The 57,671-nt window shown below is 58.0% G+C and carries 35 protein-coding genes (2 of these 35 cut by a window edge); 12 read left to right on the top strand and 23 right to left on the bottom strand.

Annotated elements, in window-relative coordinates:
- From RISK_RS00310 to RISK_RS00330, 5 genes are all read right to left on the bottom strand, one after another.
- A protein-coding gene (locus tag RISK_RS00310) for an MSCRAMM family protein (protein WP_047812255.1) crosses the window boundary here: on the bottom strand, positions 1–4,965 show its 5' portion. It extends 219 nt beyond the left edge of the window; only the first 4,965 of its 5,184 coding nucleotides appear in the window; the start codon lies at positions 4,963–4,965; its stop codon lies beyond the left edge, outside the window.
- A 158-nt stretch (positions 4,966–5,123) separates the two neighbouring features.
- Positions 5,124–6,284 carry a WD40 repeat domain-containing protein gene (locus tag RISK_RS00315; protein ID WP_236695904.1) on the bottom strand — a complete coding sequence of 387 codons (1,161 nt, stop codon included), beginning with the start codon at positions 6,282–6,284 and terminating at the stop codon, positions 5,124–5,126.
- A 165-nt stretch (positions 6,285–6,449) separates the two neighbouring features.
- Complete coding sequence (locus tag RISK_RS00320; protein ID WP_047812257.1) at positions 6,450–7,481, bottom strand: hypothetical protein; 1,032 nt, start codon at positions 7,479–7,481, stop codon at positions 6,450–6,452.
- A 16-nt stretch (positions 7,482–7,497) separates the two neighbouring features.
- A complete protein-coding gene (locus tag RISK_RS00325) occupies positions 7,498–8,403 on the bottom strand; it encodes a 3'-5' exonuclease (RefSeq protein ID WP_047812258.1) in 906 nt (301 codons plus the stop codon).
- Between the two features lie 147 nt (positions 8,404–8,550).
- The gene (locus RISK_RS00330; RefSeq protein ID WP_047812259.1) at positions 8,551–9,372 is read right to left on the bottom strand and encodes a hypothetical protein; all 822 of its coding nucleotides are present in this window, start codon (positions 9,370–9,372) and stop codon (positions 8,551–8,553) included.
- Between the two features lie 419 nt (positions 9,373–9,791).
- Here RISK_RS00330 and RISK_RS00335 point away from each other — a divergent pair, with 419 nt between their 5' ends.
- The gene (locus RISK_RS00335; protein WP_236695905.1) at positions 9,792–12,293 is read left to right on the top strand and encodes a hypothetical protein; all 2,502 of its coding nucleotides are present in this window, start codon (positions 9,792–9,794) and stop codon (positions 12,291–12,293) included.
- A gap of 31 nt (positions 12,294–12,324) precedes the next feature.
- Positions 12,325–18,036: a WD40 repeat domain-containing serine/threonine protein kinase gene (locus tag RISK_RS00340; protein WP_173442596.1), complete on the top strand. Its 5,712-nt coding sequence runs from the start codon at positions 12,325–12,327 to the stop codon at positions 18,034–18,036.
- Between the two features lie 20 nt (positions 18,037–18,056).
- On the opposite strand, the gene RISK_RS00345 is transcribed toward RISK_RS00340, so the two are convergent.
- From RISK_RS00345 to RISK_RS00355, 3 genes are read right to left on the bottom strand one after another with little or no spacing between them, the layout of a single operon-like run.
- Positions 18,057–20,246, bottom strand: a complete 2,190-nt coding sequence (locus tag RISK_RS00345; protein WP_047812260.1) for an HlyD family efflux transporter periplasmic adaptor subunit — start codon at positions 20,244–20,246, stop codon at positions 18,057–18,059.
- Positions 20,243–21,364 (bottom strand): efflux RND transporter periplasmic adaptor subunit, encoded by a 1,122-nt coding sequence (locus RISK_RS00350; protein ID WP_047812261.1) that lies wholly within the window; start codon positions 21,362–21,364, stop codon positions 20,243–20,245. The genes RISK_RS00345 and RISK_RS00350 overlap by 4 nt, the downstream gene beginning before the upstream one ends.
- Positions 21,364–22,737, bottom strand: a complete 1,374-nt coding sequence (locus RISK_RS00355; RefSeq protein ID WP_047812262.1) for a biotin/lipoyl-binding protein — start codon at positions 22,735–22,737, stop codon at positions 21,364–21,366. The genes RISK_RS00350 and RISK_RS00355 overlap by 1 nt, the downstream gene beginning before the upstream one ends.
- A gap of 260 nt (positions 22,738–22,997) precedes the next feature.
- Between RISK_RS00355 and RISK_RS00360 the strand changes: the two genes are divergently transcribed.
- A complete protein-coding gene (locus RISK_RS00360; protein ID WP_047812308.1) occupies positions 22,998–24,854 on the top strand; it encodes a TolC family protein in 1,857 nt (618 codons plus the stop codon).
- 297 nt (positions 24,855–25,151) lie between these two features.
- On the opposite strand, the gene prmC is transcribed toward RISK_RS00360, so the two are convergent.
- Genes prmC through rpmE form a run of 3 tightly spaced genes read right to left on the bottom strand, consistent with a single transcriptional unit; the run spans position 25,152 to position 27,369 of the window.
- Positions 25,152–26,042, bottom strand: a complete 891-nt coding sequence (gene prmC / locus RISK_RS00365) for a peptide chain release factor N(5)-glutamine methyltransferase (RefSeq protein WP_047812263.1) — start codon at positions 26,040–26,042, stop codon at positions 25,152–25,154.
- 5 nt (positions 26,043–26,047) lie between these two features.
- A complete protein-coding gene (gene prfA, locus RISK_RS00370) occupies positions 26,048–27,130 on the bottom strand; it encodes a peptide chain release factor 1 (protein WP_047812264.1) in 1,083 nt (360 codons plus the stop codon).
- Positions 27,127–27,369: a 50S ribosomal protein L31 gene (gene rpmE / locus RISK_RS00375; protein WP_047812309.1), complete on the bottom strand. Its 243-nt coding sequence runs from the start codon at positions 27,367–27,369 to the stop codon at positions 27,127–27,129. The genes prfA and rpmE overlap by 4 nt, the downstream gene beginning before the upstream one ends.
- 453 nt (positions 27,370–27,822) lie before the next feature.
- Between rpmE and RISK_RS00380 the strand changes: the two genes are divergently transcribed.
- The 3 genes from RISK_RS00380 to RISK_RS00390 all read left to right on the top strand — a co-directional run bounded on the left by RISK_RS00380 (position 27,823) and on the right by RISK_RS00390 (position 35,000).
- Positions 27,823–28,875 (top strand): DUF1559 domain-containing protein, encoded by a 1,053-nt coding sequence (locus RISK_RS00380; protein ID WP_047812265.1) that lies wholly within the window; start codon positions 27,823–27,825, stop codon positions 28,873–28,875.
- Between the two features lie 523 nt (positions 28,876–29,398).
- Positions 29,399–31,489 carry a glycogen debranching protein GlgX gene (glgX, locus tag RISK_RS00385; protein ID WP_047812310.1) on the top strand — a complete coding sequence of 697 codons (2,091 nt, stop codon included), beginning with the start codon at positions 29,399–29,401 and terminating at the stop codon, positions 31,487–31,489.
- A gap of 400 nt (positions 31,490–31,889) precedes the next feature.
- Complete coding sequence (locus tag RISK_RS00390; RefSeq protein WP_236695906.1) at positions 31,890–35,000, top strand: CRTAC1 family protein; 3,111 nt, start codon at positions 31,890–31,892, stop codon at positions 34,998–35,000.
- Positions 35,001–35,120: 120 nt separating this feature from the next.
- Here RISK_RS00390 and ispH read toward each other — a convergent pair whose 3' ends face one another.
- Complete coding sequence (gene ispH, locus RISK_RS00395) at positions 35,121–36,071, bottom strand: 4-hydroxy-3-methylbut-2-enyl diphosphate reductase (RefSeq protein WP_047812266.1); 951 nt, start codon at positions 36,069–36,071, stop codon at positions 35,121–35,123.
- Positions 36,072–36,200: 129 nt separating this feature from the next.
- On the opposite strand from ispH, the gene hpnC reads away from it, so the two are divergent.
- From hpnC to RISK_RS00415, 4 genes are all read left to right on the top strand, one after another.
- Complete coding sequence (hpnC, locus tag RISK_RS00400) at positions 36,201–37,262, top strand: squalene synthase HpnC (RefSeq protein WP_236695907.1); 1,062 nt, start codon at positions 36,201–36,203, stop codon at positions 37,260–37,262.
- Positions 37,259–38,272, top strand: coding sequence for a phytoene/squalene synthase family protein (locus tag RISK_RS00405; RefSeq protein WP_047812267.1), 1,014 nt, complete (start codon positions 37,259–37,261; stop codon positions 38,270–38,272). The genes hpnC and RISK_RS00405 overlap by 4 nt, the downstream gene beginning before the upstream one ends.
- Positions 38,269–39,723: a hydroxysqualene dehydroxylase HpnE gene (gene hpnE, locus RISK_RS00410; protein ID WP_047812268.1), complete on the top strand. Its 1,455-nt coding sequence runs from the start codon at positions 38,269–38,271 to the stop codon at positions 39,721–39,723. The genes RISK_RS00405 and hpnE overlap by 4 nt, the downstream gene beginning before the upstream one ends.
- Positions 39,724–39,830: 107 nt before the next feature.
- Positions 39,831–42,344, top strand: coding sequence for an FAD-dependent oxidoreductase (locus RISK_RS00415; RefSeq protein WP_047812269.1), 2,514 nt, complete (start codon positions 39,831–39,833; stop codon positions 42,342–42,344).
- Here the strand turns inward: RISK_RS00415 and fliO are convergent.
- The 11 genes from fliO to mnmG all read right to left on the bottom strand — a co-directional run bounded on the left by fliO (position 42,313) and on the right by mnmG (position 54,240).
- Entirely contained in the window at positions 42,313–43,047 is a 735-nt protein-coding gene (gene fliO, locus RISK_RS00420; protein ID WP_063838421.1) for a flagellar biosynthetic protein FliO, read from the bottom strand. The genes RISK_RS00415 and fliO overlap by 32 nt on opposite strands.
- Positions 43,044–43,469: a flagellar motor switch protein FliN gene (gene fliN, locus RISK_RS00425; protein ID WP_047812270.1), complete on the bottom strand. Its 426-nt coding sequence runs from the start codon at positions 43,467–43,469 to the stop codon at positions 43,044–43,046. The genes fliO and fliN overlap by 4 nt, the downstream gene beginning before the upstream one ends.
- Positions 43,470–43,485: 16 nt before the next feature.
- On the bottom strand, positions 43,486–44,043 hold the full coding sequence (locus RISK_RS00430; protein WP_047812271.1) for a dihydrolipoamide acetyltransferase: 558 nt from the start codon (positions 44,041–44,043) through the stop codon (positions 43,486–43,488).
- Between the two features lie 9 nt (positions 44,044–44,052).
- Positions 44,053–44,808, bottom strand: coding sequence for an OmpA/MotB family protein (locus RISK_RS00435; protein ID WP_047812272.1), 756 nt, complete (start codon positions 44,806–44,808; stop codon positions 44,053–44,055).
- Positions 44,808–45,569, bottom strand: coding sequence for a motility protein A (locus tag RISK_RS00440; protein WP_047812273.1), 762 nt, complete (start codon positions 45,567–45,569; stop codon positions 44,808–44,810). The genes RISK_RS00435 and RISK_RS00440 overlap by 1 nt, the downstream gene beginning before the upstream one ends.
- Before the next feature lie 18 nt (positions 45,570–45,587).
- A complete protein-coding gene (locus RISK_RS00445; RefSeq protein WP_047812274.1) occupies positions 45,588–45,833 on the bottom strand; it encodes a flagellar FlbD family protein in 246 nt (81 codons plus the stop codon).
- 645 nt (positions 45,834–46,478) lie between these two features.
- Positions 46,479–47,918 (bottom strand): aldehyde dehydrogenase family protein, encoded by a 1,440-nt coding sequence (locus RISK_RS00455; RefSeq protein ID WP_047812276.1) that lies wholly within the window; start codon positions 47,916–47,918, stop codon positions 46,479–46,481.
- A gap of 64 nt (positions 47,919–47,982) precedes the next feature.
- The gene (locus tag RISK_RS00460; RefSeq protein WP_047812277.1) at positions 47,983–49,125 is read right to left on the bottom strand and encodes an acyl-CoA synthetase family protein; all 1,143 of its coding nucleotides are present in this window, start codon (positions 49,123–49,125) and stop codon (positions 47,983–47,985) included.
- A 162-nt stretch (positions 49,126–49,287) separates the two neighbouring features.
- Positions 49,288–50,520 (bottom strand): carboxypeptidase-like regulatory domain-containing protein, encoded by a 1,233-nt coding sequence (locus RISK_RS00465; RefSeq protein WP_047812278.1) that lies wholly within the window; start codon positions 50,518–50,520, stop codon positions 49,288–49,290.
- Positions 50,521–51,166: 646 nt separating this feature from the next.
- Positions 51,167–52,240 carry an SAM-dependent methyltransferase gene (locus tag RISK_RS00470; protein ID WP_047812279.1) on the bottom strand — a complete coding sequence of 358 codons (1,074 nt, stop codon included), beginning with the start codon at positions 52,238–52,240 and terminating at the stop codon, positions 51,167–51,169.
- Positions 52,237–54,240 carry a tRNA uridine-5-carboxymethylaminomethyl(34) synthesis enzyme MnmG gene (mnmG, locus tag RISK_RS00475; protein WP_047812280.1) on the bottom strand — a complete coding sequence of 668 codons (2,004 nt, stop codon included), beginning with the start codon at positions 54,238–54,240 and terminating at the stop codon, positions 52,237–52,239. Before mnmG ends, RISK_RS00470 begins: the two co-directional genes overlap by 4 nt.
- Positions 54,241–54,298: 58 nt before the next feature.
- Here mnmG and RISK_RS00480 point away from each other — a divergent pair, with 58 nt between their 5' ends.
- Positions 54,299–56,650 (top strand): hypothetical protein, encoded by a 2,352-nt coding sequence (locus tag RISK_RS00480; protein WP_236695908.1) that lies wholly within the window; start codon positions 54,299–54,301, stop codon positions 56,648–56,650.
- A gap of 57 nt (positions 56,651–56,707) precedes the next feature.
- On the top strand, positions 56,708–57,671 hold the 5' portion of the coding sequence (locus RISK_RS00485; protein WP_236695909.1) for a glycosyltransferase family 9 protein. It continues 71 nt past the right edge of the window; 964 of the gene's 1,035 nt are visible here — the first part of the coding sequence; the start codon lies at positions 56,708–56,710; the stop codon falls past the right edge of the window.

Below are 57,671 nucleotides of genomic sequence, written 5' to 3' on the forward strand. Positions count from 1 at the left end.
ACCGGGGCGGCCAAAGTCGTGGGGCTTGGTTTTGCCTGTCCAACGACCGTCGGCATCATCATCGAGCAACCACTGGCCGCCGCGGAAAACACCGATTTGGTCAATGCCGTCGCCGTTCCAGTCACCGGCGATGGGTGTGTCGACTTGTTCGCCGTACTGGAAGACGTGGTCCACCGCATCGGCCAACAGTCCCCCATCTTCGCCCCGCATCAACATCCGTTGCTGATCTTCGTTGGCGGTGGTTTCACGGGGGACCAATTCCTCACGCGTCAGGCCACGTCGACGTGTGTTGGCGGGGTCGGGCAAACCGGGGTCGCGGCGGATGCGAGCCCAGTCGTTTTCCCAGCGGCGTCCGAAGATCCCGACGTCGTCTTTGCCGTCGCCATCCCAGTCACCCACGACGGGGCGATCGAGTTCCGTTCCGAGCCGAACCCAAAGGTCGCCAGCGTCCCATGTGCCGTTGCCGTTGAGGTCCACGAACCATTGTCCACCGATGAACAACACCGCTTCGTCAACGCCATCGCCATTGAAGTCACCGGTGAGCGCGGTGGCATCGGGGTGTCCCATTTGAATGTGAGAGCCCGAATCGGATTGTGATGCCAGCGTTCGAACCGTGGGGGTTTGGATGTGCCAAAGACCCGCCATCAAATCGTTTCGCATCAACGAGCTCGGCAGCTTGCCTTTTCGTTCGCTTCCTTCTTCGCCATCGCCATCGAGTTCGGTGCGGTAGTTGGCCGGACGAATCAGGTCGCCGTCATCGGAGAACTCGTCTGCCTGAACGATTCCTGAATCAGCACCGCCGCCTCGTGGGAAGCCACCGTTGATCACGCTCAGGTGCCAGCTGACTTGCCATTCATCTGCGAAGAAGAATTGCTGGTGGGGATCCAGGTGGATTCCAAATGCCATCGGTCGGATCGGGGTCTCGAACGTTTCGATGGGCACCAAAGGGCGACTGATCGGATCGGGAGTCGGGTATTCTTCGGGTGGAAAGTCTGGCGGATCTTCGATGGCGATTTCGCTGAAGTTGTTGTCGGCACTGGTCTGGCCAGCACCCACGAACAATTGCAGGATCGCATCGAACTTCGGGTCGGTGGATGAGTCCGCCATCAGGTTTTGAACGGACGTCGGGAACGTCAGCGTTCCTTCGCCGCTGTCGGAAACAAAGTCAGCGACGTTGATTGCCAAACCGCCAAGCGTGCCGGGCGTGTCCAGCGAATCAATGAAGCCCTCGGGTTGGACTTGGTAAACCGAGTAAACCGTTTCAGGTCGCAAACCGCTGAAGACGTAGAAACCATTTTCGTCGGTGGTGACGCGAATGGTTTCGGTGCCATAGGTTCCCGCCAGGGCTCCGGTGGCGCTGTCGATGGGACTGCCCAGCACATTGCGAAGTTCGAGTGTGACACCAGACAATCGTGTGTCGTCGTCTGTCAATTCGCCATCGCGGTACTCTCGCAAGTCTTCCGGGCTGGGAGCTTCCCGGAGCACCAGGTTCTCGCCGTCTTGGAAGACGTAGCCAGTGATCGTTGCGGGTGGCAACTCAGGGAAGTCGTAGCCGATCGCGTTGATGCCGCCAGGAATCGTGATTTCACCGATCACGTCGCTGCGAAGGACACGGCCGCCGAAGTCGCCGACGATCTGGCCACCTTGGAAATAGTCATCGGGTTGTGACTCGTGGACCGAGTAGGTTCCCGGCGGCAACGAATCAAACGTGTAGCGACCTTGGTTGTCGGTCTGCGTGGTCGCGATGACTTGATCGGTCTCATCACGCAACTCGATGATCACGTTGGCCAGCGGAGTCTCGCCGTCATCGAAGACGCTGTTGCGAACCGTGTCCGCCCAGACCATGCCCGAGATGGTGCTGGGCAGAACTTCGCAGAAGTCGTAGTTGATCAGCGACTCGCCCCAGCCGACCGGGATCGTTGAGATCACATCGTCGACGCTGTCGTTGCCGCCTGCACTGCCGGCCATTTGGCTGCCGTGGAAGTAGCCGTCCGGTTGGGTTTCGCGAACGGTGTAGGAACCGGCCTGCAAGTTTCCAAAGTGATACGAGCCATCCGCAATGGTGGTCGTTGTGGTGACCAATTCACCGGCTGAGTTGAACAGCTCAATCAACACGCCGCCCAGTCCCGGTTCGTCGTGGTCTTGGAAGCAGTCGGCGTCTTTGTCGACGTAGACCACACCCGACAACTCCGATGGCAATCGCTCGCAGAAGTCGTAGTCGGTCAGCGTTTCGCCCCAGCCGATGTCGATGGTCGAGATCACGTCGGCAAGGCTGTCATCGCCGCCGCCCGAGCCCGCCTTTTGTCCGCCATGGAAGTAGCCTTCCGGTTGCGTTTCACGAACGGTGTAGACGCCCGATTTCAAGTTGCCAAAGTGATAGGCACCATTGGCGTCGGTGGTCGTGCTGCCGACCAAGGCACCGTTCTCATCGAACAGTTCCACGATCACGCCGGCCAGGCCAATCTCGTCTGCATCGCGGAAGCAATCTGCATCTTTGTCGACGTACACGACGCCGGACAACTCAGAGGGCAGCAATTCGCAGAAATTGTACTGCGTCAGGGTTTCGCCCCAGCCCATGTCGATGGTCGAAATCACATCGGCTTGGGAGTCGTTGCCACCGTGGCTGCCCGCTTTTTGACCGCCGTGGAAGTACCCGCTCGGCTGAATTTCGCGAACGGTGTAGAAACCGGCTGGCAGGAAGGTGAACTTGTACGCACCCGAGGCATCGGTGAGCGTGGTCGCGATGACGTCGCCGGCTTCGTTGACCAATTCAACGCGAACGCCCGACAGTCCTTCTTCGTCTGCATCGCGGAAGCAATCTGCGTCGCGATCGACGTACACGATCCCGGAAATTTCCGACGGTGGCCGCTCGCAGAAGTCGTAGTTCACGGCGACTTCGCCCGACGTCAGCGTGATCGAGCCAATTCGGCTGCCGTTTTCGCTGACGCCGCCTGCCGAACCCGGTTTGGCGCCACCTTCGAAGTAGCCGTCCGGTTGCGTTTCGATGACGGTGTAGTTGCCAGGAATCAGATCGGTGAAGGTGTACCGACCGTCCGCGTCCGTTTGGGTTTGAGCAACTTGCTTGCCGCTCTCGTCGACCAAGGTGATGGTCACGCCTTCCAGGACCGGTTCGTCATCGTCTTTGAAGCAATCTTCGTCGAAGTCGACGTGCACGCGTCCACTGAGCGACGCCAGTTGGCGTTCGCCGAAGTCATAGTTCACGCCGTGCAAACCTTGACGCAGCGTGATGCTGACGAAGCTGTCTGCATCCGACCCCAGTCCACCGACCGTGGTTCCGTCGATTTGCCCAACGGAGTCGATGCCGTCGATGTATCCAAGCGGCTGGGTTTCGATGATACGGTACGTGTCCGCTGCCAAACCGCTGAACTTGTACTCGCCATCGGGCCCGGTGACGGTGGTGGCGACGACGTTTCCATCCGAGCCGACCAGCACCAATTCGGTGCCGGGGATCGCTTCTTCGCCAGCGTCTCGATTTCCGTCGTTGTCCCGGTCGTGATAAACCTCGCCCGACAACGATCCCGGGGCGGCTTCGCAGAAGTTGTACTCGTGGCCTTCGCCGCCGGGCGGCAACGCGACGTTGGTGATGCGTCCACCATCGACGGAGCCACCAATGGGCACGAAGATGTTCGAAGCGATCGTGCGAATCTCTCCGGGATGCGATCCGCCATCCAGCAACCCGTCAGGCGTGATCTCAACGATCTCGTAGACGCCTGTACGAAGGTCATCGAAGAGGTAACTGCCGTCCGCACCGGTCCGGGTGGTCGCGACCAATTTGCCTTGTTCGTCGATCAATCGAACTTCGACGTTTTGCAGAGGCGTGCTGTCACCGGCGTCGTGATCACCATCGCAGTCTGCACCCGGCGCGGCCAAGTACACAAAGCCACCAATCGAACCCAGAGGGACTTCGCCGAAGTTGTATTCCACCCCGACATCGCCGCCACCAAGCACGATGTCGCGAATTTCGTCGCCGGGATTGATCGCCGAACCGACCACTTGGCCGTCGATGGTGCCGGCTGCGTCCTTGCCGTCTTCCAAATCAGCGGGCTGGTCGACTTCGACGATGCGGTAACGACCTGGCATCAAGTTCGTGAATTGGTACGAACCATCCGCGTTGGTTTTGGTTTCAAGCTGGTTCTGGGGTGCAATCGTGTCGACGGGGAGCAACCGAACCGTGACGCCGCCCAAGCCGACTTCGCCAGCGTCTTTGGTGCCCGAGTCGTTGTCATCTCGATAAACGAAACCACCGATTGAGGCTGGGATCGGAGTTTGCGTGGCGGTCCCAACGGCGGCCGCGGAGCGGTTGGGCCGACTGTCGATGTCCGACCCTTCATCCGGCGGCAAATCCAGACCGTATTCTTGGGCTGGGTCACCAAAGTCATTCAGGAAGATCGCATCGGCTTCGGCGGCGTAGTAGTCCGGGGCTTCGAAAAGAGCTTCTAGGATCGAGTCTTGGAACTCTTGTCCCGAAGTGATGACATCGAGTCGACTGTTGAATTCATCGAGGTCCGGGAGGTTGCGGAGCACTTCGTCCACGTCGATCGTGAACTCCAGCCGATCGCCCGCGCTGAAGCCACGGAAGTTGAGCTTCAGGAATTGCCCACCGTCGTCGACGCTTGCCGTGACATCGGCGGGAGTTCCATCGAGTGTTTCGATGTTCTGGACCGTGAATGGATGCGCGCCATTTTTGCCGCGACCGCCCACCTCGGTGTCAAAGATCGGGTCGCCAACCGAGATGCCGTCACCGTCTTTGTCAGTGCGGATGATCAGTTCGGTCAGCTCAGTGCCGGGGGCTCCGCCGGTGAAAGAAAGCAGGAACCGGTCGCCTTTGGAATCGCTGCCGACGTCTTGATCGGATTCCAAGTAGTCCGTTTCGAGATAGACCAATCCCACATGGATCGGATCCGCCACCATCAAACGACGACTCTCCAGCGACTCGATGCGCATCTTCCGCCCAGTCGAAGCAGAAGTGTTGGGTGTTAGCAATCGTTCGAGACGTTTCCAGATCACGTTTGGTACCTCCTTGTACCGCACATTGATTTCAGTTGAACACGAGGGAGTTCAGGTCAGCTGAAGGAGTGGAAGGATGAGATGCGGTCGACGGCTTAGCGAGGTGTCGGTTCGCTGGCCGGGGACGACCCGTCGTTTCCGAGTGCAATCTTGCTGTCAGCGATCGCGTTCTGATTCAGGTCCCAGCGTCGCAAAGTCGCATCGAATCCGCCGGAGAAAACCATGCCATCGACTGCGGCGAGTGTTGCCACCGAGCCCACATGGCCTCTCAGTTGCCCGGCGACATAAAGCGAGCGGCCGTCGTCTGCCAGGTCGACCAAGTGAATCACATCGTCACTGCCAGCAGCAGCGATGCGGTGACTGTCGACGATCGCCAACGAGAACAACCGTCCCGAGGTAATCGTTTGTTGTGACAGCACCTCATTGGTCCGGGTGTCCCAACGCATGATCACGCCATCTTCGTCGACACTGACCAAGATGTCCGAGTTCGGCATGAACGCCAGGTCCCGAACTCGTCGCTGGTGCAGATGTTGGTCTGCAATCAGTTTGCCGGTTCGGGGATCAAACAAGTGCAGGTGACCATCGCGGCCTGCGATCGCCAGGGCTTCTCCATCGGCTCGGTAGACACAGCATCGCAAATCATTGCAATCGCAAAACAATCGCTCGTGGTTGCCGGCCTGGTTCGAGATCAAGAAAACCTCTTTGTCAAAACCGACCGCAACCATTTGATCCCCGGCGGGCGAAAAGCTGACGCACGCCAAGGCTGGGGCGGAGCCGATTTCTTGCAGCACCGAAAAGTCGTCGTTGCGATCCCAGATGATCAGGCGACCATCATTGCCTGCCGAGGCCAAACGGCTGCCGGTGGCATCAAACGCGAGCGTGCGAATCATGTCGCTGTGCCCGATCGGGGAGCTTGCCGATCGATGCCCATCGCCCAGGGTTCGAACCACTTGCAGCGTTTCCAGGCGAAGCAGGCGGATCACATGGTCGTCGCCGGCAACTGCCAGCCATTCGCCACGCGGATCGATTGCGATCGACGTGACCACGACCTGTTTCACAGTTTCATCCACCGGTGGCAGTCGGACGACGCGAGCCTCCGGCAAATCATTGGCGGTGATCAATTGGATGGGTTCACCCACCAATCCGCCGCCGTTGGCATTCGCAGGAGGGGCTGCCGTTGCATTCCAGGCCGGTGAAACCAGGGATGTGGTAGCCAGGGCGACCAAAAGTTGACGCCGATTGATTGTGTTTCTCATTTCGTATGCCCCCGCATGACGAACCAGGGTGAGGCGACGCGTTCCTTGCGTACGCACTCCAATCGGAAGGATCGGCATGATCCGCCCAAGTCGTGAACCGAAATCTTCACGCGACGTGTTTCGATTTCGGAATCACGTTGGGGGGGAAGTCGCCAGGGGGCGTTTTCACTCGCTTGGGTCGAGCACCGTTTGGCCGCCCGTCATCCGCAGATACGCCATCGCCAATGGCAAGCTCGCGATCGGAGCGGTGATGGCCTGGCCCACATAAAACAGCAGCGCCCCGACCGTCGAGAGCAGAAAGTAGAACGTGACCACCTTCAGGCTCACCTTTCGGTGCACCCAAGACAAAGCAAAACTCTCTCGCAAGCTTTCGCCGAACGGCGCTCGTCGATCCGCGATCAAGAACACGCTGGGCCAGAGAAGCCATTGCAGTGCGAAGATCAAAACAAAGTAGACGCACCCCACCGAGAATGTGCCCACCAGTGTCGCGGTTTCACGCGGCAAGGGCAGCACCAACATGAACGCGATCATGGCAATCACACCCAGCACCAACAACATCGCCATCACGACGGCAACGAACAGCATGAACAACGTCATGTGAAACAGCACGCTCGCGGGAACCGACAGCCTTCCGCGTGACGGTGTTTCGTTCGAATCAGGCGCGAATCGGATGGATGGCTGATGGCTGCCTCGACCGTAGCGACTCACGGCCAGCGTCATCCTCGCCATCACCGAGGTGGTGTAGGCGGTGGTCAGAATGCCAACCCCAGCCACCATCCCCGATGCCAACAAAAACGTCAGCAGTTGAGCGGTGTCCTGTTGAGCCAAGGTCCAAAGCTCGCTCAATTGTTGACATGGCCAAGCGACCAACACAAACCAGATCAGCGTGGTCAGGCAGGAGACGCCGAGCAGAACGTTCCAGTTGCTACGAAACAGCTGGAAGGCATCGAACAAAACGCTTTCGACCGACGACTCGGCAGGTTGCAACAGCGTGACCGCTCGTTGACGGTTGGCAAACGAATGCGGGTCAGCGGGCGAGTTTTCGCGGAAGGTGGAGAGATCAATGGGTTGAGAGCAGGCGGCACAGACACCGCTGCTTGGGAGACCGCCGCCAGATTCTTCGCCGCGTGAAACAAGCGGGAATTCGATCAGCGCCATGCAATGGGGGCACGTCACGCGCAAGGCTTGGTGGCTCATGAGAAAATCCCAGCAATCACGCGTTGGATTCGTCTGGTTTGGTCGCTTCGGTCTGGGGTGGCCCCGATCCGGTTGGCCCAGTGTCAGTGGGTTCGGCGTCAGCTGTTTCTGATTCGATCAGCCAAGGGTTCTTCCAGTCGCCGAATTGCGTCATGTAATCGGCGCAGGCTTGGCAGGTCTCGCTTTCCTTTTCAATCCAATCACGGGTTTGTTGGACCAATTCAATTTCGCGTTCCAGTTCCAATTTTCCGGTCAACACCATGCATCGCAGGAACACAAAGTACGTGTCCAGCACGTCGCAGCGACAATAATCGCTGATCTCTTTGAGGCCACCTGCGTCATAAGACGATTGGACTTGATCGCCACTGAGTCCCATTTTGCCGGGTTTGGCCAATGATTGGGCGGCCAAGTTGAGGCCGCCGTTGAAGCGAGAGGCTCCGAAATTGGTGAGCAGTTCCTGCAAATCCAGGTGGGCGTGCGTGCTGAACCGGTTGCGGCGTGATTTGTAACCGCTGTCGTCAAACCACTTGGGAATCGAAATCCCATACCGAAAGGCGGACAGTTCCATGATCGGAATGTCAAACGAACGCCCGTTGAAGGTCACCCACTGGGGCATGTTGTACATCTCCCAGCCTTGCCAGAAGTACTTGGTGATCACATGCGGCCGGAACTCGGGTTCGTCCAGCGATTTGATGTCCACCAACCGAAAGTCGGAGGTGACTTTCGCGACCACCACGGCAATCGGGATTTGGAACGTGTAGGGGATGAATGTCGACCCGGTTTGCTCCATCCGCTCCGCTTGGTATTTCGCGATCGCTTCGTCGGGGGACAAGTCTTCACCCGAGTAACGGACACGGGAGATGAGATCGCCATCAGCGATGCTTTCGACATCAAAGATCAGGTGCGAGACTGAGTCACTCATGGTGCTTCCTTTTCAGCGTTTGCCCACGGCGAGATGGGCTGCGGTTGCCTTCGCCTCGGGACATTTTGACCGGTGCGCACAAACTACCACAGACGCCTGGGGATTGGGGAAATCGCGTTGAGGCCGACTCGTCCCGGTGGACGCGAATCACAGCACCAGAAAGGTGAAACCGGCGATCACCGCGGCTTCCGCCAACACGCCTTTTGCGAATTCATGCTGGGTGCTGTCGGTGTGCAGTGGTTCGACCGGACAGGAATAGGTTTGACAAGTCTTGCAATCGCCCGCGGACAAGACGCACTGACAGGGCGGTTCGCTGGCCATTCGGTAGGGCCAAATGGCGGTGTTCGAGAGAAACCAAAACGTCGAGATCGCGTTGGTGAGGCAACCGTGCCCATCGCCACAACGTTCCAGGTTGCGTTCTTCAAAATGCAAAGGTTGGTGGAAAAAGCAAACCGGGTAGCGATCGTAAGTCGGGATGGCATGCCAGTCGCTCTCGATCACGCGCACGGCCAACGGGGCGAGCAGTTCCGCGGCATGATTCTCAGGGAAGGAACCCGCGACGTCCGCCTGCACCACGCGGATTCCACGCACCGGTTTTTCCAAAGCGGCGAATCGTGTTTGCAATCGTTCCGCGGCACGATAATCAGGATCCGCGGCGGTGGTTTCTGCGGCGGTTTGGTCAGTGAGTTGGTACGTGGCGGGCAGAGCGGCGAGTGTGCTGGTTCGCTCGGCATTCAGCATCGTCCGAAGCGACGCCGGTTTCGTGGCGGGACGTGTCGACTCGGACACTGGGTTCGCCGAGACCGGATCGGATGGCTGCGCGTTCAGGGTTGCGGAACTGACCCACCAGCACCCCATCAGCAGCAACGCCCAGCGTCGGCCGGGGGTGCTCCAGCGGTGCCGGCGATCTTCGGTGACGACGAAGGCGGGCGATCGAGATCGAATCGAAAGTGCTTGGATGAAGTTCATGGCGTCGCTTCAATTTGCGTCCCGGTACCGGAGGGAACTTCCACCGGTCTCTCATTGTCTTAATCGGCGGAACGAATTCCTTTCCCCATTTCGATCGCACCAACCGCTAAATCAGTGGAAATCGTTGCAATCGGAACACCTTCACTCCGGGATCTGGGCGGTTTTTTGCCCCGGAACCAGTTCTTGAGTGGGGAACCGTGTTTTGAATGTTCCTGAAGCAAGCACGGATTAGAATATTTTCTTGCGAAACCATCGCGGCACGCGTTCTTCACTCGGTCACCAAAGCCTTCGGATTCATGCGATCATTCCAGCCCAAATTGGCTCGCGATTGGAGGTCGAGGGCGGCTCGGATTTGGTCGCGTTCGAGGGCAAAATGGAACCAAACCGAATCCAGTGAAACCAGCCCAGCCGCTCGGTTCGTGCCCAGCATTCGTTCGCTTGAAAAACGGTTGGTTCTCAATGCGACCGCGGAGCTGACCGCACTGGGAGAGCTGTTGGTCCAAGGGGACGCCGGGTTTGACACGATCGAATCATCGCTCACCACGGGGGGCGAGCTTCAATTCACCGATTCGGTGACCGGCGTGATTCCCATCACGATCGGTCACGATGTGTTCGGGAATCCGATTCGCGTCGATTCGATCGGCGTGGATGCGATCACGAGTGGCCGCGTTCGGGTGGATTTGGGCGGCGGCAACGATTCACTGCACCTGCGACTTCCCGATGGTTTGAACGCGACCGTTCGGGGCGGGCTCGGCAATGACACGGTCGATGTGGAAGTGCTTTCCCCATCGACGATCGGAAACGAGGTTGAAGTTTCCGGAGAAATGATTTCGGTCAGTGGCAATGCGAAGACTTCGTTTGAGTTGTTGCCCGAGTTGGGAACATCGGTCGTCAACATCACCGAACTGACCACCCAGGATGTGGGGCATGTCGATTTGGGGGAGGCCCCCATCACGGTCCATGACCGCGTGCAGTTGCTCGGACTGCAAGACGATCTGGTCTTGGAATCCTCTTTGACGACACCTGTTTTGGAAGTGACGGGCCAAGGCGCCGTGCGTCAGTTGTCAACGAGCACCTTGGTGGTCGATGACTTGGATGTGACCGCCGATGCGGGCGTGACGCTGAACCAATCCAGCAACGAAATCTCCACCGTTCGGATTCTGACCAGCGATTCAGACGTGCGACTGGTCAGTCAATCTGATTTGATCGTGGAGCAGATCAACGCGGGCGACGCACGAGTCGAGGTGCTCGCGAATTCGATCAACGACTCAGCGGACGACAACTTGGCTGATTTGATCGCGGATGAACTTCTGTTGGAAGCGAATGACGGCATCGGCAACGTACGCGAGTTGGAATTGCAATCGGTGACGCAGTTGGATGTCGATGCGGGTGACGGCAACGTTGATTTGGTTTCGCTGGCGGTGGACGAACCCGTGGTGGCACGCATTGAGTTTGGAAGCGGCGATTTCCGCTTGGAACAATTCGGCGGGCTGGATCTGACACTTGAAAGCGTGATCGTCGACCAAGGATCGATCTGGGTTCGAAACGATGGCGACGTCATCATCAAGGATGTGGTGGCGGGCGATGGGTACGTGGATGTGCACGCCGAGGGCGATTTGATCTTGGTCGATGACGACTCCATCGAGGATGGTCCCGATCGAAAATTGGATCCCGAGATCGTTGCCCTGGGAACCGATGGGCGAGTGCGTTTGGCATCCGATCAACGGATCGTTGCTTCGGACAACGTCCAGATTCAAGCCGCGTCCATCGAAGCCGGCGCGGTGACATTGTCCGCACCGGTCATCGAACTGGGACAGCAATTTGAAATCAACACCGGAGACGGTGTTGGTATCGCCAGGCAATTCACGCCGCGCCCAGAACTTGATCCTGAGGACTTGGTTCCACCCAACCCTGATTTGCCGCCACGTCCAGCCGCTCCACCTGTCGCGCCCGAGCCAGGGGAATTGACGGAAGCGTTCTACCAGCATGACTCCATTCGGACGAACATCCTGTCGCAGTTTGACGTCAATGATGCCGAGGGAATTCTGTCCGTGAACGTGGGGACGGAAGGTGAAAACGGTTTGACCCTCCTGATTGATTGGGGAGCCGAATCGGATCGCTTTCAGCGCGTCGAGAATTTGCCAGGTTCGTTTCAAACCGCCAGCGTCAGTCACGTTTACATGGAGGACGACATTCTGAACTCAACGTTGAACGGACGCGGAAGTGCAACGGACCCACTGAACGTGTTGTTTGCGGTGGAACATCATGAGTCGATCGTGTTGCTCGGTGAATCGATCTCGCAGCCCAACACGAAAGGAATTCTTGTTTCGATGGATGTTCCTGGAAGCGTGATTTCATCGACGGACAATCCACTGACGCTAACATCCAGCGGCCCGATCCTTGAATCAGGAGCGGCCTTCTTTGTCATCCCACGTGTGAATGTTCCCTTGGCATTTTTGCCCATTCGGGACGTGATTCCAGAACCGGTTGATCCGGTGACCCCTGTCGCAATGACCACCACCACAACGTTGACCAGTGTGACGTTCGAAACCTCCGAGGCTTCGTCCAGCCCCGCGTCCATTCGCGATGAGTACTTTCAGCTTCGCGCTCTTTCGCCGGATCCCGATGCGGCGGACTTGATCGAGCCCATCCGATTGCCCGAACGAACGCTGGAAGGCGATTCGCTGAATCGACTTTTTTCTCAGTTGCCCGATGGCGAATATGAAATTCAGTACGTGATTGACGAAGCGGACGAGCGCACCATCCTGCAGGTTGAATTGAGAGACGGGCGTCCGATCCAAACCGGTGATGACCTGGAGGCCGGGACGTTGCGTTTGACGCCTCTGGATCTGGATGACTCGGACCTGGATGACTCGAATTCCGATCAACTCCCAAGTGAGGAGCGTGATCGTGACGAATGACCGAGATCCCCAAGGCAAGCCAGACAAAGGCATGCCGGATGACGAGAACTTCACCGCGAACCAGTTTGATTTGGATGAGACGGTCGAAGAAACCGAACCGGTTCAACGAAGCGACCATCACGGACTAGGTGAAACCGTTGACCAGGTCGACTTGGACGCCACCTTGGAAGAAGCCGGGACCATGCCGGACCATCCAGCGAACGACCCCAATGCGACGCTCCCTGATTTGGACAAGACGGTCGATGAAACTCAGTTGACGGTGGAAGATTCGGATCAAACGCTGGACGAGAATGATTTCACTGTTGCGGAGTCCGATGCAACGATCTCGGATTCGGGGGCGACCATTTCCGGTGTCAATGAAACCGTGGTGGAAGAATCGGACTTCGACCCTGAGGCGACGCTGTTGGAATCCGAAAAAACGGTTGCCGATGCCAGCCTCACCCTGATCGATGAAACGATCACCGAAGGGAGTGCGACCGTCGATGAGGCGGATGCAACCGTGGGCACGATCCTGACAGACGAAGACATTGGCCAAACCATCAACCCTCGTGAATTGACATCCGAGGACGTGAGCTATTGGTCCAAGCTGTCTCAGGAATTCCATACCGGCGCGGCCACCGTGGCTTCGTTCAGCGAGATCGGGTCGGCGGTTGCCGGTTCTTCGCTGCCGCTGCGCGGACGCCAAGTCACGACGCCGCAGGAAAGCGAAACCGAAGCGTCGGACTACCGGTTGGTTCGTCTGCTTGGCAAAGGCGGGATGGGCAACGTCTTCGTCGCTCGCCAAGGATCTTTGGATCGGTTGATTGCGGTCAAGATCATCAAGCCGCTGGAGGAAGACAAACGCGACGCACTTCGCAAACAGGGGCGGTTGGAGGCCACGGAGAACAGTCGACGTCAGCAATTTCTAACCGAAGCGGTGATCACCGGCGACTTGGATCACCCCAACATCGTTCCGATTCACGATGTCGCGGTGACCGGCGAGAACACGTTGTTCTACGCAATGAAGCGTGTTGTCGGCACGCCTTGGAACAAGGTTATCGGCGAGAAGTCGCGGGATGAGAATCTCGAGATTCTGATCAAGGTGGCGGATGCGATCGCGTTCGCTCACACCCGAGGAATCATTCACCGCGACATCAAACCTGAAAACGTGATGCTGGGGGATTTTGGCGTTGTGATGGTGATGGATTGGGGGATCGCTTTTGCGTTGCCGCAATTCGAAAAATTGAATTCGATCACACCCGCGAAGGGTTTGGGCGGCACGCCATCGTTCATGGCCCCGGAAATGGCAACGGGACCACTGGAGGCGATCGGTCCGGCGGCTGACATTTACCTGCTCGGCGCGACGCTGTTCATGATTGTCACCGGCAAGGCACCGCACCATGCGAAGAACGTTCGCGATTGTTTGCGAGCGGTTGCCACCAACGAAATTCGGGACGTTGATCCACGGTACGAAGGTGAATTGCTCAACATCGCTCGCAAAGCGATGGCGACTCGCATCGAAGATCGCTATTCGAGCGTGATCGAGTTCCAAGAGGCGATTCGCGAATATCGCTCGCACTCCGAAAGCGTCTCGCTGGCGGCCAGAGCGACAGACGATCTGAAAGAAGCCGAACAGACTCATTCGTACACGTTGTTCTCGCGAGCGACGTTTGGGTTTGAAGAGGCACTGCATCTTTGGGATGGAAACCAAACCGCACGAGACGGCATGGCTCGGGCGCGGTTGGCTCACGCTTCTGCGGCCCATGACAACAAGGACTTCGATCTTGGTTTGTCGCTGCTGAAGCCGGATGGCGATCTGCTGCACGAATCGCCTGAGCACGAAGCCCTGGCGGCGAAGCTGGAACAAGCCATCCAGGATCGCAAGGCTCGTGAATCACGGTTCAAGTTCTTGAAGCGTGCCGTCGCCGCGATGTTGCTGTTCATCTTTGTCGGCGGTGCGTTCGCATTGGTGACGATCAATGCAAAAGAACAGGAGGCCCGACGACAGGCTGGAATCGCCGAGCAGCAAACCCAGATCGCGAAAGAACAGGAGCAGATCGCGCTGAACGAAAAAGAAATCGCCAACGAACAAAGGGACATCGCCGAGCAGCAAAGGGACATTGCCAAAGAACAGAAATTGGTTGCAGAAAAGCAGACGGATCTCGCCGAAGAACGGCGAAAAGATGCAGAAGAGCAACGGGAGATCGCGAAGGAGCAAACTGCGCTCGCGAATCAGCGGTTTGTGGAAGCCAATGAAAGCAGGAAGCAAGCAGTTCAGGAGGAAGCCAAAGCAAAGGCGAGCGAAAAAGCCGCTCAGATCGCTCAAGCCCAGGCGGAATACGAGTCGTATGTTTCTCAAATTGGATTGGCCAAAGCACGTGTGGATCGCAACGAGTTCTCCGACGCTCGACGTATCCTTTCGGAATTGACCGCTGGCTACCGTCAACGATTCCCTGGCGAGCCGTTGCCATGGGAATTGCGTTGGTTGTCGGCCACGGTTCACCAATCCAAGGCCGTTGTGTCGCTGCCGGTGATCGCGAATGAGTTGTCGTTGGCGGAAGTTCCAGTCGGCGGCACCCAGCGTGGTTTGATCACGCAGGACGATGGACGTCTGGCAACATTCTCGATCGCGAGTGGGACGCGTCGATCCAATGTAACTAAACTTCACCCTCCCTCCGGGAGGGTCGAGCGAAGCGAGGGGAGGGCCGCGTCTGATCTTCCATTGCTCATCGACGCAACATGGAGCGATCCCAATGGCGGTTCCATCACCACCGCCGCAATGAATGAATCAGGCGACCAAGTGGCGATCGGAATGCTCGATGGAAGGATCGAAGTTTGGAATGGGGATCTCTCCAAGCGAACGTTGCGTTTGCCGATGCATGACGGACCCGTGAGCGACCTTGTCTTTGCCGATTCAAACACTTTGGTTTCGTCGTCCACCGATCGGACGGTCCGGGTTTGGGACCTGAGTTCGAATGGCGATGATTGCGTTCCTGGATACAGCGAGCACTGGCACATCGGTCCGGTCACCAAGGTCGCCGCCGTTCGCGATGGTGAAAACGTTTGGGTTTCGGCAGCCGTGAATGACTCAGCTCGCGGTCGCGTTGCGGTTTGGAACATCGTGCCCGATCAAGACGAAACGGCCGCCCGAATCGGTCGTTTCATGCGGCATGAATCCGAGGTCTCCGCAGTCGCGGTTTGGATGGAGGATGCTTCTCCCAAGTTCGCTAGCGGCGACACCGATGGACATGTGCTTGTTTGGGAACAAGACGATTTGGTCGATGCGGATCCAAGGAAGAGCATTCAGAACGCGGTTCAGAATTTGGCGTCAACAGGCAACGCTGATTCCGGCACCAGCAAAGCCAACTCCATCTCGCTGAATGAAACCACGCCGATTCATCGAGGTGGCGTGCAAGACATTCACTACGACACGCGGCTGGACCGCTTGATCACCGCGGGCAAGGACTACGTGGTTCGGATTTGGAAACGATCTGATGTTCCCGGTGAAGCCGAGTTGGGGCGATGGGCTCGTGAACGATCGTTGCGAGGCCACGGCGGCGCGGTCAAAGTGGCCTTGTTTGTTCCCGCGACCCAGGGCGACGTCCTGTCTTTGGGCGACGATTTGACGCTCCGGTACTGGGATTCGGAAACGGGATTGTTGGACAACGGAGTGGACGAAGATTTCACGTCCGTCTCCGTTCGCAACGAGAGCGACGTGGCGTCGAGCGGTTGGAACGCTTTGGAAGCAACCGCTCACGACGACGAAATTTGGTCAGCTCGGTTCAGTCCCGATGGAACCAAGGTGGTGACCTCCAGTCGTGATCACACGGCGCGAGTCTTGTCGATTGATCCCCAAACGTCTCGCTTCGACACGCGATGGACGATTGCTTCGGATCAACCCGAATCACCACAGGCAGATCAGGGGCTGGAGTCCGAAGGCAGGTTGGAAGAGGGGACCGCGTTCGGTGCGATGTCGATGCGAATGGACCCCGTGCATCGACGGTTGTTCCTTGGCAACGCCGACGCCGTCGTCCGCATCTGGGACGTTGATCGTGGAACGGAACTCGGCAGCGTTCGTGGCACGGGGCTGAATGATGTGCTGGCCGTTTCGAAAGATGGAAGTCTTCTCGCCACCGGTTCCAGTTCGCCTGAGTCCGATGTTTTGGTTTGGAAGTTGAGTCCGTCGAAGTCCGTCTCGCCTCGGTTGCTGCATCGTTTCGAGGGGCATGAGGAATCCGTCGCGGCCCTGGCGATCTCTCCCAACAGTCGTTGGTTGTTCAGTGGCGACCGGGCCGGCCGAGGCCGTGTCTGGGATTTGCAAACAGGCGAACCGGTGGGCGAACCGATCGACGACTTGCTTGGATTCCGCATCAACACGGCATCGTTTGCTGGCGACTCGGAAAGCGTTTGGATTGGATCCGACAACCAATCCTTGATGCGTTGGCGTTGGTCCGATCGGACTTGGGCAGACCGCTTTGACACGGAAGGTTTCGTGACTGAATTGGTTGTTTCCTCCAATGGCCGGCAGGCGATCACCGTTGATCAATCCAAGCGAACCGATCGAACGATCTCCAATGTGACGTGGTGGGATCTTGCCAGCGGCAAACCACAGCGGTTGCTCTCGGAAACGTTTTCACAGGATCAGACCAGTGCATTTGGTGGTCGTCCCAACTTTGGCGGGGTGTCCTTTTCGATCGATGGCAGTCTGGCTCGTCTGGTCGTGACCCCAATGGGCGAGCGTTCCAGTCGCGTCGAAACTTGGGACGTGTCCGGCGAGATCGGATCGGCGAAGCGAGTCGCAGCGGTGGAGTTGCCAGAACGCCTTGGTGAGTGCACCGCGGTGGCGTCATTGCAAGGCGATTGGTTCCTGACGATGCATGGCAACGCAGCGTTCCTTTGGGACGGGAGTTCCAACACACATTTGACAAGCTATCGAGCTCACGGCGCGGTCACGCGAGCCATGTTTGCCGATGGTGATCGCCGCGTGATCACGGCCAGTCGCAGTGTCAAAGTTTGGGACGCCGAGACCGGCAAGACGATTGGTAAATTGGAATCGCCGCATGAGGGGACCATTCGCGCGATTGCGGTTGCTCCCAAACAAGCCTTCCGATTTGCCACCGGAGGCGATGATTCTCGAGTTCGTGTCTGGGACTTCGACGAAACCGCAGGGACATTCGAATCCGTTCGGCAATGGAACGATCCGGTTCTGCAGGGCGGCATCGCATCCTTGGACTTCAGTGCCGATGGTTCGTGTTTGCTAGCGACGAGCAATCAAGGTGCGGCGACGTTGATGCAACTCGATGGCGACGCGAAACTCAAATTGGTGGCTGACCCGTCGCTTGGCAAACTGAACGTCGGTCGTTTTTCAGACGACTCCCAGTGGGTCGCGGTCGGTGGATCCGACAACATCGCGCGAATGTGGAACGTCAAGGATTGGTTGGCGAACCCCGTGAAGAAGACCACAGAAGCCGGAACTCCCATTGAATTGATTGGCCACGCCGAACCCATTTCGGATGTGGCGATGTTGGCCAACCCGCTTCGATTGTTCACCGCCAGTGAAGATCGATCGGTGCGAGTTTGGGATCCCGTCGCCCAAGGAGCCCAGCAGGACGAACAGAGCCGATTTGGCCGTGTGTTGCTGGAACTGCGAGGTCACAAGGACGCGTTGTCGGCTTTGGATTTGACCGACGAGGGTGACCTGATGATGACGGCATCGGAAGACGGAACGGTTCGCCTATGGCCAGCAGCGACCGGCAAGGATTGATCGCGGGGGACGGATGGTTGTCAGTTGTCCACGCGAAAATGGGTGGCAAACCAGTGGCGAGTCCGGTCCCACAGTGACGTCGCCTCCACCTGAATCACGGCCTCGATCGTCCAGTCGGATGGCGGAGCGAAATCGAACGGTCGCTCATCAGGATCCAGTGCGATGGTGACTTCGTAGGTCCCATCTTGCTCGCTTGGCCGCGTGCCGACGTGTGTGATCCGACCGTGCCAGGCTGCACCTTGTGGGAAATGCGTGACGGCGGTTTGACCTTCTTGGACCCATCCAATTTCCGAAGCGTCCACGGGGACTGAGACTTGGTAGGCCGCGTCCGAAACGATTTGGCAGATTGGAGTTCCGCTGCGGATCCAAGATCCAAGGTTGATCGATTCGGTCGGTTGACCGCTCCAATCGATTTGGGATCGTGATCGTTGCCACTGCGTGATGAGTTTGGGCGTGGTCGCGACAATTCGGCCCGCATGGGGAGCACGGATTTCGCGGTGCTCCGATTCGGCTTGCACCGTCAGCCATTCGTCCCGTTTGGCTTGCAGAGCGAATTCGATCGTCGGGATGTTGGTCGAAGGTTGCTGGGATGCATTGGAAGTGGTTCGACTCATTCGAGTCCCTTTCAGGCGAGCTTCCAGTTCCGCGATTTCTCCCTGAAGACGTTGAGTTTGAAGCGAGGACTTCCAGTCAACCAGTTTCGCGACCAGCCCGTTGGGCTGGACGGCCTGTCCTGTTTCAGCAACCGATTCCAAGCGTCCCGGAGCCAAGGCAAACACCTCGGTCCGTTGGACTGGCTGAATTTTCGCGATTCCCTTCACGCGGTGGGGAAGCGGAACCAGAAGCATTGCCAACAACAAGGTCGCAAGCACGCCGAACATCCATCGCGACCGTGTGCGAGCTTTCACGGGATCCAGTTCGCTTGGTGGACGGACGATGGGAGCGGCCCAGATTCTCAACACGCGGTAGAGGATGAATGCGATGGCGGCCAGACCAACGGTCGTCGCGCCGATCGACGCGAGAAAGTGGAGGGCCAGCCAACCGATCGCTCCGAAGACGACGATCCGATAGAGCGTGCTGGCAATCGCGTAGGTGAGCAGTCCGACGGAGTCGCGGTCATTCTGAATCGCCGAGGGTTGCGATTCGGACTCGTTGCGAATCGTGGAGACGCTCCAAAACCAAGCTCGTAAACGCGATTGCAACGCGGATCGTGAACGGGATGCGAGGTTCGGAACGGACGCCGCGTCGGACAGCAGGTAGTAGCCGTCGTACCGCATCAAGGGATTGCCGTTGAGAATCAGCGTGTTGACCGACGTGACCATCAACACAAACACCAGCACGTTTTGCGGGAGGCCAGGCATCGAATGGGCCCAAGCAATCAGAGCGAGAGATCCCATCAAGCACTCGGCCAAAATTCCCGCGGCGGAGACGAGCATTCGTTTCCAGGGTTGCGGAATCAACCACGCATCGCTGACGTCGCAGTACAAACATGGGATGCCAAACAAAAACATCACACCCATTTCACGGCAGTGACCGCCGAACCATTTGCAGGCGGTTGCATGGGCCAGTTCGTGAATCAACTTGACGCTTGAGATCACCGAGGCAAGGAGCACCCATGTGGATGGGGATTGCAGCGTCAGTGCGCTCTGCCGGATCGCGGGGATCAGGTGTTCCCAGTTGGCGAGCAGCGTGGCTCCTGTGAGCAATGTCCATGTCGAACCGAAGACGGCACAAGCCCGCCGATGCTTCCGAACCAAGGCTCGAACACGTTGAACGGGGCGATCAAGCCAGCGGTCGGGATCGACCAAGGGAATGCGGATCGCCAACGGGTTGCGAACCGCACGCTGCCAAAAGGATGCGTCTGGTTCGCGTCGTGCGATGAAAGTCGGGCCGGTCGCCGATGAGGTTGCGATCCAACCCTTTTGATAGGCTTGATTGACAAAGGCCTCGAAATCCTCGCGTGAAAGTTCGGCGGGAGCGAGCAGACGCTGGCAGTGCAGGTGGGCTTGTTCGAGCGTTCGTTGCCCGTCGAGGCTGTTCAAGATCGCGAATTCTTGTTCGTTGACCATCCACTGAGCGGAGGACCGATCGTTGGATCCACGCACCGAAACCAGCGGATCTCGGACGACCCACTGAAACGATTTGCCGACACGAATCGCACGGCAGAACAAATCCGGTCGCAGTCGAGGTTGGATGGCCGCGGAACTCATCGCGTCGTTCCGGATTCGTTCGATGGCAGCAACAGTCGAGCCGGTGATCCTGGCAGCACTTTCCCGTCGGTGTTGTCGATTTCGATCCAGAATCGGGTTTCTCGGGTCAGCGGATCGACTTCGGGGCTAATGAATTTCGCTTCCCCCGAGCGTTGGATGGTTTCGCCGGTGGCAAGTTCGATGGTCAGCTTTGGTTTGGATTCATTGCGAAGCCAATCGATCCATGTGGCGGGCAGGTAGCCTTCGACTCGCAGACGATCCAGACGCACCACCCGGGCGATCGCTTCACCTGGTTGCACCCAGTCACCAACTCGGTGGGAAACCTCGACCACAATGCCATCGATTGGCGACTTCAGCGAGTGTTGGTCGACATTCTCAGTTGCCAGTTCGAGTTGCTGCTGTTTCAGCTTTTTCTTCAAGAGGACAACGTTCGCCGCTGCTTCGGCTTGTCGAACCGCGACTTCGGCCGAGCGGATTTTGGCTTGCAAAGCTGCCGCCGTGGCTAGGTCGATCGATTGTTCCAGGCGAGCGTTCTCTTGTTCGAAGATGGCTTGCCGGGTTTCCAGGGTTCGTTGTTCGTAGGCGAGTTTGAATTGATCGATTTCGGATTGCGAAACCGCGTCATCGAAGTTTTCCTTGGCGTTGACCGCCCGTGTCCATTCGCTCTTGGCGACCGCTTCCGCCTTTTGAGCGGCCAGCACACGGATGTCGTTTTCGGCAAGTCGTTTTTGGATGGCTGCGCCAGCTTCGTGTTCCTTGGCCGCGCTTTTTTGTTCTTCCAAGAAAGCGAGAGCCGCATCGACGTCCAGTGTTTGGGCCAGTTGGAAATCGATGATCGCGAGTTCTTGTTCGGCGGATTGTTGGTGCAGTCTGGCCGCCACATCATCCAGGCTTGCCAGCAGCGAGCCTTGTTCCACCGTGTCACCCTCGGCCACTTGGATCTTGATCAATTGACCGGGAAGTGTGGCCACGGCGGATCCCGATTGCACCGGGGTGACGATCAAATCGCCGATCCAAGCGGGCTGAGATGATTCGTGGGTATCAGGTTTCTCGTCCTGCGCCAGTCCGGATTGCGAGACGAAAAGGAGGATTCCCGCTGCGATGAGTGCTCGGTGCATTACCAAATCTCCCGAAGGGATTCGAACAGGGGACGAAAGAGAACGTAGGCGAGGCTTCGGCGGCCGGCAGCCACGTCACCGACCACGGTCGAGCCCATTGGTTGGTCGGTGAGACCCTCGAGCGTTGGAGGGACGGTGGAGATCACTTGAACGACCGGTTGTTGTTTCTGATTGGGAAGGACCACGGATCCGAGGTGTTGGATCTCACCGGTCCAGGTCACATCGGGATGGGCACGCAGGCGCAATCGGCATTTCAAAGGGAGGTCATCCGATTGAGCCTGGAGGACGTGTCCAATGTACTGCTCGGACAGTTCCAGGTTGGCACTCATTCCGGCGGATGAATCCACCACGTCGAACAACCATTGGCCTTGGAAGACATCACGGCCGACCAAGGATTCTTCTTCGTCCCAGCGTCGAACTTGGCCTTGGACATCCGATCGGATCGACATCGATGCTTGCACGGACTGCAGCAACTTCAGTTGCTGTTCATACGACCGGATGCGTTCTCGAAGAACCAGTTCATTGGTCGAGGATTGCAGTCCGCCCGTGTTGGACGAACTCGATGGAGCGGATCGATTGGAGCGGATCGTCCGGCGTCCTGCCAGCTCGGCTTTCGCGGTCGCCAGATTGCCCGCAACCGTTTCGGTTTGCAGGTCGAGTTCATCGCTCCGCAGTTCGACGAGAAGGGTGCCTCGTTCAACTTGTTGCCCATCTTTGACGTGAACCGATACCACGCGGGCTGCGGTCGGTGCGAAGAGTCGTTGTTGATGAATCGGTTCGAGGCTGCCTTCCACGGGAAGTCGCAAAGGGACTTGGACCACCAACAGAACCAAAGCGACCAGTGCAACGATGGCCGCCCAAAGTGCCCGCGAAGATCGATGTTTGAGTCGTGGCGAGGAAGCTTGGAACTGGTCAACGGTCTGCTGAAGGGCGGGAGCAAGTGTGTGACTGATCGATTGCCAATCCGCGCGAAGTTCGGCCGAGTCGACCTGCTGCGCCGACGAGTCAAAGGTTTCGAGAATCAAAAACGATGTCGCCTCGGTGGCGCCTTTGGCACGCAGCGGCAAGATCAGGATGGTTTGAGCACCGGAGTTTTCGCGATATTGATCCAGTTGGTTGTGAAAAATCGTGTCCGAGTCAGTCTCAGTCGATTCGTGAATCTGCGAAAGAATCGCCTGCCAATCATGAACGACGGGGGAGTCCAGCTCAATCTCGGATTGCACGGAGGAGCCGATCGGAACCCATTGGTTCTCTTGCCGGGCAAACCACAGGACTCGGTCGGCGCGTGTGTGGGCGACGATGCGATGACACAGTTGATACGGTGTCAATTCATCGGTCGGCGCGTGAGTCGGAGAGGGATTGGTGGCGGTCATCGTTGCGATCCAGAGCCGGTTTCACGATGGAAACCATTTCTCCAGTTTAACTAGCCGGTGCAAAGTCTCAGGTTCGATGTCCAGAGGCCTGGGGAAACATTCGCTGCTCCAATTGATTGAGATTCGCTCAATCCCGATGCACTGATCAGTCGAAGAATCCGGATAGTGCCAGTTGCATGAGTATTGCTGCTTGCGCACTGATTCAGTGGACACATCGAGAGGGATACGTGACCAGAAGTCGGCCCAAAGCAGGTCGTGCGATGATTCGGTGGGCTTTGGCTCCTCGAGCTCGGCGGATTTTCTGCGCCGGTTGGATGATCATGGCGATCGCACCGGGATTGGGCTCGCTGGGGTGCCGTGCATCGCGGGCACTGCCAGAAACGGTTGGCAACCGCACCGCTCACGTCGATCGGATCATGGCTCGCGTGGACGCCGGGGCACCGCCTGAGACGCTCACGACTCCCGTCATCGCACCGCTGACATTGCGAGATCCCGAGGCATTGGCCAAAGCGGATTATCGCGACCTGACGCTGCAGCAGACGCTCAATCAAGCGATGAGCAACAGCGAGGTTCTGCGAGACTTGAATGCAACGGTGTTGCGTGCCCCCGAGACGGTCACGACGGATGAGAGCCCCGGACTGGTTCAAACGGACCCACAATTGGGAATGGAAGCCGCACTCTCGGCGTTCGATGCCCAGCTCACCGCCGTGGGGACATGGCAGAACAACGACCGCCGGTTCAACAACCGATTCTTTGGCGGTGGTGCCAATGCGTTCCAGCAAGACTTGCATGACTACGTGTTGCAGTTGTCCAAGCGGACGGCGACGGGGGCGGAGATCAGTCTGCGAAGCATCACCGATTACGATGCCAACAATGCGACGGGCAACTTGACCCCCAGTGCTTGGCAAACGCAATTGCACGCCGAATTGCGGCAACCATTGCTGCAGGGCGGCGGGTTGGCGTTCAACCGAATCGCCGGGCCGGCGGCTTTACCGGGTGTGTACAACGGTGTGTTGATCGCGAAAACGAACAGCGATATCTCCAACGCCCAATTTCGCGAAGACGCGCGCAACTATCTCAGCAACGTCATCAATGCCTACTGGGATTTGTACTTCGCCTACCGCGATGTTGACGCCAAGCAAGAAGCCGTCGCTCGCAGCTTGGAAACGTGGCGGAGCTATGACGCACAGAAGTCATCGAACCGGCGGGGTGGCTCGGCGGAAGCTTTGGCAAGAGAGCAGTACTACCGGTTTGTTTCCGAGCTGCAAGACGCGATTGCGGGCAAGCTGATTCAGCGGACTCAAACCAACAATTCCACCTCCGGCGGCACCTTCGCGGGCGTCACGGGAGTCCAAGCGGCGGAGCGTCGTTTGCGGTTGTTGATTGGTTTGCCGATCGCCGATGGGCAACTGCTGCGACCGGTCGACGAGCCCATGTCAGCTCCGTTGATCTTCGATTCTCAGTCGTTGGCGATTGATGCGTTTCGAATGCGAAGTGAATTGCAACAGCAGCGGCTGCTGGTCAAGCGTCGCGAATTAGAAGTCATCGCGGCGAAGAATTTTCAGTTGCCCACACTGGACTTGGTCACCACGTATCGGCTGCGTGGTCTCGGCAAGGATCTGGCGGGTAGCGATTCCGCGTTCAACGAGCTTGGAACCGGCGACTATCAAGAGTACGAGGCGGGAGTCGAGTTCCGAATGCCGGTTGGTTTCCGACAAGCACACGCCGCGGTGCAGCACGCCAAGATTCAGGTGGCGCGTGAACGGGCGGTGTTGCGAGAGCAGGAGCGGCAGATCACCCATGACTTGATGGCGGTGATCGCAGAGACAGAACGGGCATACGCCCAGATGGAAACCAACCTGAATCGCTACCTCGCTTCGAAGGACGCACTCGACGCTCTCGAGGCCAACCGCAAGGCAGGTTTGCCGATCAGCCTGGAGCAATTGCTCGATGCCCAGCGACGGCTCAACGAGTCACAAACTCGTTATCACTTGGCGATGACCGAGTACATGATCGCGGCCAAAAACGTGTACTTCGAATCCGGCACGCTGCTGGAAAACTGCCACGTCGGAGTCATTGGAGACACGGTCAAAGCGATGCCAGTTGCTTTCGAGTAATCGTCTGGTGGCTGTCAGTTGAGCGGAAGATCTTCGACCTCTCGGGACATCGATTTGATTGCTGGTGTTTTTTGGGTTTCGAGATTCTTTGTTCCCCGGCTCTGCCTGGGAACACACTGTCTTGGAGGCTCCGCCTCCCGATTGTGTCTCAGCAGGCGGAGCCTGCAGTGCATTGCGTTCCCAGGCAGAGCCTGGGAACGAGAAAAAGCCTCGTTTATAAAAACGATGTCCCCGGGGACATCGATCAGCTCGCGTGCATGACCCCGGAGGGGGCAAAGAACCTCAGCCCGAACCGGTTCAGGCTTTTTGCATCGAGAGGATGCGTTCGTGGCCGGCGAGGTCTTTGATCAGGTGGATCTCTTGGTAGCCACCGTTTTGCTCGGCCAGTGTCTTGCAAGCACCCGCGATCATGGGGCTGAGTTCGATGATCAGCTGACCGTCGTCGTTCAGACGCTGGACGGAATCGTTGAGCAACCGGGCGATGATTTCGGTTCCATCGGGACCGGATAGCAACGCACCGCGAGGTTCGAATTCGCGGACGGTGGTTGGGAGTTCGTCGTACTCGGACTGGCTGATGTAAGGTGGGTTGCTGCAGATCACATCGAAGGTTTGGTCGGGTTCCAGCCCATCAAACAAATCACTTTGCAGCAGCGTGACACGATCGGAGAGCTTCAAGTTCTCAACGTTCCACTTCGCGATGTCGAGAGCGGTCAAGCTGATGTCGACGGCGGTGACCTGTGTCTTTGGCAGCGACTTGGCGATCGCGACCGCGATCGCTCCGCTGCCGGTTCCGATGTCCAGCACCGTTGGGCTTGGTCGGTCTGACAGGCGACCTTTGATTTGGTCGATGGCTTCGATGACCAAGTGTTCGGTTTCGGGCCGGGGCACCAACACATTTTCGTCGACGCGAATCGAGATCGAGTAGAACTCGCGGTAGCCGACCAGTTGGGCGACGGGGGCACCTTCACCGCGTCGTCGGACGAGTTCGCGGAAGGCGACGCGTTGTTCTTCTTCCGGGACTTTGTCGAACGCGGTGTACAGTTCGATGCGTTGACAACCCCGCGCGTGAGCGAGCAGGATTTCCGCATCCAATCGCGGGGACTCACTGCCTTTTTTACGGAAGAAGTCGGTCGTCCATTCCAGCAGACGCATGACCGTCCACGGGGTGTCGTTGCTGGTTTCAGCCATAGAGTTCAGTCAATCATGTCGCCGCGGAGTTGATCGCGATCGTATTCGATCAACGCTTCGGTGACAGGATGAAGATCGCCCGCGATGATTTGATCGAGTTTGTAAATCGTGAGGTTGATGCGGTGATCGGTCAACCGATTTTGCGGGAAGTTGTAGGTGCGAATGCGTTGGCTTCGGTCGCCGGAGCCGATCAGTCCCTTGCGAGCTTCGGCTTGCTTGGCCGCTTCTTCTTCTCGCTTCTTTTCGTAGATGCGAGCCTTCAAAACCCGAAGGGCTTTGGCCAGGTTTTTGTGTTGGCTTTTTTCGTCTTGGCATTGCACGACGATGCCAGATTCGTGGTGCGTCAGACGCACGGCCGAATCGGTTTTGTTGACGTGCTGGCCGCCGGGGCCGGAGGCACCGAAGAAGTCTTTGCGGTAGTCGTCTGGTTTCAGATCGATTTCCACGTCTTCGGGTTCGGGCATCACCGCGACGGTGGCGGCGGAGGTGTGCACGCGGCCTTGCGTTTCCGTTTCGGGGACGCGTTGGACGCGGTGCCCGCCGGATTCGTACTGCAGGTCACGGAAGACGTTGTCGCCTTCGAGCGTCAGGGTGATGTCTTTGAAGCCGCCCATTTCGGTCGGGCTGGCGTCCATCACCTCGGTTTTCCAGCCCACCTTTTCGGCGTAGCGGGTGTACATCTCGTACAGGTCACGAGCGAAGAGCGCGGCTTCATCGCCACCGGTGCCGGCGCGGATTTCCATCACGCACCGTGTGCGGTGAGAGTCTTCCCCGCCAACGGTCAGCGACAGCAGATCTTCCCAGATGGTTTCTCGCTCCTTGCGAAGCGTCTCCATCTCGGACTCTGCCATTTCACGTTCTTCCGAATCCTCGGCTTCAGCCACCATCGCCACGCACTGATGGATTTCATCCGTCAGGCGTTTGAAGGATCGATACTGGTTGGCCAACCGGTTCAGTCCACCGTGTTCTCGTGCCGTTGCGCTCATGCGAGCGCCGTCGGAGAGGACGTCCGGGTTGGACATATCGCCTTCGAGTTTCTCGAAGCGAGCCAGTTTTTCCTCGAGGATGTCGCGGATGGACCCGCTCATTTGGTGGCTTTCTTGCCCTTCTTTTGCAGTGATCCGTAGGTGCCAGCAGCAAATTTCTTCTGGAACTTGTCGATCCGACCAGCGGTGTCAACGTATTTCAGTTTGCCGGTGTAGAACGGGTGGCACTCGCTGCAAATGTCGATTTTCAGCTCGGGACGCGTGCTGCGGGTGGTGAAAGTGTTGCCGCAACCGCAGGTGACGGACGTTTCTTGGTAGTTGGGGTGAATGCCGTCTTGCATGACGTTCAAACTCGAGCCAATGAGGGTGTTACGACGGTGGATTTCGACAGAACCGTCGGTCAAGTGAATTCGCTGTCGGTCGAATCCCAGATGTTACGTTAAACCAGGTGGTTTGTTCAAGGGCGAGCCTCCCAAACACGGGACAAATCCCCTGCGTGCAGGTGGATCAATCGGATGCCGTTGATCGAGGGGGATGCGTATTGAGTGTTTTCGCCCCCGAGGGTTTGATAATGCGAGTCGGTCGCATTAGAGTCCCCCTCCTTCGCTTTCAAAAGCTAGCCAGCCAATGAAAAACGCGTCGATGTCCAGCAATCCGAGCACTTTCGAGAGGGAATCCCCTCGAAACATTGGAACTTGCGTTCGTGAGCACTCGTTGGATTGCTCCTTCATCGGTCGTGACTTCTCGCCAGCCATGCTTGTTCTTCATCGAAAACCTGTTTTCGGGACAATCGCATGCGCTCGGTCGCACCTTCGGAACCATCTGGCTTGAATTTGTCTGACTCTGCCTCGCGATCAAGGGCGGGGTTCACGTTGGTGGAACTGTTGGTGGTGATCGCCATCATCGGCGTTTTGGTGGGGCTGTTGTTGCCCGCCGTCCAGGCCGCCCGGGAAGCTGCCCGACGGATGAGCTGTGGCAACAATTTGAAGCAAGTTTCCCTGGCGATTCACAACTACGAGTCAGCCTACAGGAAGTTGCCGCCAGCTTGGACCAATCCGGGGCAAGGTTCGGGGTGGTCGATGCAGGCCCGAATTCTTCCGTTCCTGGAAGAATCCGCTTTGTCGGAAGGAGTCGATTTCAGTCGTGATTACGGCGCGTCCTACCTGACGATCGATGGCGTTCAGGTTCCGACATCCTCGTTCCGGGTGGCTGCCTATCAATGTCCCAGTGATCCGCGAGATGAGCCCCGCCGCGGATCATCCGGCCCTCAGTATTACAAACTGAACTACGCGACCAACGAAGGGGTTTGGTTCGTGCTGGATGAAGCCACCGGTGCGGTGGGCGATGGGATGTTCGTTCCCGGCCGCTACCTTGGTTTTCGCGATTGTTTGGATGGGACCAGCAACACGATGGCGCTTGCCGAAGTCAAAGGCTGGACGCCTTACGCTCGCGACGCGAAACAAACCGGGACGATGACGATGCCGGTGAACACGGACGAGATCTGTGCGTTCGGCGGCGACTTCAAAACCGAAACCGGGCACACGGAATGGATTGATGGCCGTGCCCACCAGGCCAGCGTCACGACCGTGTTTTCACCCAACAAGAAGGTTCTGTGTGAAATTTCGGGGGTGGAGTACGACATCGACTTCACCAACATGCGCGAGGGCAAGTCGCCACCGGCGGGGGTTCGCACCTACGCGGCGGTCACCTCGCGAAGTTACCACCCGGGTGGCGTGCACGTGTCGTTGTTGGATGGCTCGGTTCGTTACATCACCGATTCGGTCGAACTCGAGCTCTGGCAATCGATGTCAACGCGAGCCGGGCATGAAGTGATTCAGCTTCCGTGAACAGGTTGGGATTGCTCAATGGCAAGCCCAGCGTTTCAGGGCGGAATCTGGACCGGTAACTGTTCGCAAGGGAAGAACGAGCGGAGCCCTTGACTGCGGGCCGCCGTGTTCCCACCTCTGGCACTTGGATGCAGGATATCATAGGGGTGTCACACGATTTTAAATTACCTTTGAGGGAGACGTTTGAGAGCGACTGGAATGAATGGTTGTCGGATTCGTCCAATCCTTCTGGATGGGACCGGAATAGTGTTCTGACCTGCACCATACGGTGTGTCGGAACAGCTTGCCTCGATGAATCGATCGATTCGTTTGGTGCAAGGAGTTTCGTCTTGGGGCAGATTTGATCCGAGGTGGTGGGTTTCGCCTGCCGATGCGTGATCGAGTGCTAGGGTTGAGCGGACAACTGGAACAATGCCTGACCGGTTCGTCACGAGTGTGCCCAGCGACTTTTCGCCGAGCACACGATGGTCTCGAAGGACCACGGCAACCAAATCAGGCCAGCGACTCAAGGAGCGATCTCTACATGCTGATGCGACAACCGTGCCCCGATCTTCAGTTCGCCTACTCCCCTCCGTTCGGAGCGACGCTCACGGAGAAGGGAGTGCAGTTTTCGGTCTTCAGCCGTTCCGCAACCGAAATGCGGTTGTTGCTGTACAACAAGGTGACCGATCGCGAACCAGCTCAAGTCATCGACTTTGATCGGGAAACCGATCGCTGGGGGGATGTCTGGAGTTTGCACGTGCCGGGGCTCGAAGCCGGCCAACTTTACCACTTCCAAGCCAGCGGACCGTGGGAACCTGAAAACGGTCACCGGTTCGATTCCACGGCTCGGTTGATCGACCCTTACGCGCAGGCCCTGGCGGGAACCTACCAAAAGCAAACCGATGGCGTTGTGCGTCCACCGAAGTGCGTGGTTGTCGATGGCACGTTTGACTGGGAAGGCGATCGGCACGTCCGACGTGACGTCAGCGAATCCATCATCTACGAAATGCACGTTCGTGGATTCACCAAGAGCAAGACTGCCAAGGTCAAGGCTCCTGGGAGCTACCTGGGCGTGATCGAGAAGATCCCGTATCTGAAATCATTGGGTGTCACCTCGGTGGAGTTGATGCCGGTGCATGAATTCCCCATCCGGGACCCCCAAGGCAAGAAAATTTCGCGGCCGAACTATTGGGGCTATGACCCCATGGCGTTCTTCGCGCCTCACCGTGGTTACGCGCATGACTCGGCGCCCGGTGCTCAGGTCAACGAATTCAAACAAATGGTCAAAGCCCTGCACTCCGCGGGGATCGAAGTCATTCTGGACGTGGTCTTCAACCACACCTGTGAAGGCAACGAACAAGGACCCACGCTGTCGTTCAAGGGACTTGAGAACCAAGTCTATTACATCCTTTCGGAAGGCCAGCACTACTGCAACTACAGCGGTTGTGGCAACACGATCAACGGCAACCACCCCGTTGTTCGCGAGATGATTTTCCATTGCTTGCGACACTGGGTGCACAACTACCACATCGATGGTTTCCGATTCGACCTGGCCAGCATCTTGAGTCGCGACCGGAACGGGAACTTGATTCCCAACCCACCGATGGTGGAACTGATCGCGGAAGATCCCATGTTGGCGGACACGAAGATCATCGCAGAAGCCTGGGATGCAGCCGGTGCCTATCAGGTCGGTAGCTTTGGCAATCACCGCTGGGCGGAATGGAACGGTCGCTACCGCGACGACGTGCGAGGTTTTTGGCGTGGCGATGCGGGAACGCTCGGGCCGATGGCAACTCGTTTGGCCGGTAGCAGCGATCTGTACCAGCATGCCGGGCGTCCCCCGTCTTGCAGTGTGAACTTGGTGACCACGCATGATGGTTTCACCATGAACGATTTGGTTTCGTACAAAGACAAGCACAACGAAGCCAACGGCGAGAACAACAACGACGGCGACAATCACAACATCAGTGACAACTACGGTGTCGAAGGTCCGACGCGCAAAAAGGCGATCGCCACGATTCGCAGTCAGCAAGTCCGCAACATGCTGGCGACGTTGTTGACCAGCCAAGGTGTGCCGATGATCGTCAGTGGCGATGAAGCTCGCCGAACGCAGAAGGGCAACAACAACGCCTATTGCCAAGACACGGACATCTCCTGGTTCGATTGGCGATTGGTTGAAAAAAACGCGGACCTGGTACGGTTCGTCAGCGCATTGATTGAGTTCCGTAAGAACCAACCCACCATTCGTCGCCGGGAATACTTGACCGGGCAACCAGTCGATGGCCGGAAGGTACCGGACGTGTCATGGTACGGGCCGTCGGGGGATCCATTGAACTGGGATCAAGGCGAACTGGCGATGGCGGCGTACATCGCTGCTCCGAGCCGCATCGACGATCCAGAAGGTTTGGGACGCGACGTGATCTTGATGTTCAACAGCACCGGGGATCACCGTGACTTCCACTTCCCAGCGATTGCTCGCGGGACGCAGTGGAATTTGTTTGTCGACACGGCGGCACCATCGCCGGACGACGTTTATCCCAATGTCGACGGGCCGATGCCTCCGAACAACCGGATTGTGGAAGTCGGACGCCACTCGATGCGGATCTACGTTTGCAACGCGGAACCCAAGTAGTCCGGTCACGGACATGATTTGAAATTTGAATCCGCCTTCCTCGTTGCTTCGTCAGGAAGGTGGATCGCACGGCCGCCAGTCGGCCGCTCTTCTCTGGCAATCTATTCAACAGCTTTTCAACGATCCGCGGCGGGAGAAAACCCGTCGCGGATCGCTTCGTTTGTGGCTGGTCGGCTATCATCGTGGCATGCAGCCAACGGTTTTCTTGACGACCTTCTTCGCGGTGAAGCAAACGCCGCTGACGAAACCCCGCTTCCCATTGGGAGATCGTGCAGTGGATCGACGCCGCTTTTCAGCGGGGTTCCGCAGGATGCACCTCCTCCGAAACGAAGTTGGGGGGAGGTCGAGCGACGTCGTTCAGGCGTACGCGAGGGAGGGGGCGAGAGCATGGGATCGCAGCGTGAATTGCCCTCTCCCGGAAATCTCGCTGAACGCGTCGTTTTCCGACCCCTCCCGTTTCACGGGCGGAGTTCTCTGGCGGTGCACGCACAGCACTTCGAAACTGCGCGACCTCTTGGTTGGCTGGTGTTTGGGGGTGCTGTTGCTTGGTGGTTGGATGGGGTGCAAACCGGCACCGACCCAACCAGTTGGTTCGGTCGATGATCCCCCGCCTGCTGTCGGGCAACCGTTGAACCCGCGAGAGCAAGTGGCTCAGCATGTTCAAAGCGGTCGGTTGACGGAAGCCATTGAATCACTGGATGAGTTGATCGCGACGAAACCGTCCGATGGATTGGCACTGGCATCGCAGGCGGCCAGTTTGGCTTACCAAGCAGGCGATCCGGCCGACGCGGTGAAACGACTTCGTGAATTGATTCAGGCTCATCCGCAGAACGTCGAGTTGCGTCGAGATTACGCGGGGTTGCTGGCTCAGCGTGGGTACCGATTTGATGCCAACGAGCAATACCGAGTGCTTGCCGGACGAGTCGCCTTGAGCCCACCGGAATTGATCGGTTTGATCTACCCGCATCGCCCTCAAGTGAACTTCGAATCCAAGCCTGACGTTCAAGACCGGGAAGCGGTGAAACGCAAAGGAGTTTTGAGCGTGGTAGCCGCGCTCCGCAGTCGTGGTGACTTGCAAGAAGCCATCGATGTGTTGGTCACCAGCGACGGAGTCGATGGCAACGATCCAGCCGTCCTGGCAATGCTTGGTTGGCTGTATGCTGCCGCCCAACAAGAAGGCAACTGGATTGATTGGGCGACCAGCAGCGACTCGGTGCGTGTCAGCCGGTACCCCGCTTATTGGCTCGCGTGGGGAACCGCGTTGCGAGATGGAATGCTTGTTCCGGAGGAGCAGGAGTCCTCTGGCCAACTCGGCAATTCAACCGAATTTGCCGTTCGATGTTTCTTGGAGGCCATCCGCCGTGAACCGCACAGTCAAATCGCTTGGGACAGTCTGGCTGCCTCGTTGGATGTCTTGAAAGCGAAAACGGAAGTGGATTCCGATGCGGTGGAACAACGCCCGCTCGAAGAAGCTCGGGAACGTGTCAGCGAGCGATTGTTGCAACTCGATGAGACTCAGTGGTTGGCAAATCAGATCTGGAATTCACAGGCCAGTCCCCTGTCCCGTGAAGAGCAAGCGGAGATGTTCGAACGGTTGACGGGCATGCTGCAAAAACAAGGTTGCCTCGGGGAGGCCCTGAGTTGGCAACTGCTGCTGGCATCGATGCAGCCATCAGGTGATTGGAAAGAGCTTCGACAAACGGTGCAGTCCACGTTGGCGAAGTATCCCAAAGGGATCGACGAAGCGGAGTTGTTGGTGGGATTGGATGTGAATCAATTTGTCGACCAGAGCAATGAGTGGATCACCGCATTGAACCAGCGATCACGGGTTGAGTTGCCTGGGACGGACCCGGGGCCAATGCAGGTGGACGCAGTCAGGGCTCGATTGGTCAATGTTGCCCAGGAATTGGGAATGGATTTCCGGTGGTTCAATGCCACGGATCCGGTGAAGTCGGAGTTCCGATTGCACGAGCCCTTGGGCGGGGGAGTGGCCTGCCTTGATTTTGATGCGGATGGTTGGGTGGATCTGTATTTCAACCAAGCCGCCGGTGAGGCAACCACTCATTTCGGTGCCAAACCCAACGCTTTGTTTCGTCAGTCGGATGGCAAGTTGGTCGACGTGGTGATGCCATCTGGCAGCGATGATCGTCGCTACGGCCACGGGGTCACGTCAGGCGATTGGAACCAGGATGGATGGCCGGATTTGTTGTTGGCGAACTTTGGCGAAAACGTTTGGTTGATCAACCAAGCCGATGGGACGTTTCAAAAACGGCTTGTCTCTGACTTTGATGCGACCTCTCCAGCGGCACCCGATGCGTTCACTCTGTCGGCTGCCATCGCAGATGTGACAGGCGATCATTTGCCAGACCTGATTTCAATTCAGTACATCGATGATCCCGAGGTGTTGAGGCCGATTGAAAGGAAACCTGACGGATCGCCGGTGAAGCTGCCCGGGCCTCTGCACTTTCAGCCCGCTTCCAGTGAGGTATTGGTTTCCGATGGGAAAGGGGCGGGGGAGTCTTTGCCTTTGGGTAACGAAGGTCATGGCCCCAGCACGGGGATGGGATTGATGGTCGCGGACTTGGATTCCCTGCCGGGGAATGAGATCTTTGTTTCCAACGATCAGCGAGCCAATCACCTTTGGTTTCGTGCCCCAGGCGAAGATGGGACGTTGGCATGGGGAGACCAAGCGGCCATTCGCGGTGTCGCGGTTGGTCCGGGAGGCGACATGAACGCGTGCATGGGAATCGCGATGGCGGATTTCAATCGCGATCAGAAATTGGATTTGCACGTCAGCAATTTCTACGACGAATGGGCCAACCACTTTTGCCAAACGAGCGCTGGGATGTTTGTCGATCGCGCCGTCGTGTTTGGTGTGGATCGGTTGACATCACGCATGACGGGGTTTGGAGTGCAGGCGTTGGATTACGACAACAATGGCTGGGAAGATTTGTTGGTCGCCAACGGTCACGTGGAAGACCTCAGGGACCGCGGAACACCGTTTCAGATGAAGACGCAGTTGTTGGTCAATCGAGGCCAGCGATTTGAGGCCGCTGAAATGGACGATCCGAAAGGCGACTGGGAACGAGCTCGCCTGGGCCGCGGCGTGGCAACGTGCGACTTCAACCGCGACGGTCGATTGGACGCCGTGGTCACCTATGTGGACGCTGCTGCGGAACTGCTTCGAAACGAAACCGAGTCCGTTGGCAACTTCCTGCAACTACGGCTGATCGGCACGCAATCCGAACGTGACGCGATCGGGGCTCGGGTCGATGTGAGATCGGGAGAGGAAGTTTGGGCCGGAATGGTCGCGACGGGTGACGGCTACGCCTGCCGCAACGAAGCGATCCTGCACTTCGGATTGGGGGACGTTTCGTCACTGGATTCGATCACCGTGACGTGGCCAACCGGGGAGGTCCAGCGATGGGAAGCGAGCGAGAGCAAGCCCATCGATGTCAATCAACGTTTTTGCATCGTTGAGGGATTGGAGGAACCGTTCGAAGATCAGTGATCGAGAACTCGACCGCTTCGATTTCGCTCGTTGAGTTTATCGGAGCGAAATGTGGCATCGGCTTCCAGCCTGTGGGGTGATCCATCACAGGCTGGAAGCCGATGCGACTGATTCAGACAATCATTTTGCGGCGGCTTGTTCAGCAGCGAAAGCCCGCAGGGGTTTGGGCAGCGGGAATTGAACGTCTTCTTCTCGGACGACTTGCGTGTCCACGACGGCGTCGAAGTGGTTCTGCAACCATTCGATCGTGGATTGAACCACCGATTCGGGAGCGCTTGCACCGGCGGTGATCAGCACGTTGTCCTCGTTGGAAAACTGATCCACGGCCAGATCTTGTGGGCCGTCGACCAGCATCGCACGTTTGCCTTGTTCCGCCGCCAGTTCGCGCAGTCGTTGACTGTTGCTGCTGTTTTGGCTGCCGAGGACAACGACCACGTTGGCATCTTCACGCAGCAGTTTGACGGCTTCCTGTCGGTTCTGGGTCGCGTAGCAGATGTCGTCTTTGGGTGGCGAGTGAATCTCTGGGAAACGCTCGCGAAGACGGCGAATGACTCGCCCGGCATCATCGACTGACAGAGTCGTTTGGGTGAGGTAGGCCAGTTGGGTGTCAGGTTCAAATTCCAAGCGATCGACATCGGCTTCGTCTTCGACCAACACGATCGCTTCGGGAGCTTCGCCCATGGTCCCGAGCACTTCGTCGTGACCTTCGTGCCCGATCAAGATGATTGTGTAACCCGCCTTGGCGTACTTGATCGCTTCCAGGTGAACCTTGGTGACCAACGGGCAGGTCGCATCGAGGGCGTGCAGTTTGCGGGCCTGCGCGGCCTTGCGGATTTCGGGCGAAACACCGTGAGCGGAGAACAGCAGCACGCCCCCTTCCGGAACTTCTTCGATGGTGTCGACGAAGACGGCCCCTTTTTCAAGGAAAGTCTTGACCACGAACTGGTTGTGGACGATCTCGTGGTAGACATAGACCGGTGGGCCGAATTTCTGCAGCGTCAGATCCAGTGAATCAATTGCCATGTTGACTCCAGCGCAGAAGCCTCGGGGAGCCGCCAAAATGATTTTCATGGGAGTTGGATTTCTGAGTTTGCTGGGGGGCGTCAACCATTGGACGCCGGCCGTGTTTGTTCTGGGGAGTTGGTCATCGGCTAGAATAACCGCAGAAGCCCCAAAACGTCCAACGGCTCGATTCCCGCTTTGTCCACTGACCCGCGTGGTCGACTCCAATCAGGTAAGTCCTTGCCCTCTGTCAGCACCTTCGGCCGCAACCAGGAATCTTCCCCGGGAGAAGACCGCGCCGAGCGAACTGCTAGCAAAATCATTCTAGGAGAAGATGGACAGGGCTGTTTTCGAGATGCACTGTCCGAATCGCGTGCCGAGTGCCGAGCCATCGCCCGGGCCAGCCGCGAAAATTTTCTAGTGGCGACGTGTTTGTTGCCGCGAGTCTTTCGCCAGCCCTTTTACGATTTGTACGCTTTTTGTCGCACCGCCGATGATCGGGCCGATGAATCCGGGACGCCTGAAAAAGCCTTGGCGGCCCTGCGGGAGTATCGCCAGGCCGTCGCTGACATGTACTCCGTCGAGGAAGACGGGGGGCAGAACGAAGGCATCTTCGTTGCGCTCGCCGACACGGTGCATCGGTATTCCATTCCGCGACAACTGCTGGACGATTTGCTCGATGCATTCACTCAAGATCAAACCACGAACCGCTACGAGGACGAGGAGCAGTTGCTCGACTATTGTCGGCGATCGGCCAATCCGGTTGGGCGGATGATCCTGCGGTTGGCGGACGCGGACACGGAAGAAAACGGATTGGCATCCGATGAGATCTGCACGGCACTGCAATTGGTGAATTTTTGGCAGGACGTTTCGCGGGATCGGTTGATGGGGCGGGTTTACATTCCGGAATCGATCATGCAGCGGTTTGGGTTTGACGGAAGCGAGATTCGCGGCGGTCTGGCACCAGGGCAGTCGACTCCGGTGGCGATTCGTGAGGCGATCCAGTTTCTGTGCCAGCAAACACGTACGAGGTTCCATCGAGGCCTGCCGCTCGTTGATCGCGTGCCGACCTGGCTGAGTGCGGATTTGCGATTGTTTGCCGAAGGTGGCTTGGCAACCATCGATGCCATCGAATCCATTGAATTCGACATTTTGCGGGTCCGGCCTGTCGTCCGACGCTCAACCCAAATGCGGTTGCTCGGACGTGCGATGTGGCTGCGTTGTTGGTCCGGACGTGCCCGCACGGGAGCAACACGATGACAGCCGAATTCAAACAGTTGGTGTCCAGCTACGCTGCCGTGCGACGGATTTCACGTCAATCGGGAAGCAGTTTCTATCGTTCGTTTTGGTTGTTGCCACGGCAGAAACGCGACGCCATGTCGGCTTTGTATGCCTTCGCGCGTGTGACGGATGATTTGGGCGATTGCGACGAGCCGATGGCTTTGCGACGGAGTTGGCTGCAATGGTGGCGGCAAACCACCGCGATGAATTTGATCGGTCAGGGGAACCAACCGGTTCGATTGGCGGATGGCCTTGAGAACCTCTCTCCGAATGCGTCAGTGGATTTGGTTCGGCATGCGACCGACATCATGCCCGCGCTTCGTCACGCTGCGAATCGATATGAGATTCCATCTCGCTACCTGCTGGAAATCATCGATGGCGTGATGGCAGACCAGCAGAAAAACCGGTTTGATACTTTCGAGCAGTTGGAACACTACTGTTACTTGGTTGCGTCTGCGGTGGGGATCGCGTGTCTGCACATTTGGGGATTTCGATCGCCTTTGCCGATGCAAGCGGCGGTCGACTGCGGGTTGGCCTTTCAGCTGACCAACATTCTGCGAGACGTCAGCGAAGATGCCGCTCGCGGGAGGATCTATCTGCCTCGCCAGCATTACGAGCAGCATGGTTTGGAAGAAGACGATTTATTGCATCCACGCCGAGACGCTCGGTTGCGTTGCTTGTTGCTGGATGAAACACGCCGCGCGGCAGAGTTGTTTGAGTCGGGATGGCGTGTGTGGGATTCGTTGCACGAGGATGGCCGTCCGATGTTCAGCATGATGTGGCGAACCTATCGAAAGTTGTTGCAGCGAATCATGGACGATCCCGACGCTGTTGTTTCGCGAAGGGTTTCGTTGGGGATGCGAGACCGGATCGGGATCGTGTCCAACCACTTTGTTGGCCCGCTGTACCGACGACTTCCTGTTCCGCCGTTGGAGTTGACGACTGGGGAAGGCCGCCGTGTGTCGACGCATGGCAATGACCCGGCATGACAAAACACGTGGTTGTGATCGGAGGCGGAATCGCTGGGCTGTCAGCTGCCGAAGCGCTTTCTCGCACGCAAGCATTTGGGCGTGGTGAGTTGCAGGTCGAGTTGTTGGATTCACGCCACCAAACCGGTGGCCGTGCGGGCTCGTTCGTGGAACCCACCACGGGACAGACGGTGGATTATTGCCAGCACGTTGCGATGGGGTGCTGCACGACGTTGCTGGACTTGCTTCAACGCCTGGAGTTGTTGTCGCAATTTCAACGGTACGAAGAACTGACGTTCTATCATCCTCAGCATGGGTTCAGTCGTTTTCGTCCGAGTCCTTGGTTGCCACCGCCGTTGCACTTGGCATCCAGCTTGTCATCGCTCAAGCATTTGACAGGCAGCAACCGACGGCAGATTCGTTCGGCTTTGTGGCGTCTGATGCGGATCCAAGAGAGCGATTTGATCGATGTCACGGCACTGGAATGGTTGCAAGCCAACGGTCAAAGCGAAGACACCCGAACGAAGTTTTGGGATGTGATTTTGGTCAGTGCCTTGGGGGATGTGCCGCAGCGAGTGTCGATGGCTGCGGCCCGAAAAGTGATGATCGACGGATTCGCGGGTGCGAGGAATGCAAGTGACGTTTGGGTGCCCAAACGTCCGTTGTCTGAGATCTTTGGGGAATCGTTTCGAGAGCCTTTGTCGCGACGCGGAGTTCGGTTTGAACTTGGAGACGCAGTCCGTGGTATGCGTTGGGACGAGGGGAGTGAGCGTTGGATCATCGAGCGTTCAAGCGGTGAATCTCGGACTGCGGATCATGTCGTCGTGGCGACGCCCTGGCATGTCAGTCGTCGCTGGTTTCCTGACTTGTGGGGGAAGCAGGCGGGGCTGACTCCTTCGGAAAAGGAGGATTGGGAGTTGCCGTTTGCGTCGTCACCGATCACGGGCATTCATCTCTGGCTGGATCGTTCCCTGACTCCTCTGCCTCACGTGGTGATGGTGGGAACGTTGGCGCAGTGGTTCTTTCAGGAACCGATCGAGCAGGCCGAGCAATCCTCCCGTGCCGAAGGGGTTTACCATCAAGTGGTCATCAGCGGACGACACGCGGGGAGTGATTGGCCCAAAGAGAAGTTGGTCGCCGAAGTGGTGCGTGAGTTGTCACAGGCGTTCCCCGAATCAGGGACGCCTCAGATTCGGAAGAGCCGCGTTGTGACGGACCCGCACGCTGTATTTTGTGTCAGCCCGACGACTCAGGGGTGTCGTCCTGAATCAAAAACGTCGCGTCCGGGGCTTCATTTGGCTGGGGACGCGGTCGCCACGGGATGGCCAGCGACGATGGAGGGAGCCGCCATCAGTGGTCAAATGGCGGCGAAGTCAGTGGTTGAGTCACTGGGACAACAAGTTGAAAATGAGGGGATCGAAGTTCCCGTTGGACTGAAGCGAGGTTGGCTGGCTCGCCGATTGATTCGGTAGCGGGTGAACCCAGACGCAAGGGCTCGCGTGCAAGTGTCACTTGCCACCGTTTGCCGTGTACCTACGGTAATGAGTCAAAGGATCTTTTCTCACGGGAGTGAATCATTTTGGATCGTCGGATCCCCGCATCATTGGCCGAGCGTCGACGCTGGGTCGTTGCACCTGACCAGACGGATCATCCGCCGGGTGAGATGGTTCTGTACTGGATGCACAACGCTGTCCGGGGGCATGAAAATCCTGCCTTGGACGCAGCGATGTGGTTGGCGCACGAAAATGGTTTGCCGCTGCTGGTCTATCACGGGCTCTCGGAAAAGTACCCCTACGCATCGGATCGGCATCATGCGTTCATCCTGCAGGGAGCACGCGATGTTCAGCGAGAGCTGGAAGCGAAGGGAATCACTTACGCGTTTCATCTGGAACGTCAGGGGCATCGTGGTCCGCACCTGAGGGATTTATGTCGCCGGGCGGCGGTGTTGGTCAGCGAGGAAATGCCCGTTGCGCCCATTGCATGTTGGGTCGAGCGATTGCGAAGTCTCGTGACGACGCCGATCATGTTGGTTGACACGACCTGTGTTGTGCCGTCTTTGTCGATTCCAACCGTTCCAACGCGAGCCTTTGAGTTTCGGAGTCTCATCCAGGATGCGTTGGCGGATCGATTGGAGCGTCCCTATGAAGAGTTGCCCGCCGACGTTCAACCGGCTGAGTTCACCGGGCCGCTTGGATTTGAATCGATCGATCTGCAGGACGTTCAATTGGCGGACTTGATCAGTCGGTGCAAGATTGATCATTCGGTTGGCCCCGTCGCGGACACTCCCGGTGGAACGCGCGCAGGTTATGCTCGTTGGGATCGTTTCCGGGAGACATCGTTGAGCAAGTATTCGGAGCGACGAAATGATGCGGACGATCCGTTGGGTGTCAGTCGTCTGAGTGGTCACCTGCACTATGGGATGGTCAGTCCATTTCGAATCGCTCGCGAAGCCGCTGCGTTGGGAGCGGGGAAATACGTCGATGAATTGGTGGTTTGGCGGGAGATGGTGTTTCGGTTTTGCCTGGAGCACGTGGAGGACCTCGACACCATGGCGGCTCTTCCTCAATGGGCTCGTGAATCGTTGGTCGAGCACGCCGACGATCCACGGGAGGAAGTCCTGGATTGGGAATCACTCGCACGTGGGAAGTCCTCGCAGTCGCTTTGGAATTTGGCTCAGCAGAGTTTGTTGCAGCACGGCGAACTGCACAACAATTTGCGGATGACATGGGGAAAAGCGTTTTTGGCCATGACGTCGAAACCCTGTCAGGCACTGGCTCAGTGCATCGACCTGAACCATCGGTATGCAATCGATGGCAGAAGCCCGATCAGCTACAGCGGTATCCTGTGGTGCTTTGGCCAGTTTGATCGTCCTTTCAAGCCTGAGCAGCCGGTCTATGGGACGGTTCGTTCGCGGTCCGTTGATCAGCACGAGCGTCGCCTTGACGTGCCTCGGTTTGCTCAGTGGGTCAATCGCCCGATTGCCGCCACGCTGCCTCGCGTTGCGATTGTGGGAGCGGGACTGGGAGGCTTGACCGCAGCACGCACGCTTTCCGACCACGGTCTGGAGGTGCACGTCTTTGAGAAATCGCGGGGAGTCGGAGGGCGGATGGCGACGCGACGCGGCGAATCAGGAGTGGGCTTCGATCACGGTGCTCAGTACTTCACGGTTCGCGATGATCGGTTCGCGAGGTATGTGCGAAGCTGGATCAGCCAAGGCTTGGTCGCTCCCTGGATGCAGCCGATTGTGGAGTTGCAACCGGGAGGCCAGGTGGGGAAGGAAAAGTGCGGGACGCCTCGTTATGTCGGTGTCCCTGGCATGAACGCCATTGCCAAGCATTTGGCAGCGGACGTCAATGTCCATTTGCAAACCACCGTGGAGTCACTCAAGCGGGTGGGCGAACGGTGGCAGCTGAAGGTTGCAGACCCAAGTGGTTTGTCACCGGACGATTCTTTGAAAGGCGAGTGGAACAACGAATTTGATTGCGTGATCGTCAATTGCCCGCCGGAGCAAGCTGCCTCCTTGTTGGCTGGTCACTCCGGGATTGCTGCCACCGCTCGGCAGGTTGAGATGTTGCCCTGTTGGTCCGTGATGGTCCGCGGGGAAGGCTTGCCGGAGCTTGGTTTTTCAGGTGCCTTCATCAACGAGGGGCCGCTGTCCTGGATCGCTCGCAACGATGAAAAGCCGGGGCGGGGTGCCGAGGACGGATCTGCCAGTGCGTGGGTTATGCACGCTTCGGCGGATTGGTCGCAGCAGCACTTGGAGCAGTCGCCCGAGTGGGTGGGCTCGCAGTTGCTCGCTGCAATGCAGGAAGCGACGGGGCACCGATTCGCTCGCGTGGTTGAGTGCCAAGCTCATCGTTGGCGCTATGCCAATCCTGTGTCGCCTTTGGAGACGGATTGCCTTTGGGACGCGACCACAGGGCTGGGAGCATGCGGTGACTGGTGTGGCGGTCCGCGAATCGAAGGCGCCTTCCTCAGTGGGATGGCGATGGCAGGGGCGGTGTTGCGTCAGGCAACGATCGACCGTGCGGCTGCATCTCCAGGCAAGTTGGTTGATGCGACTACGCCGAAGCGAACAGCCGACGCGGTTTAGACGGCGGCGTGGAAGCCGCGGGGCGTTCGACAAACCCGGAGGCCACCGGCTCACTTTCGATTTGACGCATGGTTTGTTCGAAGACGGCTCGGGCTTCGGCTGAGCAGCTGGCGATCAACTCACGGACTTCGTCGGGATCGGTGACTTCGGAGATCGGTGTGACGCCGGACGATGTTTGGCTGAGCACCAGCACGCGGCGACCGCATTTGACCAGCAAGAGTTTGGTGCGTGGGTCGAGCATCACGTGCCCGAGTGGACTGAGAGTGGATGCGGAGAGCGGTTTGGAAACGGCAGAGCCACCCCCGAATCGACGACTGACCCAAACAAGGCCACAGAACAAAGCCAACACGATGGCGAGGCTGGATCCCACCGTGACCAGTGGAGCGATGTTCTTGGACCGAGAGGATTCGCCATCGGGCGAGAGTTCCAGGCCCGAGGTTTTGCTTTCTGAGGGCAGTTGGTAGGCGGATGCGTCTTGGTTGTCTGCCTGCATCGAGAGAGCAGGGAAACCGCGTCCGATGACTTTGGGCGGTTCCGGAGAAACGCTGTGAGAGGGCAGGGTGTCCGCACTGTAGGCGGCTTCTGTGCCGTAGGAGGTGTCTGAACTGTAGTTTCGATCCGCGGCTGTGATTTCGCCAGCACCAAGGCAGGTGATGAGAGCGAAGGGGATGATGTTGGCAGGGGCAATGATGCGATTCATCATGAGCTTGCTCCGATCAATTCGGTCACACGAACGCAGAAGTTGTCATTCATGACCAACACTTCGCCGCGGGCAATCATGCGGCCGTTGACGTAGATGTCGACGGGGTCGCCGGCCAGTTTGTCGAGCGCGACAACGCTGCCGGCACGCAGGCGGAGGACTTCTTCGAGTCGCATCTGCGTGCGTCCCAGTTCGATTCGGAGGTCCATTTCCACTTCGCCGAGCAAGTCGACATCGTGGGCGGCTTCGCCGAGAGAGTTGGGCGAGAGATCGCCTAAAGCGAACGGTCGAGGGACATCCCGTTGATCGCTCTCTTTGTCGCCTGTGGCGGCTGCGAGAGACTGGGATGCTTCATTGAGCAACGCCTCAATATCATCTGTATTGAGTTGTTCGCTGGATTCCGTTTGATTCTCCGTCTCGCTCACGATCGTCCACTCCGTGTCACTCCTCGATGAGCTGGTATTCGTGAAACCCGACTCCCAGCAGTAAATCTTCGTCCAGAAGATGATTACATGTCGTCAAAATTCGACGCTGCAACAAGCCCAATTGGTTGTCTTGCAGTTCAGGAAGTTCGCTATTTCGGATTTTCATTCGAATCGCGTGCCGAAGACGCCCGTTTTTCGCGGTGAACTCCTTCGTCATCTTTTCGCGGTTTTTCTTCCGAATCAAACCGTAGAGCCTCAGTTCGACTCGAAAAGAACGCTCGGTTTCGATCGGGCTGAAGGTCTCGCCGAACGTTCCCAGATCAAATTCGATCTCTCGATTTTCATCGGATTGCTCTTCTTCGGCCTTCTCGGCGCCTTCTTGGACGGATTGGATCAACTCGGCTTCCGCCAAGGCGCTGACCTGTTCCGCACTGGGGACCAGGAAGAAGAACATTCCCGTTTCGAGGACGACCACCATTCCCACGAACAACACAATCAGGCTGGTGTTGCTGCGCGGTTTGGCCGGAGCGTCATCGAGTTCCGGTTTGTCTTCGTTTTTGTTTTCTTCGGCCATCGGATTGCCTTAAGCCTGCGGAGCTTGGACATTGGAGTCGGAATCGGAAGTCCCTTTGGGGTCCTCCACTGTTTCATCGAGCAGGAACACTTCGACACGCGAGTCGTTGCCGAATTTAGTGATCGTTGCGTTCCGGGTGATTGGTTCGGTTGCTTCGGCTGAGGAGACTCGGAATCGATCCGAGGCAATGCCTTGTTTCGACACCAGGTAGCGTTTGACCGTGGCAGCACGTCGGATGGCCAGCATCATGCCTTCATCGGTGCCAATGGTACGAGCGGCAAACTCAGCCGACACGTGTCCACGAACTTCGATGCGTTGTGGCTTCCCGCGAAGTTGTTTGGCAGTCTGTTCCAAAATGCGTTGGCTGGCGGGAGTCAGGCGATCGCTGCCCACTTCAAAGAACACGACACTGCCCACCGCGGTCATGTTGCCGGGACGGATGATGCGAACGTGCTGTTCTTCGCCGACGGGTGCTTTCTCTGGAACGCCCCCCTTGGCGGTGTCCTTTTTCTTCGCTCGTCCCGTGGTGGAGAGAACGGAGAATTCCGATGACCGCGGCTTGGCGTCGCCCGGTGCCAAGGCATCGAGCGTACGTTTGTAGCCGAACTGCTGCTGCATCGAATTGACGAGTGCCTGGTACGTGTCTTCTTCTTTGATCTCACTGAGTGAGACCAACATGATGAAGAACGTGAGCAGCAAACTCATCATGTCGCCGAACGTGACAACCCATTCGGGGATGGCGATTTCATCTGGTTCATCATCCATTACTGCAGCTCCCGTTGTTTGGTTGGCAGGTAGGTTTGCAGCTTCTGATCGATCGCTCGTGGGCTTTCACCCGACTGAATGGCCATGACGCCGCGAATCGCGATTTCCATGCTGAGTTGTTCATTGCGGCTCATCAGACCCAGTTTTTCAGCGAACGGACTGAAGAACACGTTGGCGACGATGGCCCCGTACAGCGTGGTGATCAGAGCCACGGCCATCCCGGCCCCAATCCCGGATGGATCGGACATGTCTTGCAGCATCATGATCAGACCCATCAGGGTTCCGATCATCCCGTAGGCGGGAGCGAATCGGCCGAGTTGATCCATGATCGATTTGCCTTCGCGGTGACGCATCGCCATTCCAGCGACTTCGGTGCGAAGGACCTCTTCGACGATTTCCGGTGCCGTTCCGTCGACAGCCATTTGGAGGCCGGTCTTCACGAGAGCGTTGTCGATTTCAGCAATCTTGGATTCCAGTGCCAACAAGCCATCTCGGCGAGCGACTTCTGCCAGTTCGACGATCGATTTGATCAAGACCAACCGGTCTTCCCCTTTGTTCAAAATCACCTTCAAGGCGATCACCGGGCTCTTCAGCATCGAGCTCATCGGGAAGCAGATCAGTGCGGCTGCGAAAGCACCTCCGATCACCACCAAGCCCGACGGGATGTCGATGAAGGCAGAGAAGGGGGCGTTACCAAGCAGGATCGAAACGAGGATCAAGCCGATCGCGAAGATCAGACCGAGCAGACTGGCGATGTCCATTGGATTGGTTTCTTCGAACTAGGATGTCGTGTGGAGGTTGGTATCCGTTGGTGCTGGACCAAGCGTGGATGGCATCGGCGGCAAGAAGTGCTTGCGCTGTTGGTATTCGATGGATCGATCAACGACCTCGTCCATCGTTTCCTTGACCGGCAAGCGTTCGCCGTTGGTCAGCGTTACAAATGTGTCGCCACGTCGTTCGACGTATCGAATCAACTCGGCGTTGAGGATGAAGGCTTCGCCATCGAGTCGAGTGAGCTTGATCATGTTCGGCGTACCCCGCGGTTTCTGTGGATCATTCGCTTCCGCGACCACTCTGACGATCACAAGCGATGCTGACGATCGAGACTGGTCTGCTGAAAGGTAGGTCACGTTTGTGGACAAGCGACAACAGGCCAGTGTTTCCTGAGGTGTTTTCGCAACACATCGGCGCAACCGGAACAACCTCTGTCATCGCAACCGTCACAGCGGGTGGCGCAAGCGATTCACCTTCCGCAGCCCCTTGGAATCGGAGGCTGTGCGGCTTTTTGCGGGTTTTCGAGCGGTGCACCTCCCTCGAAACGAAGTTCGGGAGAGATCGAGCGACGCCGTTCAGGCGTCCGCGAGGGTGAGGGCTGAATGTCCTTTCAGAGTAGAACATTTGTCCCCAAATGTTTGCGTGATGGTTTGGTGTCGTCGAGCAGTGTGACGCGAACGTTTGAAAGTGGACTTGGGTGCGATGAGGCTTGGCGGTGGAAGGCTGCCCGACGGAACCGTTGAGGACAACTGTTCTACTCTGATGCACGACCTCGTCTCGAGGAAGGCAAAAGAAAACGCCGCGAAAGCAAGCTTTCGCGGCGTCCATGAAGTTTGGGCAGGGCCGGCAACTCAGCGAGCCGCTCGGAAACTCAGTTCATCATTTGACTCGTCGTGTCAGGCACTGGGTGTGGCTGGCATGGGTTCGATCTGATACGCGCGGTTGGTGAAGAGGAACTCAATGATGTTGCCTTCGTGCGGCTGCAACCAATTCAAGCGATTGGTTGGCAGCGGACCGATGTTCAATCGGTCGATGTCCACGCAACGCGAAGCGTCCTGGATGAACTTTTGATCGGACGTGATCACGGTTCCGATCAACGAGGTGCCGATGCGAGACAGCATTTGGTCTTGGGGGCATTCCACGACGCTGACGAACGGGAACATGTATTCCTTCGACGCGACGCCGCGGTCCGGTGAATCGGCGTGCAGGACCATGGGACGCAAGTAAGCGCAGTGGTCGCGTTCGATCAGCTTCTCACCGTATTCAGCCGTCATGTCGGTCACGCCGCTTTCCGCCAAGTCCTGCTGAACCATCGCGTAGGTTCCCGTGGCCATGGCGGGCACGGTGAAGGCTGCCAGTTGGGCGTCCGGGTCGCTTGGCGGGCGGACGTCGACAGGACCGATGCGTTTGGCGATCGCCGCTGCGATTTCGCGGGTGTGTCGGCTGGCCCAGATCCCAGAACAGTTGATGCAACTCCGACCGGAATTGCTGAGCACGCTTTCCACCATCACATCCAGGAACATTTCCCAGTCGTCCACGATGTCATCGCCAAGCAAAATCTTTGAGAAGCCAGGTCCGTGCGGTTGCACCTTCGGGTTGCCCGCATGTTGAGCGATCGTTTGAGCGCTGCCGAAGATCATGCTCCGGGAGGTCTTGGCCATGATGGCTCCGCCCGCGTCATGCCCACCGGGGTACAGTCCAAAGGCAGCGGCAGGGACACCGGCCTCGATGAAGGCGGAGACCATCCGGTAGGGAGTCCAGGGTTCTTGCGAGCCCGGTTTGAGTGCCAGTCCGATTTGCAATGGAATCGCCGGCAGCCACAGCGTGTGGACACCTGGAGAATTGTTCGGAAGGATGGCTCCCAGGATCGGTGTTTGAGCTTGGTAGCTGACGGTCACGCCGCGACCTTCTTCGCCGTAGCCCTTGGACAGGATCGAGAGATCCAAACCGCGTGTCAGGCAATCCAGGATCTGTTCCATGTTGCTGAGCACGAAACTGTTCTTGGTCATGTTCGACCGGCACATGTGCTCGGGCAAACCCGTGCTGGCCGATTGTTGATGGATGAAGTCATCCACGGTTTGCTGCGAGTCACCGACTGACAGCGTTTCCTTCTCAAACAATTCGGCTGCCTTGCAGCACATCTTCAGCAGTTCGCTGGTGGGAACCTCCAGCAATGCTTCCCGCGCTTTATGGGCCACTCGCAAGTCGCGGCCGACAATGCCTCCGCCGACCGTTCCGATGCGTGCGATGGGTTCGCCGGTGTCGAAATGAACAACGTCATTGAAATCGATGGACTCGTATTGTTTGCCCCAACGAAGAGGATTCAGTGTGATCATGAGAGTCGAAGTGAAAGCGGAGGTTGAGCGAGAGGAAGGTGGATGAGCCAGTCAACAGCGTTCATCAATAGACGCCGACGGTGGTGGCTCCCGCCAATTCGTGGAACGGACGCACGCCACTGACCCCATCCCAGGGATAAGTTTCAAATGGCTGTTCCCGTTCGCCTTCGTCACGTTCCATGAATCCAGGCACGAAGAATTCATCCGTCAGCGTGTACAGCTTCACGCGACCGGTTTCACCGTAGCCCACTTTCGCGTTGTAGTCGTCGAACTGCACCACTTCGGTGACCGCTCGTGGCTGGGGGGCGTAGTAGCTGATTTTGTACCCGTCAGCGGCACTGATGGGTTTGCTGCAGGCGAGTCCCATCAACGTGTTCCCGTAAGTGGGGGTCATGAAGACACCCCCTTCTTCCGGCGGCCCACCCAGCATTTCCTCGACGGCGAAGCGGGTCCACTGAGGCGTGAACTCGGTGCCACCTGAGAAGATTCCTTTGATGCCAACTTCTGCCAGGGACGTGCCTTTGTCTTCCAAGCCCTCGCTCAGGGATTCGAGCAGCTTGGGGGTGGCAAACATGCACTTCACATCGTGACCCGCGGTCAAAATGGTGATGGCCTGATCGATGCAGTGCTTCTTGTACTCTTCGAGGTGCTCCATCCAGCCTTTCTTGATCAACTTGACGACCCAGCGAGGGTCCAAGTCGATGCAGAAGCAGATGCCACCGCGATGTTGAGCGAGGTGCTCGACCGCCAAACGCAAGCGACGAGGGCCGCTCGGGCCGAGCATCAACCAGTTGGATCCTTGGGGGAAATATTCGTCCGGCAGCGTGTCGCTGAACAGCTCGTAATCTTTCCAATGATCTTCGATCACCATCCGGCTCTTGGGGACCCCGGTCGTTCCACCGGTTTCAAAGACGTAAACAGGTTTGCCTGCATGGCCCTTGGGGACCCAGCGATTGATTGGACCTCCACGCAACCATTCGTCTTCAAAGTGCGGGAACTTCTTGAGGTCATCAAAGGACTTCACATCGGTGAGCGGGTCGAAGTTGAGCTCCGCCTTTTTCTCCAACCAGAACGGGGATCCCGTTTCATCGCTGAAGTGCCAATGAACGGTTTTCAGCGTGTGTTCATTGAGCTGATCGAGTGCCTTTGCCGCAGCGGCTTGGACTTCGGGATTGATTGGAGCGGGAGCACCTTCAACAAGACTCATGGGGTCCTCTGGTGGGAATGGGGCGAGAGGAGGGGGAAGGGAAGGTTTGAATGCTTGGCATTATGCCAGAAAGGGAAGCCGCCGACGATCGGCGCATGAAAAAAGGCCGCGGGTTGAGACGGTCCCGCGACCTTTTGTGTCTGTCTGAATCAAAGAAATTGATCAGGGAGCAACTGGACTAGCTGGCAATTGTGGGAAGACGCTGTCGTCGTCGTCGTCATCCAGCGAAGCTGCGATGATGCCCAAGCCGGCCAAGGAAGCGATTCCACCGAGTCCGCCGCCGAAGCCACCGCCTCCGCCGCCACCGGAAAATCCACCGCCGCCACCGCCGGAGAATCCGCCACCACCGACAGGGTTACCGAAAGAGTCGACTGGATTGCCGAAGGCATCCACAGCGGTTCCGAAACCGTCTTCGACGATCATGCCATCGTCCACGATGGTTTCTTCGATGACGATCGATTCTGTGATCACGACTTCATTGCAAGCTTGAATGGCCATTGGCAATGGAGCGACTTGCATCGCGAATTGAGGGCAGCAGCAGTTGTTGTTTTTGCGATGTCCAAATCCAACGAACGTTTCGTTGTTGGCGTTGACCAAAGCCGTTTCCGTGTTGGCGGTTGCTTCGTCGACCAGTTCAAAACCAGCCATTCCCAATCCGGACAATCCAATTGCCAAGATCGAGTATTCACCCGCTTCGACGCCTGCGAATTCGAACGATCCGTCGCGATTGCTGACGACACGGTCAACCGTTTCGCCATCGTGGATCAAGAAGATGTTCAAGAGTCCGGCATCGGTCAGGGTGCGACCTTCGGCACCAGCCATGTGGATACGGCCTTTCATGCCACCGTTGGATTGAGCGACACGGAACAGGTTCTCGCCAACCACTTGGCTCGAGATGCCCTTCAGGTCCGCGTTGGCAATCGAAGTCAGGCTGTCTTTGCCAGCAGGTGGCAAGTAGCGGATGATCGACGATTTGATGATCGAGTAGTCGATGCCGGCAGCAGCGATTTCGGCGGTCTTGGGATACATGTCCGAAGAAGCCATGTCGTCGCCGACAACGTGCATGGCACAGCATGCGAAGATGCCATCAGCACGAGCCGAAAGAGCGTAAACGCCGGGGTTCACACCACTGAAGGTGAAGTCGCCTTCTGCGTTGCTCTTCGAACGCAAGGTCTGGCCCGATGCGTCGGTCATGACGATGGTCGCGTCGGCAATCGTTTCGGAAGATCCGTCTGCTGAAGGCAGAATCAAACGACCCGAAAGTTCACCCGCAACTTCTGGATTCACCCACTGGGGAACCGTCAGGTGATCATTCAATTTGATGTTCGAATCTTGGGCGACAGCGATGGTCATCGTCATCGCAAGCATGCCAGCGAGGGCAGCAAAGCGTTTCATGGTGTGTCTCTGGTTAGGGTGTCTCAATTGCCTAAAATACATTCAATATCCAAGTCGAGATGGATTCTCTGCTCAGATGCCCAACAGTTTTGTCCGAATCGCACCGAAAGTCACGGCAAAATCACCGAGAAATTTGAAATTGTGGGAGATTGGGTAAGTTGTGCGAGCGAAGTGTAGGCAGGATGAGGGGCTGGGACAAGATTCGTTGTGTGAATGATGCGTGAATTGCTCTGTGACCGGCCCTTGCAGCGTTTTTATGGCAGATCAGGCACATCGCGTTCATGTGAAAGTTTTCTGCTGCTGGACTGATGTTGAATGACTGACGGGTTTTTGGGGTTCAAGATTCCTTGTTCCCAGGCTCTGCCTGGGAACACACCGTCTTGGAGGCTCCGCCTCCCGATCCTGTTTCAGCAGGCGGAGCCTGCAGTGCATTGCGTTCCCAAGCAGAGCCTGGGAACGAGAAACAGCCTCCTTCATGAAATCGGTGTCCCCGGGAGGGGCGAGCGAAGCGAGGGGAGACCTGGTGATACGGAGCAGACACCGACTTCCCGATTTGATTTTCGCTGGGAAGTCGGGAAAGGGACCGATCTCTGCTCTGAAAGGTTTGGTAAGTCAGAGGACACTTTGAAAAAGACCGCCTCAGTGCTCAGGCGGGCATTGTCACGGCGACGCAGACTTCGCACCGGTTGCGAGCCAATTGGCGGACTTCCAGTCGCTCGACGCCCCAGGTGCGAATGAAATTGCACCAGCGTTCCACGTGGGTCGCGTTTTCGTATTCACCGAGTTTCATGGTGATCAACAGTCCACGGAAGCTCGTTTCGCGACTGTCCACCATGTTGCGGACGGTGCTGAGCGTGGCGTCCGGTTTGACCGTCGAGTCGACCAGCAACCACTTGGCTCCGCGAAAAACTCGTCGTGGCAGGTCACCCGCCCGAGCGGGGTAGTGGATGAATCGGGGATGGTCGGCAATCCGCGGGTCCATTTCGGCTGGATCGACGCCGATGACTTGCATTCCCAGTTCCAGCAATCGGCCGCAGGCTCCGCCGGGAGCGCTTCCGACTTCCACGGCCAAATCACCAGGCCGCATATCGAATCCACTCCAGGCGATCGATTCGGCCGCTTTGAAGTAGGCTCGGGAAATCGGTTCGTAGGCCGGTTCAATGGGCTGAACCCCGCCTGGCCAGCGTGTTGGCAGCGTGGTTGATTCGTGAGTTCCGAAGAACCACTGGGAGGGATCGACCAGCACGACATCGAGGATTCGTTGGCCGTTCTCGGCGATTTGATTTGGGCGAGCGCAGATCAATCCAGGGCCTCCGGACGCGGCCCCGTCGTGCAGAGCCGACCAGATTTCGTCGGCAACCGCCGCGGAGACTTCGTCGATGCCGGGTTCAAAATCGAAGCGGCCAATCGCGGTGCGGTCTCGCGGCCAAACATGCAGTTGGTCAAACGGCACCTTCTCGGACGCGATGGCTTGTTGCAGCTTCTCGATCATCACGGACGAATGAGTGTTCTTGGCTGACCCCAGCGATCGAGACGCGGTCCGAATGAAAACGCCGGTGGGTGGTTGCCGTTTTTGATCGTGTTTGGCGGTGACAAAGCCTGGACGCGAAAAAGCCAGACGCCATCCTTCGCTGGCAATCTGTTCTTTGACCAAAGTCTCGGCGCCGTGGGCGCAGCACATCATTGCAAACGAGCTTTGTGTGTTGGGATCGTTGGTCAATGGGAATCCGAAGCTGAGGAGGTGGGTTGAGTGGTGTCGTTGTCGGATGACGCAGGGTGGTCAGCGGACGCGGGGGAACTCGCTTGCGAGAGCGAATTGTTTTCGATGTGAGCGAGCACGAGGGCCAAGTCTGCCGGCGTGATCCCGCTGATCCGTTTGGCTTGCCCTAGGTTCAACGGGCGAATTTTCGTGAGCTTTTCCTTGGCTTCGTTTCGAAGCGGTCCGATCCGGTCGTAGTCAAACGAAACGGGAATCGCTTTTTCGGCGTGCCGCGATTGCTTGTGGACTTCCGCTTGTTGGCGATCGATGTAGCCGGCGTACTTGATGTCGATCGCGCACTGTTCGGCGGCTCCTTTTCCAATGCTCGCCAACTCAGGGACTTGGTCGGCGATCAGGTCCCAGGTCACCTCGGGGCGGCGCAGGTAGACGTCGCCGCGAACGGTTGGGCCGGTTTCGGGTTGGATCTTGGATTGTTGCAGCAGCTTGGTCCCGCGTTCGATTTCCGCCAGTTTTTGATGGAATCGTTCGCGCCGAGCGGCGTCGATCAGCCCCAGTTCATCGGCCTGAGGAGTCAGCCGGCGATCGGCGTTGTCCTGTCGCAGCAGCAACCGGTATTCCGCTCGGCTGGTGAACATTCGGTAGGGTTCGTCGGTGCCACTGGTCACCAAATCGTCGACCAGCACGCCGATGTAAGCGTCTTGTCGGGACGGCACCCACGGAGTTTGGGACGCGGCGGCACGAGCGGCGTTCAGGCCCGCGATCAGGCCTTGTCCGGCGGCTTCTTCGTATCCCGTTGTGCCGTTGATTTGCCCGGCAAAGAACAACCCCGCAACCGCTTTGGATTCCAGGTGCGGCCACAGCTGAGTCGGGGGGCAGTAGTCGTATTCGACGGCGTACCCGTATCGCATGATCGCGGCTTTTTCCAAGCCGGGAATGCAGCGGAACATCGCGTCTTGAACGTCGCGGGGCAGGCTGGTCGAGATGCCGTTGACGTACACCTCGCACGTCTGTCGGCCTTCGGGTTCCAGGAACAATTGGTGACTGGATTTGTCGGCAAAGCGGACGACTTTGTCTTCGATCGACGGGCAATAGCGTGGTCCGCGTGAATCGATTTGGCCGCTGTACATCGGGGCCCGATCCAGGTTCGCTCGGATCAGATCATGCACGCGTTCGTTGGTGTGCGCGATGTGGCACGCCATCTGAGGTGAGCGGATCGCATCATTGAGATAGCTGAACGGCTGCGGGTCATCGTCACCGGGTTGCTCTTCCAATCCCGAGTAATCGATCGTGCGAGCGTTGAGTCGTGGCGGCGTGCCGGTTTTGAAGCGATCCAGTGTGAACCCCATTCGGTGCAGGGCGCCGCTGAGTCCGGCGGTGGTTCCTTCGCCCGCGCGACCCCCGGCGGATTGCGACTTGCCGGTGTGCATGATCGCTTGCAAGAACGTCCCGGTGGTCAGGATCACCGTGGGGGCGTGATAGACCGCGTCCCCGCGGACCCGGACGCCGATGACTCGCTGGGTTGCCAAGCGGTCTTGCCCCTCGGCGATCGGTTCGGTGATCAAGTCCTCGACGGTTTCTTGTCGCAGGTCGAGATTGGGTTGGGTCTCGATCCGATACTTGATGAAATTCTGGTAGGCCTTTTTGTCCGCTTGAGCGCGGGGGCTGTGCATCGCCGGGCCTTTGCGGCGGTTGAGCATCCGAAACTGGATTCCCGTGGCGTCAATCGCTTCGCCCATCAAGCCACCCAGGGCGTCGACTTCGCGAACAATTTGTCCTTTGGCGACGCCGCCGATGGCTGGGTTGCAGGACATTTGCCCGACCGTGTCCAGATTCGTCGTCAGGAGAGCGGTCTTGGCACCCAGGCGAGCGGCAGCCGCAGCGGCCTCGGTTCCCGCGTGACCGGCTCCGATGACGACGACATCGTAGTCATAGCGATTTTGAGGATTGTTCGTGGTCAATGGTTGAAGTCCACAGTCGGGAAACGCCGATGTTCGAAACACGGATTGTCTATGCGCGGTGGCGCTCGAAATTCACGCCCAACCAAATTTTGACCAAACCATGCGATTTGACCAGCACCAAAGTCGTTTGATCCGTCGCTCAGCCGCGTTTCGGCGTGCTTTGATAGCGGCGGCGGCCGTGGCGGGATTGGCCGGTGGCACGGTGACGGATTCGCGGGCCACATCGGCTCAGGAAGTGGTCGATGTGATCATGAATTCGAACTCGTTTCAAATTCCATTCAACATTGCGACCTCGGGGACGGCACCCGCCGAAGTGCAATTGTACGTGGCGGTTCCCGCAAACCAACCCAATCCGGCGGATCTGTCAGAAACATCTCCGGGGGACTCGCCCGGATCCCGTCCGCTGCCGTCCCCGCGAGCCAACCCGTACGCCGAAGTGGGCTCGCGGAGTCTTCCGGATGGGGCCCCCGGTCAGTGGAAGCTGCTCGATCGCCAACCACCGGACGCCCGCCAGTTTGATATTCGCGAATCCGGCGAAGGGACGTTTTGGTTCGCCACCCGAACGTTGGATGTCAACGGACGTCCGCACCCACCGGGGCCGATCGTTCCCGAATTGAAAGTGGTGGTGGACACACAGGGACCCAAAATCGATCTGCAGGCCGACGCAGACGCGGATGGACGAGTGGTCGCCAAGTTTTCGATTCAAGACGCCACCGAAGTCCGTCAACTGACGGTCCATTATGTGACCGACACGACCCGCCGGTGGCAGCTGGCGACCTTGGAGCGAGAAGGAAACACAGGCCGGTTGCAATTGCATCCGGAGGACGATTGGAAGCAATTGTCGCTGCGTCTCCGCGCCCTCGATCGCGCCGGCAACGAAACCATCGTCAGCGAGTTGGTCCAAAAGCCACGGGTCGCGTCGAAAGCCACCACCCGGTTCGCATCGGGCCCCAATGGCTATGGGCCGTCGTTTGGGCAAGGGATTTTTCAAGGTTTCGGAGATCTGCCGGGCGGGGCGTCCCATTCCACCAGCGGTCCTGCTGCGTTGGATGGGCCCGAGATGCTGCCCTTGCCATCAGGAATGATGCCGGAATCTGTTTCGCCCGTGACTCCAGGCGGCATCGGTGGCGGAAGTCAGGCTCCTGGTCAGTCAGGTTTGCCTCCCGCCGGGGCGATGGGAGGTGTCGAGGGCATTCGCACTCCCGAAGCAGAAGACTTGCCCGCCCCAGCGCGTCCTCAAACGCCTGCGGAAGCGATGCGCCCGCTCGATGCGCCCGCTCCTCAGGGACAGACGCCTTCGCCGGTTGCCGAAACGCCGCTGCTGCCCGGTCCGCAGCTGTCCAGTCCGCAGTTGTCCAGTCCGCAGTTGTCCAGTCCGCAAGGGCCTGGTCTACAAGGTGCGGGCCCGCCAATGCCAGCCGCTCAGGGGGCTGCGCCAGGGGCAACTGGAAACGCGTCCGCCTCAGAACCCGAGACGCCATTCCATGCGGGGCCATCGCTGCCGGAGTCGATTCCCGCGCCGGCGGGGCTCAATACGAACGCGCCGTCCCAGTTGAACGCTCCGGCACCCCATCCGCCGGTGGACGGGATTCAGCGTTCCAAAGAACCGGTTCAGTCGCCTTGGTCACCGATCACAGGTGATCGCAAAAGTCGTGATCCTGTGTCGGCAGGCAACGCCCCCGGCAATCCGTCCAACGGACGTTCGGCGGAGGCTCCTTCTGAAATGCGATATGAGTCGCAGCGTGCCAGTTCCGCGACGATGGAGCGAACCACGTTGGATCCGCGTGAAACACTGGACCTCAAACGGTTGGCGGAACGGTCTGTGATTCGGCACAGCGACAGCAATCGATTCAGCTTGGATTTTGAAATCGAAGCGATTGGCGGCCGCGGCGTCGAAGCAATTGAGTTGTATGGGACCATCGATGGCGGCCTGAACTGGAAACGGTGGGGCACCGATCCCGACAAAGCCAGTCCGTTTGACATCGAAACCAACGGCGAAGGCATCTTCGGATTCCAAATCGTGGTCGTCGCCGCCAATGGTTTGACCAGCCCACGACCGCTCAGCGGGGACGCACCCGACATTGTGGTGGTGGTCGACCAGACCGAACCCGAGGTCAGCATCAACGGGGCCCGCTACGGGGAAGCCGATCGTGCTGGATCGTTGGTGATCGCCTATCGATGCCAAGACCAATATTTGATGTCGCGTCCGATCACACTTTCCTTTAGTGATACACCGGAAGGACCTTGGACCACCATCGCCGCTGGGTTGCGAAACCTGGGCGATTACGTGTGGCCCGCGGACCCTCAGTTGCCACGTCAAATCTATTTGCGAATCGATGCCACGGACCAGGCTGGCAATGTCGGCAGTTACGTGCTCGATCAACCGGTGGACACTCGTGGGTTGGCCCCGCGAGCTCGCATTCGTGCGTTCCGATCCATCTCCAGTCGATAGTGGTGTCTCGCGTCTGACGCGTGGGGCACGAATCCTGCTTTTCAACTGATCTTGATTATGTCTCTGGAGTCATCCTCTCCCATGCGGATTCTGCTCGGCCAACCAGGTGATCTTTCCGATTGCATTTTGACATTGCCCGTCGCGTGCTCGCTGAAAGAGCATTTCCCGGAATCGCAGGTCACGATCGCGGTCGGAGTGGAGCAAGCTGACTTCTTGGAGCAGCATGCCGCGATTGACGAAGTCATTCAATTGCCAACCCGATGGAACCGATCTCCACGTGGCATCCGCGGCGTCAAGCAGACGCTGGATTCGCAGACCTACGAGGTGGCCATCGATTGTGATGACTCCTTTGTTTCTGCCTTGGTTTGTCAGTTGTCCGGTGCCAACCGCCGAATTGGTTGGGACACGACGCCACGTTTCGCACCCCGACGTCAGTTGCTCAACGAGTTGGTGACACCGGTGTTTCACCATGTGGTGGATCGTCGGTTGGAATTGCTGACGCCGCTCGCCGTGGATCGTCCACGAGCCCGGTTTGATTGGCCGGTCGATTCGGCTGATCACGGTTGGGCGATGCGATACCGGCATCGTTGGGCTGGACAGGACTTGGCGTTGATGGACACCGGCCGAGTTTTCACGTCGGTCGGATGGATGTTCGATCGCTACGCCGCGACCGCACGCTATCTGGCGGACCGGTTTCAGATGCACACCATCGTGACCTGGCGAACGTTCGAGGAACGATTGAAGGCGGAGCAGATTGTGGCTTGTGCCGGGGACGCCGCTTCGCTGGCACCTGACATGACGCTATCATTGGCCGCTGCACTCAGTTCATTGACCCGAGTTGTGATCGCGGAAGACACACCGATCTTGCACGCATCGGTCGCCGCTGGTGCCAATGTGGTGGGCTTGTATGGTCCACTGGAAGGAACCGGATCGCCTTCCGCTCGCGGACCGTACCAGCAACACGCCTTGGCAATGGAAAACAAAGCCCGCGGCGGATCGCCCAATCGAGAAGCCATTAACC

The organism is Rhodopirellula islandica (assembly GCF_001027925.1).
Lineage (GTDB): Bacteria > Planctomycetota > Planctomycetia > Pirellulales > Pirellulaceae > Rhodopirellula > Rhodopirellula islandica.

Excerpts from the sequence above, each read along its gene's own strand:
- RISK_RS00340 (WP_173442596.1), top strand. The coding sequence starts at position 12,325 with ATGCCGGATGACGAGAACTTCACCGCGAACCAGTTTGATTTGGATGAG.
- RISK_RS00455 (WP_047812276.1), bottom strand. The coding sequence starts at position 47,918 with ATGATCACACTGAATCCTCTTCGTTGGGGCAAACAATACGAGTCCATC.
- RISK_RS00480 (WP_236695908.1), top strand. The coding sequence starts at position 54,299 with ATGCGATTTGACCAGCACCAAAGTCGTTTGATCCGTCGCTCAGCCGCG.
- RISK_RS00440 (WP_047812273.1), bottom strand. The coding sequence starts at position 45,569 with ATGGACATCGCCAGTCTGCTCGGTCTGATCTTCGCGATCGGCTTGATC.
- ispH (WP_047812266.1), bottom strand. The coding sequence starts at position 36,071 with ATGAAAATCATTTTGGCGGCTCCCCGAGGCTTCTGCGCTGGAGTCAAC.
- RISK_RS00320 (WP_047812257.1), bottom strand. The coding sequence starts at position 7,481 with ATGAGCCACCAAGCCTTGCGCGTGACGTGCCCCCATTGCATGGCGCTG.
- RISK_RS00360 (WP_047812308.1), top strand. The coding sequence starts at position 22,998 with ATGATTCGGTGGGCTTTGGCTCCTCGAGCTCGGCGGATTTTCTGCGCC.
- fliO (WP_063838421.1), bottom strand. The coding sequence starts at position 43,047 with ATGATGAATCGCATCATTGCCCCTGCCAACATCATCCCCTTCGCTCTC.
- RISK_RS00380 (WP_047812265.1), top strand. The coding sequence starts at position 27,823 with ATGCGCTCGGTCGCACCTTCGGAACCATCTGGCTTGAATTTGTCTGAC.
- RISK_RS00315 (WP_236695904.1), bottom strand. The coding sequence starts at position 6,284 with ATGAGAAACACAATCAATCGGCGTCAACTTTTGGTCGCCCTGGCTACC.
- RISK_RS00330 (WP_047812259.1), bottom strand. The coding sequence starts at position 9,372 with ATGAACTTCATCCAAGCACTTTCGATTCGATCTCGATCGCCCGCCTTC.
- RISK_RS00350 (WP_047812261.1), bottom strand. The coding sequence starts at position 21,364 with ATGCACCGAGCACTCATCGCAGCGGGAATCCTCCTTTTCGTCTCGCAA.
- hpnE (WP_047812268.1), top strand. The coding sequence starts at position 38,269 with ATGACAAAACACGTGGTTGTGATCGGAGGCGGAATCGCTGGGCTGTCA.
- prmC (WP_047812263.1), bottom strand. The coding sequence starts at position 26,042 with ATGGCTGAAACCAGCAACGACACCCCGTGGACGGTCATGCGTCTGCTG.
- RISK_RS00460 (WP_047812277.1), bottom strand. The coding sequence starts at position 49,125 with ATGAGTCTTGTTGAAGGTGCTCCCGCTCCAATCAATCCCGAAGTCCAA.
- rpmE (WP_047812309.1), bottom strand. The coding sequence starts at position 27,369 with ATGCAAGACGGCATTCACCCCAACTACCAAGAAACGTCCGTCACCTGC.
- RISK_RS00445 (WP_047812274.1), bottom strand. The coding sequence starts at position 45,833 with ATGATCAAGCTCACTCGACTCGATGGCGAAGCCTTCATCCTCAACGCC.
- glgX (WP_047812310.1), top strand. The coding sequence starts at position 29,399 with ATGCTGATGCGACAACCGTGCCCCGATCTTCAGTTCGCCTACTCCCCT.
- RISK_RS00430 (WP_047812271.1), bottom strand. The coding sequence starts at position 44,043 with ATGGCCGAAGAAAACAAAAACGAAGACAAACCGGAACTCGATGACGCT.
- RISK_RS00435 (WP_047812272.1), bottom strand. The coding sequence starts at position 44,808 with ATGGATGATGAACCAGATGAAATCGCCATCCCCGAATGGGTTGTCACG.
- RISK_RS00325 (WP_047812258.1), bottom strand. The coding sequence starts at position 8,403 with ATGAGTGACTCAGTCTCGCACCTGATCTTTGATGTCGAAAGCATCGCT.
- RISK_RS00465 (WP_047812278.1), bottom strand. The coding sequence starts at position 50,520 with ATGAAACGCTTTGCTGCCCTCGCTGGCATGCTTGCGATGACGATGACC.
- RISK_RS00345 (WP_047812260.1), bottom strand. The coding sequence starts at position 20,246 with ATGAGTTCCGCGGCCATCCAACCTCGACTGCGACCGGATTTGTTCTGC.
- RISK_RS00355 (WP_047812262.1), bottom strand. The coding sequence starts at position 22,737 with ATGACCGCCACCAATCCCTCTCCGACTCACGCGCCGACCGATGAATTG.
- RISK_RS00405 (WP_047812267.1), top strand. The coding sequence starts at position 37,259 with ATGACAGCCGAATTCAAACAGTTGGTGTCCAGCTACGCTGCCGTGCGA.
- prfA (WP_047812264.1), bottom strand. The coding sequence starts at position 27,130 with ATGAGCGGGTCCATCCGCGACATCCTCGAGGAAAAACTGGCTCGCTTC.